The sequence below is a fragment of the Streptomyces sp. NPDC056222 genome, from assembly GCF_042264065.1.
Taxonomy (GTDB): domain Bacteria; phylum Actinomycetota; class Actinomycetes; order Streptomycetales; family Streptomycetaceae; genus Streptomyces.
Window position 1 is genome coordinate 1 of the sequence record NZ_JBHJTL010000004.1, and the last position, 55,822, is coordinate 55,822.

Sequence of the window (55,822 nt, forward strand, 5' to 3'; positions counted from 1 at the left end):
AGAGCCTCGACGGCCGCACCGGGATGCGCGCCGAACACGAGAAGCAGATCGACGAGGAAGCCCGTACAGCCCACCGCGCGAAGATCGAACAGGCCACCAGAACAGCCACACCAACCAAGACTTAGCGGTTGCCTCACGTCACCTGATGCTCGTGCGGCATGCTGCCAGTCCTGGGTGGCGGGCGCGGAGTCGGGCCGGCGAGCGAGGCGGGGCAGGGCAGGGCGGGGGGGATGGAGGCCCGCCGAGGCCTCGCCGGTTGCCGCTCCCGTTGGTCCGGTGACTTCTCCCGATTCCCGTATGACGCCTCCGGTAGCTCCGTCTTCTCCCCCGGTCAGGCCGTCGAACGGTTCAGCTGCCCGGAGTCAGCTTCCGATTGTTTCCGGATCGGCCGATGTCCAAGTCGAGGAGCGCGGTCAGGGCCGTGCCACCTTTCCAGAACCCGAGAAGGTCTACGTCGACGAGGACCAGGGCGTGGCGGGCGGCGAAGGCCCTGGCCTGCTTGGTGACCTTGCACGAGGCGACGAAGAGCGGGATGGCCGCTCCGTGTTCGCTGCGGGCTGTGCCGTTGAACTTCTGGAGGTCCGGGCAGCCAACGGTGCGGTGCTTCGCATAGCGCTTGCACTGCACCACGATCTTCCGGCCATCCGGCAACCGGCCCACAGCCCCAAGTCGGCGCCGCGCTGTGGCGGCGCTTGGTTGCAGGAGCGGGCGGTTCAGCGCTCCTCGCGCAGCCCCCACGGAGCCCCGTACGCGCCGAGCAGATCAAGGAACGGCTGGGGTGGCAGCGCTTCGGGGCCGAGGACGCCGCTTGCCTTCCATGTCCCTTCCGCGATCAGCTCCAGGGCGATCACCGGGTTGATGGCGGTCTGCCAGACCACTGCTTGGGAGCCGTACTCGCGCATCGTCCACTCGTTGTCGACGACGTGGTATAGGTACACCTCCCGCGCCGTGCCGTCCTTGGTTCCCTTGACCCAGGTGCCCGCGCAGGTCTTGCCCTTCATACGGTCGCCCAGCGTGGCCGGGTCGGGCAGACAGGCGGCGACCACGTCGCGCGGGGAGACCTGGACCGGCCCGTCCGCGCCGGGCACGGTGACCTTGGCCGTGGAGTCGAGCCCCAGGTCGCGGAGAGTCTTCAGTTTGGCGATGAAGTCGTCGCCGAGGCCGTACTTGAACGTCACCCGTCGGGCGTCCAGCCAGCGGGGCATGAGCAGAACCTCTTCGTGCTCGACGTTCACGCACTCCACCGGGCCGATGCCCTCGGGGAAGTCGAAGACCTCCGGCTCACTGAAGGGAGCCGTGGTGAACCAGCCGCGGCCCTTCTCATAGACGACGGGCGGGTTGAGGCACTCCTCGATGGTGGTCCAGACGCTGAAGGAGGGCGCGAAGTCGTAGCCCTCCACGGTGAGATTCGCGCCGTCGCGGACGCCGATCTCCTCGACCTCGTCGAAGAGTTCATCGGCCGCGTACCGGGCGAACACGTCCGACAGGCCCGGCTCCACACCCATGCCGACCAAGGCAAGACGGTCCGACTTCTCCCAGGCCTCGGCCAGGGCGAACTGCTCTTCGCCGAGCTTGACCCCGCACTGTTCGTACGGGGTGGTGGGGTGCGGCACGGACAGCGACATCGCCATGTCGACGTAGTGCGCGCCCGCGGCGAGGGCCGCGTTGAACAGCGGCATCACGAACCTGGGGTCGGTGGCGTTCAGCAATACGTCGCAGTCTTCCTCGGCGAGGAGACGACGGACCGCCGCCTCGTCGGAGGCGTCCAGGCGGTGCGCGCTGAACCGGCCGGCTCGGTCGTCCAGCGCGGCCACGGCAGCCTCCGCGCGGGCCGGATCATAGTCGGCGACGACCATGTGGGTCAGAAAGCCACGGCGGGCCGCGATACGGGAGACGGCGGTTCCGACGCCGCCCGCACCCACGAGAAGTACACGCATGTCACACCATTTCGTCGAGACGGTCCCGGCGAACACCCGGGAACACCCTGATGCAACACGATCCCGACAGTTAAGGTCTACGGTGTTGGCATAAGGCTGGATGAGGTGGCGAGGCGATGCCGAAGAAGGTGGTTGCGGAGGCGGAACGGCGCAGGCGACGGCCGACCCGGCAGGGCACCGTGCTGTCGGAGAAGCTGATCGTGCAGACGGCGCTGCGGATGCTGCGCGAGCACGGAAGTGCCGGACTGACCGCACGCCGGCTCGGTGCCGCTCTCGGCGCCGATCCGAGCACCGTGTACAGGTACTTCGCCGGCCTGGACGGCCTGACCCGGGCCATCGGCGAGGAGCTGATGGGACGGGCTCTGGACAGCTGGACAGCCACCGGGAACTGGCATGCCGACCTGCGTTCTCTGGGCCTGGCCATCCACGCTTCCTACCTCGCCCACCCCCAGGCCGCCCAGCTGACCGCCAGCCGCGTCACCGGCCGCCCACGGGAGATCGAAGTGGACGAGACAATCCTCGGCATCCTGCGGGGCGCAGGCTTCGGCGACGCGGACGCCGTCGGCGTGTACCACGCCTTCATCGACCTGGCTCTCGCCTTCGCCTCCCTGGACGCGGGCGCGCTGGCCATCAAGGACGAGGTCAGGGAGGCGGACGAGGACATATGGACCTCCACCTATGCCCGGCTGCCCTCCGAGACCCATCCGCACATCGCCGCCACCTCGCACCTGCTGGCGGACCGGATGAATCTCAGCGCCTATCCGGTCGTGCTGGACACTCTTCTGAACAGGGCGGAGGCACGCCTGACCGCCACACAGAACGACGCCACCGGCACCGGGTGACAGCCCGGGGCCAGCCAGGGGCCGGTGGCACCACGCTCCCCCGAGACACGCACCCGTGACCCGAAGCTGGTGAAGCCCGCCGACAGCAGGGCATAGGCAGCGGCAGCGGCGACCAGCGCTCACCACCGGATCCCACCCTCACGACAACCAATCGGCCTGGTGTCGCGTCCTACTCGCAGGGCCGTCTACGGCCACCCTGTCCGGAGCAACGCCACCCCTGGAGGGGCACCATCAGTACGTTCACCCCCGATCACCCCTCCCAGACCGCGCCGCCCCGCCGGACCACCGGGATCGGCAGGACACTACTGGGCGTCGTAGCCGGTGTCCTGCTGACCACCGCACTCTTCACAGTTCTGTGGTGGCCGCAGACCGAGGTGACCTATCGCAACAGTGCTCCTTCATCAGTGGTCTACGAGGACGGGTCGCCCCACTTCCTGGGACTGGTGCACAAACACAGCCTGTCCGGGCGACACTCCTACAGAATGGTGATCGGCAGGGACTCCAGCCTGTCCTACGGACACTGGGTCGACATCGACACCGTCCTTGGCGCAAAAGGGATCGAATCCACCACGTGGACGGAATCCGGAGTGCGTGTCCGCTTCCCAACCGGTCACGAACTCTTCATCCCAGCCCACTTCTTCCTGCACGGCAGGTGACCCCGAGAGCCTGTCCGGTGAGTCGAAAGGGCCCCCCTGTCTGCCTTCTAGGCTGACGCAATGGACAACGGGCTCGCTCACGAGGAAAGCACCTTCATCAACTTTCGACGCTACGTCCCGGATCCGAAGGAGCACGGCTTTCGGTGGGTCAACGTCAAACAACTCCGCTTCTCTGCCGAGTCCGTGGACGATAGAGGGCTGCTTGCCGCACTGATTGGGCATGAGCAGTTCCGGGACGACTATGCAGGTGGCGGAGTGCTACCGGACGGGCCCCGCCACGGTCCGTATTGGCTACGGTTGATCACGCCTGACCTGTACGAGCCCATCAGCCACGAGAAGGCCGTGCAGATCCTGCGGGATTGGATGGATCCGCTCTGGGACGCGTCCACCGAGCCTGGGGGCAGATCTGCAGCGGGAGGTCGTCGCCCGCCTGGCCGCAGCCGATGGCATCTACTACCTCAGCGAGCTCGGTGATGAGGCGATTCATGACTGGGGACGTGTGCACGACTACTTCCACGAGTTCGTGCTCATCGACCGCTCGACCGGGCGGATCACGCTCATCGTCGCCGCCGACGATTGAGGCCCCCCGGGGCATCCACTGCAGGGGCTGATATCAGGAGCGGAGCCACAACCGAATCGCCGCAAGGGTGGCCGTAACTTGGAAGAACTCCCCCGACAACTCGCCGCGACTGAGCACCACGTCCACGACGCCCAGCAGCCGCCACCACGGCGGCGAGCGCGAGGAGCGTTTTCCTCGACGCCGACCTCGTCGACACCATGCACGTGGCGGTCTCGCCGGTGAAGCTCGGGTCCGGAGTACGGAGTCCCCCGATGAGCTGCTCGACCGGTTCCACCTGGACGTCGTTCCCAGCCCGAGCGGGGCGACGCACCACCTGTTCTGGCGAAAGTGACCGGACCTCAGGGCTGGCCCCGGTCGGCTGTTTTGCCTACCAGGGCCAGCCCTGAGGCAGGCCGTCGAGTCGCGCCCCGGACAGTCAGCCGGCCATAACGGTTCCCTCAGCTCGTGCCCGGCCGGAGGCGGGCAGGTCACGTCGGTACCTCGCCCGGCGACCGCGCCCGTTCTGGCTCCAAGCACCGTCTGATCGTCGACCGCAACGAAACCCCGCTCGCCGTGACGCTGACCGGCGGGAACCGACATGACGTCACCCAACCCCGCCACTGATGGACGCCGTCCCATCGATTCGAGGTCGGCGGCAACGCCCCCGCCGCAGGCCCCGGCGTCCGTACGCGGACCGCGGCTACGGCTTCGACAAGTACCGCCGCCTAAGTACCGCCGCCTCCTGCGGAAGCGCGGCATCGAGCCGCTGATCACGCGACGCGGTGTCGCCCATGGTTCCGGACTGGGCAAGGTGCGCTGGGTGGTCGAGTGTGCCTTCGCCTGGCTGCAGGAGTTCAAACGGCTCCGCATCCGATGCGAACGACGCGCCGATCTCCATCAGTGCTTGCTCGCACTGGCCTGCAGCCTCATTTGCCTCTGCCGCCTACGAACCTCATTCTCCAACGATCAGATAGGACCATCCGCCCCGGACATGTGCGGACCCTGGTAAGGCCATGAGCTATCCGGCCCGTGGCCGCGTGCAGGCACGACTGAGGTCGATGCGCCTCATGAGGGCGCGTCTCAGGGCAGGCTGTCGAACTTGCCGAGGAAGGCGCCGACCACCGCCGCAACGGCCCCGCCGGCGAGGAGGAGGCCGATACCGAGGATGAAGGCAACCAGGATGGCGTTCCGGATCCGCCGGCCCCGCGACCGCAGCGGAAGTACGCGGCCGGGGTCGCGTGGGTCGTACGCCGCCTCGATGCTCCAGGTCGGGATGGAGTGCCGCACGGTGCGGACCACGCCGCCCGGATCCGTGTACGCGTACCGGCCGGGCTCGTTCTGGAGCCGGATGGCGACCGTCCGGACGCCGTGCTTGCGCAGGTACCACTCCTCGGCCGGGTCGTACGCGAGGAACGCGCCGAACGTGAGGATCAGGATCCCGAAGAAGCTGCACGGGATGATGATGATCATGGCGGCCGGGCTTCCCATGAAGCCCACGAGCACGCATGAGCCGATGGCCACCAGGGTCGCGACGAGTGCGCCGCGCTTCATCCCGCGAAGCCAGTTCCGGTAGCTCGGCTGGTACAGGCGCTCGCCCGAGACGAGGTCCGCGCCGTCGATCGCCTCCGTCTCCTCGGTCCGCTCCGGCAGGGCCGCGTTCACGGCGTCGGCGAAGGCGTCGGCGGCGTCGTCATCCACCACGTCCCAGACCCGGTGGACGTGTGTCTTGTCCGTGGTTGGCGCGACGGTCAGCTCGATCGTGACGGACTGCCCCTCGGCGAGTACACGGCTGATGGCCTTCAGCGGGATGTGTGTCTGCTCGTGCGGACGGCGCACGAGCAGCGCATCGTTCTCCACGAACGCGACGGTTTCCCCGCCGGCGTGGAGAACGGGTATGTGAGAAGTGATCGACATGTGCGTGATGGTAAGGGTGGAGGTCCGCACCCGGCAGCCCTCGGGTACACGAACTTGATGCCCTGCCGTGCGGGTTCGGCAGTTCGCACCTGGGACACCTGCCGACCAAGATCGCCGAGCGCAAGACCGCCACTCAAGTCATTCTGAAACGACTCCGAAGTCACATGGCTGTTGAGCCGAAGCGCGAGAGTTGTCACGTAGACGGGCCTGTTGTCACCTGCGAGGTTTGACGCGGGAAAGTCGTTCTCTCAACTCTTGACGGCCTCTGCGATTTGCTGGGCGACTTGGGCGGGTGTGAGGTGCGTGGTGTCGATGACTTCGGCCTCGGCGTGCAGCCACGTGCGGGCCGCCTCGGCGTAGGGCTCAAGGTATTGGAGACGGAACGGGGAGTTGGGGCCGATGACGGTGTCGCCTGCTATGCGCCCGCGGAGGGTGTCCTGGTCTGCATGGAGGACGAAGTGCCGGACGGGAATGGCGTGTTGGGCAAGGTCCGAGCTGATCTCGCGCCAGTACTGCTCGACCAGGACCGTCATGGGCATCACCAGGGTGCCGCCGGTGTAGTCGAGGACGCGGCGGGCGGTCTCGACTACGAGTGGCCGCCACGGCGGCCAGTGCTGGAAGTTGTCCGTCGCGGGCAGCCCCGGCGTGATGTCCATGAGTGTCTCGCCGACCTTCTCGGCGTCGAACACCCGTGAGTCCGGGATCAGCTGTTGCACGAGCGCACTGGTCGTCGTCTTGCCTGCGCCGTGAGTGCCGTTGAGCCATACGATCATGGACTTGACGCTAGCGCCGTGCGGGCCGCGGGGCAGGCACAGTGGAAGATTCGGCATGGCTTCGGTGTGTCTCAGGGTGGTGCCGACCTGCAAGATCAGGTGCTGCCTGTCCGAGCCGAAGCACGATTGGTCTCACAGGGACAGCTTCTTGGCACCGAGATCGAATGCTCGCAGTCCGAAACCCCGGAGCAGCCCACGGTCTCTGCGGAGGAGATCGCCCCACGCGACACCAGTCCGCCGTACGTACATGACGCCGGCGAGTGTCGCCCGGTCGGGAACCGGCAGCCGCCCGGGGTAGCGGCGGCGCCGTTCGGGAGCCGGCGGCAGCAGCGGGGCGGCTCACAGCAGCGTCCGGTAGACGCTCGGGCGGGCGGGCGGCCTTACCCCAGCGGGGTACCTCCGAATCCGTTGGAGTGCACGCACGGGCGGAGTAGCGGGAGGATGGGATGGCAGACACGGCACCGGCCATCGCCCGCTCCGGCAGACAGCACCCTGCACCGGCGGCCGAAAGGAGCCTGAGGAATGGGAGCCACCGAACCCTCTCAGGGCGATCCCGGCGCGTCGGGTGTGATGGCGTCCACGCCGGGTGGTTTGCTGGACGTACTGAATGTGGCCGCTGTCCTCCTCGACGCCAAGGGCAGGATCGATCTTTGGAGCCCGCAGGCCGAGATCCTCTTCGGCTACAGCGCCGACGAGGCCCTGGGCCGGTACGCGGGTGATCTGCTGATCGACAAGGAGCACCGCAATACGGTGCTGGCGCTGTTCGCCCAGGTCATGCAGGACGGCGAGAGCTGGGCCGGCGTCTTCCCTGTCCGGCACAAGGACGGCAGCACGCGACTGGTGGAGTTCCGCAACATGCGGCTGCAGGACGACCAGAGCGACTACTGGGCCCTGGGGCTGGCCACGGACCAGGCGACGCTGCGGCGGATGGAACGGAACCTTGCCCTGTCCGCACAACTGGTGTCCCAGTCGCCGATCGGTCTCGCCATGCTGGGCACCGACCTCCGCTACATCTCGGTCAATCCCGCGGAGGAACGGATGAACGGGGTCCCGGCCGCCGAGCATGTCGGCCGGCACGTCCACGAGGTGCTGCCGTTCCTCGACGAGTCCTTCACCAGAGCCATGCAGGAGGTCCTGGCCACCGGGACGCCGATCCTGGACCAGTACACCGTCGGCCGCACCGCGGCCGACCCGGACAATGACCACGCCTGGTCGATTTCGTTCTACCGACTCGAAGCCCCCAACGGGAAGGTGCTGGGCGTGGCAACCTCCAGCGTCGACGTCACCGACCGGCACCGCGCCGTGGAAGAACAGCGCCGCACCGCCCTCACCCTCCAGCGCAGCCTGCTGCCCCACCCCCCTCCCCAGCGACCGGGTCTCAACATCGCGTTCCGCTATCGCCCCGCGCAGGCCACCATCGAGATCGGAGGCGACTGGTTCGATGTCATCCCCCTGAACAGCGACAAGACAGCCCTCGTCGTCGGCGACGTGATGGGAAGCGGCGTCTCAGCCGCAGCGACCATGGGTCAGCTGCGCACCGCCACGAGGACTCTCGCCGACCTCGACCTGTCTCCCGCCCAGGTCCTGCACCACCTCGACCACATCACGGAGGGTCTCGGCACCATCGCGACCTGCGTCTACTCCGTCTTCGACCCCGGCGCGGCGCGATGCGACATCTCCCTGGCCGGGCATCTGCCGCCCGTGCTACTCCACCCGGACGGCACCCGCGAGCTGCTCGACCTGCCCACAGGCGCGCCTCTGGGCGGCTGCGGCATTCCTTTCGACACCACCTCCGTCGGCGTCGGGCCGGGCGACCAGCTCATCCTGTACACGGACGGCCTCGTCGAAACCCGCGGCCAGGCGATCGACGCCCGCCTGAACGCGCTCCTCGACGTCCTCGACGACCCTCACCGATCGCTTGACGCCACGTGCGACCTGCTTCTGCGCACCCTGCGTAGTGAAGGTGACCACGACGACGTGGCTCTCCTCATCGCCCGGGCAAGCAACGGACCCGCCGGCAGCGCGATCGGCAAACACTAACGAGCTCGTGGATGGTAGGCGGTGAGTCGTCGGGCCTCGAATGGTTGATCATGATCGAGTGGTAGGGAATGCGTCTCATACAGTGATCATCAGCAACCGCCGGATCACGGGTCTGTCAGCCGATGTGATCGCTGAACTCATCGCCGAGGTAGGTCCGTTGCGGCATGAGCGTCACGAGGCCAAGCTGGCCTCTCGGCCGCGGAAGCGGGCCGTGAGCGCAGGTGCGAAGCATCAGCTGGTGCTCATCGACCGGCTCCTGGCCACCCTCATTCATCTCCGTCACGGGACCACGCACGATGTGCTGGCCTGGTGTTTCGGCGTTGACCGCTCCACCATCACCCGGACCATCGGCGAGGTGCTCGCCGCGCCTGAAGGACCTCCTTGAGGCGGCCGCGGTCACTGGCCGACAGCTTCATCAGTCACCTTCTACTCGGGCTGAGCCCGGGCACCAGCCAGGACTGCCCAATTATCTGCACTCACAGACCCTGGAAAGGGTGATCACACAGCGCAAGACTCAGCTCCGGAGCCACCCGCTGCCCACGCCGTGGGGTGCTGGGGGGTGTCGTGCCTGTCTTCGAATGAATCGATTTCGGCACCGCGCACAAGACCGTTGCCCAGTACAGACGTTCCGGCCGCCTGGACCCACAGGGATCGAAAGGCGGGACGGCACAACGTCCGCTCCGCTGGTACCCGGTCCGAGAACACGTCTCACCGTCCCCGATCGCCCGTTCGCTGACCGGCAAAGCCAGGGGCCGACAGACAACTTCCTGGAGATCAGCTTCATGCATTCAAGGCCACGCCGACGACGCGTGCTCGCTGCTGTTTCCTTGCCGCTGCTCGGCGCGCTCCTGTCGCCGGCCGCGACCGCGAGCGCCTCCCCCGCAGCGCCGGAGGTGCCGGAGCCTGCCCGGATCAAGCTGGTTCTCGACCTGTCCGGTTCGATGAACGAGAACGATGCCGGCGGCCAGACCCGCCTCGCAGCCGCGAAGCAGGCGGTCACCCGGATCATCGACACCGCTCCCGAACAGGCCCCGCTGGGAATGCGCGTGTACGGCGCCACCTATCCCGGCCAGGACAAGAAGCAAGGCTGCGCCGACACGCAGCAGGTCCTACCAGTCACACCGATGGACCGGGCGGCGCGTGCCGACGCCAAGAAGCAGGTCGCGGGTTTCAAGGCCGTGGGGTTCACACCGATCGGCGTCTCGCTGCGCGAGGCAGCCCAGGACCTCGGTACGAGCGGCAAGCGCCGCATCGTCCTCGTCTCGGACGGTGACGACACCTGTGCGCCCCCGCAGCCGTGCGAGGTAGCTCGCGAACTCAAGGCACAGGGCATCGATCTCGCTGTGGACGTGATCGGGTTCCGGACACCCTCCTCGGCACGCGCGCAGTTGAAGTGCATCGCCGACGTGACCGATGGGTCGTACGCGGACGCCGACGACGCCGACTCGCTGATGGCCAATCTCGGCACGCTGTTTCGCAAGGGGTGGCGAACCTACCGCGCCACCGGGAAGCCGGTCGACGGTTCCCTCAACGGCTGCCAGGACGCTCCGCTGGTCACGCCCGGCCAGTACCTGGACAAGTTCACCGGGGGACGCGACCTGTACTACAAGGTCAAGAAGCGGCCGGACCAGCGGCTCCAGGTGAGCGCCACCGCCGTCGCCGAGGTGGGGTACTCGCGCGGTTCCATCATCTCCGTCGCGGCCGGTCCCGCGGGCGACGGCGAACCCCGGGCCTGGCTGCGGGAGTTCGATCAGTCGATGGGATGGGCGAACATCATCTCCGCCGGAGGTCGCAGCAAGCCCGGAGCAGGCAACGAGGAGCCCGCGCCGAACGACGTCGGCTGCATCCTGGTCGAGAACGAGGTGACTCGGTCCGGCGACGAGCCGATGCCCGTCGAGCTGCTCGTCGGCATCGCCGACAAGACGACCCAGGGGGCCGGCGCACGGACTCCGGAGCCCCGCACCGGGGCCGATGTCGAGGGCGGCTTCTCCTTCAACAGCGCCACGCCGATCGGGCCGGGCACCCACCGGCAGTCGATCGCCGTCGGTGAGGCCCCCTTCTGGCGGGTGGAGCTGAAGGCGGGGCAGGAATTGACGGTCAAGGCCGGCGTGGACATCCCGGAGGACTTCCCCGGATCCGTCACCACCGGGTGGGGCGTCACCGTCTACAACGCCCAGCGCACGTCCACGCAGTGCAACGAGGACAACGACGTGACCGAGCTTTTCGCGGGCAGGACAGGGCACATCGAGCGAGTCTGCGGCCCCTGGGAGATCACCGAGCAGGACGACGCGAAGAGCGGCGACTCCAAGGGATACGACGTGCCCGGCACGTACTACATCCAGGCGCAGATCGCCGAGCCGGACGACAAGGCGAAGGGCATCGTCGTACCGATCTCGCTGACCGTGGATGTTTCCGGCACGGCGCGTTCCGGAGACGGCCCGGTGTTCTTCTTCGGTGACAGCGCCGCGCAGGGCACCGCACCCTCCGGTGCGCACGGGGCCGGCGAGCAGGGTGGGACCGACGGAAAGGGCGGGACCGACGACACGACGGCTGCCGCGAAGGACGACGACTCGCCCTGGGGGGAACTTGCGATGCCGATCGGCATCGGCGCCGGGGTCCTCCTGCTCGGCGGCATCACCTTCTACGCCCTCAGGCGCCGCGGGGCTGCAGCCAGCTGATCGGAGCCCCCTGCTAGTCCGCTGCCCCAAAGGCGGCAGCGGACCAGCCAAGCCTCTGACCTGCTTCATTCTCCGAGTGCGAGCGACGCGCTCTCTTGCCACTTCACCCCGTCGTGCACCAACAGTTCAACCGACGCGAAATGAGACGTGACCGGGAGCCTGCCGACGAGGTCGGCCTCGATCTCCTCCAAGACGGCGTCTTCCTGCCCCTGAGCGATGGTCAGGGGCGGCACGATCTCGGCAAACCGGCCGCCATACGGCAGAGCCTCAGGCCAACGATCAGCGATCGCCTCCGTGAGTACCGTTGCACCATTTGCATCGCCGCCAGGCGGTGTCTCCTCGATCAGTTGGTCTGGGAGAGACCAACCACCCTCTGACGGGTGAGGGCAGCGTGCGTGGGACTCTGTCGGGATGGATACGTTCGCGGCCCGTCTGGACAGCGCATGGGAGTGGTGGGCGGCCGCCATTGAGGAAGCCCAGGAGGGACGCTGGGTTCGTGATGTCGTGGAGCGGCAGGTGGTGGCGGACATCACGGCCGCGACCAATGCCCTGCATAGCGGCCGACTGGCGCCGTTCACCGAGGACTCGTGGCACGTACGTATAGGGCGCATCGCCAATTGGGCCGGGGTGCTCCGGCTTGCCGCCCGGGCAGGGGGGCTTGAGCTCGCTAGTTCAACAATGAGGCCTGGACGCGCTCGATGGCCCTCAAGACCTCAGCTCGATTCTTCGCGCTCTTGATCCACGTTGGCAGCCGGGCGATGACCGTCATCCTTCGCACATTCGCGTCCCAAGGAGCCCGTTCACGCAAGGGCGCCTGAACGAACTGCCTGATCAAGCCCAGGTGCTCGGGGTTGTACGCCCACAGCCACCCGTGACGTGTCTCAGACTGCAACCACAACGGCAGACCGAAGTACGGATCTACAGCCTCCCCCGTGCCCCGAAAGAGGCGAAGCCCGCCGACCGCTTCACGCGTCAGACCGCACGCCCGGCAGACGAGCCGACGCTGCGCGCACAGCGAAGGACCCTCGCCGTCAGTCGCGGGTGCGGCCGGAACCACATGCGCAATTCCACTGCACTTCGGACAGCGCACGAGCACATGATCGACGAAGTCGTACTTCGTGTGCCGGGCATCCCGGAACCGCTGTGGCGAGGGCATGACGCCAGTATGCGATCCGCCAGCGCGGCGGTGCCGCCCATACCCAGAGTTGGGCACGGCGGTCAGTACCTCGGACAGCGAGGCCAACTCGTGCGGTTCGATGGACGGGCAGGGCTCGTTGCCGTCCTCACGGTGGCGCGCGAGAGCGTTGATCAGGGAGGGTGGCATGGGGACGCGGCTACAGGACGATCTTCGGTCTCGAAAACGTTGATCCTCTGGCGTCGCGCCTCCCGCTTCCACCCCGGCAGACCGTCCATCAGGGTCCCAGAGCCCAAACGAACCGGCCTATCCCGCTGGCTGAGAATCCATCAGCCCTGCCCGTTGCCCGCCACCGCCGACAAAGGATCGATCAAGGCCTGCGCCCGCAAGAACTCGACGAGCAAGTAGCACCTAACGCCGACGCCCCCAACAGGCCCAGACATAGACCGTCAAGGACCACGTCGAGTACCTGCGCCAGGCGCTTACAGCACGCCGCAGAACATAAACGCAGTGGTGTTGGGTCTTAGATCTTCGGTCCTTTCAGCTTCTTCCAGATCGCCCGGTTGAACATCAGGGCGATCCCGACCGCGATGAAGAGCAAGCCCCAGGACCTGTTGCCTTCGGGGGTACTGTCGGAGAAGAGGATGGAGGCGCCGCCGAGGACGCCGATGATGAAGCCGAAGACCTGCAGGCGCATCTGGCCGGGAGTGGCGTCGACGGCCGCTGCCCGCCACTTCCCCATCGGCTTCGGGGCCTTCGGCGCCCCCCGTTCTGCCGCCATTTCGGCTGGGGCCTGCTGGGCGGCGGTGGAGACGGGGCGGCGGAAGGCGTGGACGGTGTCGCCCGCGATCACGCGGATGTCCTTGTGGGTCTCCTGGACGTACCAGCTTCGGCCGGGGACGTGGACGGAGACGTCGTTGGGCCAGGCCGGTAGTGCCCGCAGGCGGATTGCGGCGTCGCGGGTGTCCTCGCCGTCCTGGACGTCCAAGTGGTCCTGGAGCCCGTCGCGCGCCTGCGCGGCAGTCGGGTAGGTCCGTTTGCTGAACTGGACCCGCCCTCCCTGGACGTGCGCCCAGCCCCAGGAGCCCTTCATCGCCGTACCCCCGCTTGCATGGTTTCCATCGTTGCCCTCCTCGTTCATGCCGCGCCCGACACAAGATCAGACCAGCCGACCAGCCTGAACCTGACGGCTCTTCTGAGAGAGCTGGGTCACCTTGATGCGGAGGCGGGGCTTGGTAGTTCCGCAGCCAACTCATTCAGGGCACGGGTGTGCTGTAAGTGTTCTTCCGGGGGCTTGGTGTGCCGCTGGGTTGGTGTTCGTGAGGCGTGCTGCTTGCATGCGTTGGGTGGAGGAGACGCGGCGCCCACAGGCCTGACAGACTCTGTCGTGGCCCGCTGGCTTTCTGATGAAGTCCTGTTGAAGCACAAGGACTCCTGTGGCGGGCAGGCACTGGACGGACGGGGCATGGGGATTCGGCGTGAGCGTGAATTCATCGGGCGGGGGCACGGTCGATGCTGGGGATGATCTGCGGGTCGATCTGCTCGGGTCGGTCAGGGCCTGCCGCGGCAGCGCGCCGCTGGCGCTGGGCCCGGTGCGACGGCAGGCGGTACTCGCCGCGCTGATTCTGCGCGCGCCCTACTACGTGACGTACCAGCAGCTCCTGGACGACGTCTGGGGAACCGCACCTCCGGGCACGGGGCACAAGGTCCTGCCCAGCTACATCCACGCGCTGCGCAAGGCTCTCGACGAGCCTGGCACCGGCGCAGGTAGCTCGGTGATCCACGGGCAGCGAGGCGGCTACCGCCTACCGCCCGGCGCGGTCCGGACGGATGTCGCCGAGGTCGCCAAGGAGGCCGCCAGCGCCCAGCGGGCGAAGGCCGCCGGCGAGCTCAACGCCGCACTCGCTCACGGGAGCAGGGCCCTCGATCTGCTCCGCGGCGAGCCGCTGCCCGGTCTGCCGGGTCCGCTCGCTGTTGCCGAACGGCAACGGCTGGTCCGGCAACGGCGCGCACTGCTCCAGGACCGGGCGGAGTGCCTGGTCCTGCTCGGCAACTACCCGGATGCTCTGGACACCCTCCTGGCAGTACCCCTTTCACAACCGTACGACGAACCGCTCGCCGCCCTGCGGATGCGTGCCCTGTACGGCAGCAACCGGCAGGCCGAGGCGCTCACCGTCTACAGCGAAACCCGTCGCCAACTCATCGACGAGCTGGGCGTGGAACCCGGCGAGGAGTTGCGGCACGTACACCAGGCCGTCCTGCGCCGGGACGATCTGCTGCTGCTCGGCCGAACCGTCCGAGCGCGCACAACCGGAACCGTCGCCCCCGAGCACGCCGGGTCCCAGGAATCATCACCCGGGAGCCCGGCCTCCGGCGGCCGTGACAGCCTGCCCGGCGTGCCCGATCACCCCAGCCGTCCCGGCCCGCCTCGTTCCCTCCACCGGCGCAACGAACTTCCCGGCGACATCGCATGCCTGGTCGGGCGGGAGAAGGACCTCGCCCTGCTCACCGCCCCTGTGTCGCCGGACGCCGTGTCCGTGATGACGGTCGACGGTACGGCAGGCGTCGGCAAGACCGCCTTGGTGGTGCGTGCCGCCTGGACACTGGTCGACGCCTACCCCGACGGCTGCCTCTTCGTCGACCTGCATGCACACGGCGCCGCCCACGAAGGCGTCACCCCCCAGCGGGCGCTGCGCCGGATGCTGCGGGTGATCCGTGGCGAGGACGACATGCTCCCGACCAGCGCGCGCGAGCCTCATGACCTCGACGCCGACGGTGAGACGGCGGACGGCCTGGAGCACCTCGTCACAGCATGGCGCGCCGCCACCAGTGGCCTGCGGCTGCTGCTGGTCGTGGACAACGCACGCAGTGCCGAGCAGGTGCGTCCGCTGCTGCCGGCCGGACCGGGCAGCCGGGTCGTCGTCGTGGGCCGCCAGCGTCTGCCCGGCCTCGACGCCGACCTGCGGCTCACGGTGGAGCCGCTGGGTACGGGCACTGCCGTCGGACTGCTCCGCGAGCTCGTCGGGGAGTCCCGGGCCGACGACGAGCCTGAGGCGGCGCGTGACCTTGCCCGGCGGTGTGGCGGCCTTCCCCTGGCCCTGCGGATCGCCAGCGCCCGGCTGCAGAGCCGCCCGTCCTGGACCCTGGCCTTTCTCGCCGGCCGGATGTCCGACGACGCGCACGGCCTCGCGGAGCTGCGGGCCGAGGATCGCAGCGTGGAGGCCGCCTTCCGGGTCTCGTACGACCAGCTCGGCCCGGAACTGCAGCGTGGCTTTCGCGCGTTGGGAACGAACCCCACCGCCCGCTTCGACCGGCTCACGCTCGCGACCATGTTGGGCGGCTCCCGCGAGGAGGCCGAGGGAGTCCTGGAGGATCTGGTCGACGCCAGCCTGTTGCAACAACCGCATCCTGGCCGATACCGGCTGCACGATCTCGTCAAGGCACATGCACGGCGCGTGGCCGGCGAAGCCCCCGAAGAAGCCGCCGCAGACCGCGACGCCGTTTTGCACCTCTACACCGCGGCGGGCCGCATGGCCAGCGACTGGGGGCCCGGCGGCTTCCCCGCACTCACCACTGGTTCGGCCGGCCCGAGTTCGGCCGCCGCCAGTTCGCCCTTCGCCGGATGGCGGGAAGCCTCGGCGTGGCTGGGCTCGATGGGTGGCGAGCTCGTCGATGTCGTGGTCTTCGCAGCCGCCGGCGGCCACGCGGACCACGCGTGTCAGCTGGCAGAAGCCCTCGTCGACCACCTGGCCGGACACGGTCACCACCACGAATGCCGTACCACTCTGGAACTCGCCCTGGCGTGCGCGGACGCGGCCACTGATCGACGGATGCCCGCAGCTTTGCGCAACTGCATGGGCCTCCTCGACGTCTACCAGGGACGGTTCCGGCAGGCAGGAACATGGTTCGCCGAGGCCCTGCAATACGGCCGCGCGCGGGGCGACGTGCGAGAAGAGGCCCGCGCAATCGCCGGGACAGCCATCGTGCTGGGGCAACTGGGAGACACTGAGGAGGCGCTTTCGGGCCTGGACAAGGCGGTAAAGCTGTCGGCCGGCCTCGCCGATGACTGGCTGACCGGGGTGTCCCACTGCAACATCGGCTCCATCCATCACCGGCAAGGACGGCACGAACAGGCGCTCTGGCACTACGACACCGCACTGGCACTCGCCGAGAAGAACGGCCGACCCAGGACGATCAGCAGCACCCTGTGCTTCGTGGCCGAGATCGAGCTGGCGCTCGGCCGGTACGAGGTGGCCACGAACATGCTGAGGCGGGCCGCCGGGCTGGCCGGTGAGGTCGAGGACCTGCCGCTGCTCGCGGCGACCCTGTCACGGCTTGCCACCGTGGAGCACACCCGAGGCGACCTGCGCTCGGCCGTCGATCTCCACCACAAGGCACTGTCGACGCTCACCCCACACACGAGCACATGGCTGGAGATGGGGGTCCGCATCCGGCTCGGCAGCGCCTACGCGGCAACGGGCCGTCACACCGACGCACAGCAGGAGTTCCAGGCTGCCCTTTCCCTGCCCGGAGCCGACGACCACGCCCGCGAATACGGCATTGCACGTGACGGGCTGGAAGCCACAGGCACCGTGCGGCAACCCCACCGGCCAGGCTCCTGACCGCACGCCTGACGTTTCCACGAGACGACGTGGCGCGACACGAGCAGTGACCGGTCGTCAGCCGGACTCGTGGGACCTTGCGGCAGGCGCGCCGAGGGTGTGACCTCGCGATTCATGCTCCCTGCAGCCCGATTTCAGCGCCGGAACATGGGGGTGCCCCAGAGTGACGTTCGAGTGCGGAGTTGTGGACCCACCACATCACCGTGGCGACGACGGGATTCCCGGGGGTAGGGACGGCATGACCGGATCAGGCACGGCTGCATGGCTCGGCGCGAAGCAGGCCACGTATGTGGCCAGACGCCCCCCGTGGACCGGGTACGTACTGGGGGGCATCATCCTCGTCGGCGGAGGCACACCGCTGCTGATCACGATGGTCGTGGCACTCGGCGCTTCGATACCGGTGCTGGCCTTCTCACTCATGTACGTGGTGTTCGGATGGATGCTGATCGACAAGATCAAGCTGGCCCGGCGCGGAAAGAACGCGCGGCTCGACCTCTTCCAGCACGGCGCGGTAGTGACCACCCACGACGGAAGAGCCCACACCTTCGACTGGGCCTCCGTCCAGGTCCACCAGGACGTGCTCCACTCGCGGAAGAACGGCATCACCGAATCCAGCCACGTATACACGCTGATCGGTGAGGACGGCGTGGCCCTCACCATCGGCGACACCCGCAGGACGTCGACCTCTCGCTACGCGGGCATCGTCACCCTCGTGCAGGGAGCGGAATTCGCCGATCCCAAACAATGGGGACCGGCCATCGTGCAGGCGGTCAGCGAGACCCAACTGCGCCGCGCCCTGGAAGACGTGGCGCGCGGGCAGGAACTCATCTTCAACACGGTCAGGCTGAGTCTGAACGGGGTGAACTTCAAAGGGCAGACCCTCCCTTGGGCCCGCATACGCGAAATGCGGCCTGTCAACGGCCGCCTTCACGTCAAGGAGGACGGCCGGCGACTCCTCGCAATGGACGTCCCGGTGTCATCGATACCGAACTTCCCGGTCTTCTACACCGTGGCCAGGAGACTGCACGAAGCCGTACGAAAGTCCTGAGGCCCGGAGCCAAGAGCATCACGGCCCTCACGGATCACACGCAGATGGGCTTCGCCGACCAATCCCTCAGCGAATTCCCGGCCAATTGAGGTTTTCTCACTGAAGATCACTTCCAGTGGCGGTTGAGAGCGAGGGCGGCTCGGGCTCTGTCGCCGATTCGACTGGGGCTCAGGGTGATGCGCTTCAGTGTGAGCCGGCGTTCCTTGAGCTCGGCGGAGGCGCGCTCGCCGGGGGCACGGAGGTCTCTGATCAGGGTGTTCGTGGTGCGAGTGTCGGCGTCGAGGGCTTGTCCTGACCTTTTCCGCGCCACGCCTCTGCCATCGGGCAGGGCGTTGCTCGAGATGGTCTGTTTCAGGATGCCTTTTGGTCGGCGGGCTTCTCGATCTCGGTGGTCACCCGTGCCCCTCGGAAGAGCACCGGGAGCCACAGGAGACATGCCAGCAGGGGGACCGCGGCGTAGGTGGCCATGCCCACACTGGAGCCCAGCCCGTCCATGAGCGCGCCGAGGACGAGATAGCCGATGCCGATGAGCGCCGACTCCACGAATGCGATCATCGACAGCAGGCTCGCCCGGTGGCGCGACGGCACGGCCTCGTTGAACACGTTGTCCACGATCACGGCGGTGATCTCGGGAATCCCGACCAGGGCCAGGAACGCGGCAATGGTGACCCAGACAAGGCCGAGGCCGCTCAGGCCGAGTGCCGCGGCGAGCGTCAGGAGGGACACCGGGACTATGACCCGATACCCGATGCGCCGGTCCGCGCGGTCCGACAGCAGCGGAGTGAGCCCGCCGACGAAGAATCCCGCCGATATGACCACGCCGACCAAGGCGATGCCCGCTCCCTGATCGGAGAGAGTCTTCTGCGCAAAGATGATGTACGGCGTCAAAGTCGCATGCATCAATCCGGACACCACGACAAGCGTCACGAGCGCCGGCGTGGCGACCCGAAGCATCGCCCGCCATGCTGTGGCGTCGCCGTGCTCCTCGGCTCCGTCCTGCTCGTCCACCGCGTCCGCGCCGCGGATCTCGGGCACCCGTGACATCAGCACCACCACGGCCAGCACGAGGCACGCCGCCGAACCGACGTAGACGACTCCCCAGGAGATCTGCTGCAGTTGGCCGCCGAGAACGATGGCGGCTCCCGAGGTGACCGTCCCGAGCATGGTGAACCGGGACTTGATCTTGACGTAGTTGGCCGTTGCACCACGACGCACGAGCAGGTCGTACAGCAGGGCGGTGTCCGAGCCGGACACACATGCCATGCCCACGCCCTGCCCGATGAACAGCGCCAGGAACACCCAGTAGTTGGAGAACGTCCCCTGGCCGAGCAGACATCCAGCCATCAGCATCTGGCCGATCACGATGCTGGCACGCCTGCCGATTCGGTCGGCGATGACTCCCGTCGGCAACTCCGCAAGTCCGCTGACCAGGTAGAGCAGTGTCTGCAGTAGGGCCACTTGCCCGGCGGAGAAGCCTCGCTGCTGAAGGAAGAGGACGAATACACCGCGCTGGAACAGCGTGTTGGCGAGCACGGCGTATACGTAGAACGGGCGCGTGACACTTCGTGCTGCATTGTCGACTGCAGCCGACCCGCCAAGGGCCTCCGTGGTGCCGGTCACGCTGCGGGCTCCCTGGTGGCTCCGGTGATCATCAGTGTTGGGCCTCCGCCGCCGACCGGAACCTCCAGTCCATACTTCGCGCAGGATATTGGGCCGACAGGCCGCTCGTCGAGGACGAACGGGCATCGCCGAGGCGCGCTTCGCCTTCGTCTCGTCGGCGACATCCGAGCGCACACACCGCCGAAATCGTGCGCCGCGACGTCAAGGCGCTCACCGACTTCGGCATCTCCGCCCGCAAGGTCGACGCCGCGCACCACCGGATTCCCCATCGGCTCCGGCGCGTACGTGGCCCCCGAACGCCTCAAGAAACCCGCAGATGCCCGTCAGCCCTGCGTGCGCCCTGCGTGCTCTCGGGCTGCCGCAACCGCATCCAGCGAACGATCGATGACGTCGGCACGCCCACCCAAGCCGAACACGTCGATGTCACGGAGCGAAGGAGAGCATGCGGGGCTCGTGGCGGGCGTCGTCGCCGGTCAGGCCGGCGGGCGCGATCACCAGCCGGTCGCCCACGTAGGCGTTCTCGCCGACGACCCCCATCCCGAACTCGAGCCTTGAGGTGGACGCGGGGAGCCGCAGCACGTCCTTGATCGTGTCCACGCCGCCGGGACCGACCCGGAAGACCCGCCCGGGCTTGGCGCTCGTGCCCACCTGGTAGACGACCCCCGTCCTGCCCGGTCCGACCCGAAGGGGGAAGTAGCCGTACGAGGTCCCCTCGTCCTTCACGCCCCAGACCAGTTTCCCTGTGCCGAGGTCGTAGGCGCCGACGCGGTCGGTGCCCCCCAGGAGCACGAGGCCCCCGCCGACAACGGCCTCCCGGCACGACTGGGCGTTGGCACTGGTATCCACGGAGTCGCCGCAGTGCTTGAACCCCTTCGCCCGGGGGTCGATGGTCCTGCGGACCTTGCCGTCAGGTCCGAGGGCGACGACCCGCCAGTCCTCGGCGTGGGTCTGCCGATGCGCGGTGGTGATCACGGCCGGTGCGACGGAGAGCACCTGGCCGACTCTGCGGCCCGGCTCCGTCCGGTAGCGCCAACGGACCTTGCCCGAGACAGGGTCGATCTCCCGGACCTGGTCGTACGCCTTCTCCAGTGAGGTGATCGCGCAGTCGGCGAGTACCAGGAGCCGGGTGCCGCCCGCCACCCTGCCGGGGTAGCACTTCCCGGGGTTCTCCATGGGGATGTCGTACAGCTTCTTCCCGTCGGCGACGCTGTACCCCGCGGCCTTCATGCTCTGGACGATCGCGACGGTGCCACCGCTGATCGCGCTGTCCACAATGATCGTGTTGTCCCCCGCGCCGGTCTCGGTCAGCTTCTTGTGCCAGCCCGCCTTTCCGGTGCGCAGGTCGATCATCTGGAGCTGGTTGCAACGGGTCCCGGTCCAGGCCTCGACGTTCTGCAGGACGATGACGACCTTGCCGTCGGGGGTCGCGTTGACCGGGGTCTCGCAGACGGGGGTCGGGAGGTCAACGTTCCACAGCTGAGCACCGTCGCTGAGCCTGTGAGCGACGACCCTCTTGTAGACGGCCTGGACGACGGTGTCTCCGACGATCCAAAGGTCCTCGGTCGGAATGTTCCGGCGGGGCAGGTCGGTGCGGTCGTCGACGATCCAGGCGCTCGCCTCGCCGGCCATGCGGCGCTGCGCGATCTCCGCGGTGGTGGGGATGCGGGTGGGCGACGGGGTGGGGCGGGCACTCGCCTTCGGCGGCGCCGTGGCCGACGGGACGCCGCTCTCCGCTCCGGCGCGGTCCGTCGGGGCGCTCTCCGCTCCGGAGCGGCCGCCGAGGACGTACGCGCCGGCACCGACGAGCAGCAGCAGAGCGAGGCCGGCGGCCGTCGGCCAGCGGCGGCGTGGCCGGGGCGGTGGCGGGCCATACCCCTCGGGCGCGTACGGATTGTCCGGCGCAGGCCAAGGCGGCGGGCGGTGCTTGTACCAGGGCTCGTGCGACTGCGACATCCGGTTTCCCCCTATGACAAGGCGAGCGGCCTCCCCGTAGCACTTGGCTCCGGGGAGGGTTCTGAGCAACGGTTGGTGCGGTCTGGTCCGCATGGGCGCTGTGTCTACCCATGCGGGGGTCTCATGTGGAGCGCGGCACGGCAACGTGAGTCGACACGGGCATCGCCTCGCTCTGCGGGAGAACGGGTGCGCCGTGCGGCAGGGACGCGTTGGGGCGTAGCTCGGCGCCGATGAGCGCGTACTCCTGGCCGGGCGAGGTCGGCACAAGGAACTGGGTGACGTTGGACCGCGGCAGCGGCACCGCGCCGAAGCGGGCGGCTGCCGCGTCGAACTGGCAGGCTGTGCCTCGCTTCTCGTACCAGTCGACGATGAAGGGGGCCGCCGCGAGCAGGACCACACCGCCCCTCATGTCGAGTGCCCAGCCGAGCAGAACGGCACGGCCACGACGCCCGCGATCGATCCCCACATGAGCGCCAAATCCTGGGCGGAGAATGGGTGGGGGACGCGGTAGCGCCCCGATCGTCCGCCGCAGCGGATCGGCGAGAGACCGGATGTTCCGCTGGTCTGTGACACAGTGACTGACCTTTCTCAGTGGCAGGTTCGACCGCGGGGCGAACCACTCTGGGGTTTCCATGACGGGCCGGCGCGGCGGGGCCCGTGGCGAGGTGCCCCTGGGGACACCCCAGGCCTCGCCGCCCAAGTCGGGTTGCCGCCCGGACCTCCCTGCGCTCGCACGGGCCGGGCAGGGAGGCACTGCGACCCGGTTGCGTAAGGCCGACCAGAGGCTTGCCAGACTCTGGTGCAACGCGCTGCTCTTTCGATGAAGTCCTGTTGAAAGGCCGGCCGCGGTGACGAAGCGGGCTCACAGCACCGTCCGTCACCCGGGGGGACACCGCCATCGAACCGGGTCGCCGAGGAGAAATCCAGCGCGCCCGGGGCAGGGCTGCCGTAAGGTGGACATGCCGACGCGGGGTGGAGCAGCTCGGTAGCTCGCTGGGCTCATAACCCAGAGGTCGCGTGGTTCGAATCCCGCCCCCGCTACTGAAGATCTGGCCTCTGTCCGACCTTGACTGGTCGGACAGAGGCCACATCCATAAGCGTTGGCCTCTTGGTAGGCAGAGGTTGCCTGGGACAGCGGCACCGGAAGCACAGCAACCACATGCACATGGGGGTGCTGAATCTCTCGGCCACCGCTGCATGTCACCGAGACGGCCCCTGGCATGGGCTATGGCAAGGGCCGGGTCTGCCGGTCGAACTACCGTCCTCTGCGCCTGCATCTCCCGGTGGGCGAGGTCCTGACGGACGGCCAACCCGTCGGACCAGTCCCATGTCACGTCGCGCGTGTGGTGGCTATTCGGCGGTGCCCTGCCCGATCGCGCGGAGGACATCGGCGAGCCAGACCAGGTGGTGGCCGACGGCCCGATTCGGATCGGCAAGGAGGTCCTCAAGGTGCTGCCACGACTCGGAGAGCTGCCCGATTGTGATCGTTCTCGGTGCGTTGGGGTTGTCGTAGAGTTCGTCGCCCGGAACGGACCAGAAGTATTCGTGTTCGAGCGCCACCGTGCTGCCGGCTGACGCTTCGATGTGTTGCAGTGCCAGCTCGAAGGCGTGCCGAAGCCGGTCAAGCGGAATCCGCAGAGGTTCGCTGTCCATGTGTCTATTTTGTCGATCAGGGGCCGTCAGACCGAAGCAAGGAGTTCGGCGCTGCCCAGGCCCTGGCCTGGCGCGAGAACGGACACCTCGTGATCATCGCGGGTTGTGTGGACTCTGAAGAGCGTGCGGTGGCCGCGAGCCATTACGCAGAGCCTGTCCGGTTGCTGGCCGGCGGCACGCCCGTGCGCCGGCATTGACAACCGAGGCCCAGGGTCGTGAGGATGCGTCAACTCTCGCTGCACAGTGGGCAGTCGGCCCGCAGGACGCGCACGGCGAGCATGGGGAGGGAATACACATGAGAAGAGTCTGGTCTGGTGCTGCGGCTGCCGGAGCCGTCCTGGCCACGATGGTGGCAGTGCCGTCCACCGCCTCGGCTGCCCCGGACACGGTCTACAAGGTCGTGCCGTTCGGCCCTGGCAGCTTCTCGGCCCAAGGCGCCGTCAGGGCGAGCCTCCGCAATGGCACCGTCACGTGGTACAAGGACCTGACCACGGGGGCGCAGTGGGTCACGCTCAAGGCGGATATCAAGGACATGTCGACTGACGGCTACTGCGGCCGAGTAAGCCTCGCCAACTGGTGGAACCTGTACGGCAACACCCAGCAGAAGACGGCGTCGGAGTGCAATGCGGAATGGACGAACAGGACCCTGACGGTCACCGTCGACAGCACCGACCCCAAGGTGCAGGTCGACCTGCACCGCAAGCCGACCACGGACTCAGGCTTCAACACCGAGCGGAAGACCTGGATCATCAACAGGCCCAGCGGCATCTGACCTCCCCCGCAGGCCCCCCGATACCCCGTCCGGCCGCAGCATGGCAGGGCTGGGTGGCCCCTTTGACAGCTGGTCAGTCGACCGGGGTGAATGTCCGGTTCGCGATCGCCGATGCGATGTCGGACCGGATCAAGCAGAGGCGCGTCCTGGCCGGCGAAGCGACAAGCTCGCCATCGCCTGCCAGGCCGCGCTACACCTCGCCGCCACGCCTATCTGGACACGGCGACAGCTCGACTGCTCAGCGATCGGCCAACCAGCGCGCGTCGGGAGGCCAGGAGCCCTTGCTGACGATGTGGTCGACGATCCTGAACGCTTCTCCAAGCGGAACGGTGTCCTCGTCCAGATATTCGTCGTACTGCCCGTTGGAGAGCAGGAAGCCGTCGCTCGATCCCTCGGCCCCGGGGTCGACGGCATGCTCGCCGGGATCTCCTTCACCCTCCATCAACACCACCATCGCCCGCTCGGTGTTGGTCACGAAGGCCAGCCTGCGGCCGACGAACTGGTCAGCCACATGTCGAGCTCGCCTCCGCCGATCCTCGCCCGGAGCGTCTCCCGCACCGCCTTGGACGACAGCACAGCGCTGCCGTCCTCGATCACCCAGGACTCGGTCATGAGCTCGACGATCTCACAGCCGGATCCGGGACACAGGCTTCACCCCGTGCACAAAATGGAATGGCCCTGAGCGGCTCTTCCGTCCGTGCAGGACCGGCCGATCAGCCGGGAGAAACGGCAATCCCCTGCCTCGAGGGCTGTCACTCCTGTCCGCGAAGCGGGTACGCGTCGGGCCGGTCGCCTTCGGCAGGGCTGCGGTCGATGTCGGCATGGATGACCGCCCGGAACTCCTGATCCGGAACGGGCCTGGTCGAGATGGAGCTCGCAAGCCACAGCCCCACGATCCGCTCCGCCGCCGTCCTCGCTGCTTCCCGGTCGTCGGCAGTGATCTCGATCTTGACCAGGCCGCGCGGATGAGTGTCGTTCTCAGTCACGCGGTGTCCAACGGAGACCGCACTCAGCCGTACCGCCGATATCCAGCCATTGCCTGGCCAAGCATGATGCTGTCGACAGTCCCGGACTGGGCGCTGTCGGCACCAATGGCGCACTCGATGCCGTCAGACAGCAGATCGCGCGGGCGGTACCACTCACGTAGTCCCGTCTCGTTCAGGTCGTGGGCGATCGGCTTGGTGGCATGTTGGGCAGGAGTCTCGTCGAAGCGCACGTCCAGGTCGTTGCCGCGGGGCGCGCCACGATAATCAGCGCGCTTCGCCCAGGACTGGCAGGGCGCAGTCAGAGGCGCGCCACCACCCACTGACGGGGACGCAGAGCGCGTACACTCCCTCGACCGAGCACACCAGGGTCGATGTCTCGGCCCTCTATGCGGTCGTCACCGATGGCGACAGCTCCGCGGGCCGAAGTCGTCGCGCAGGTGTGATCTGGACCCGTACCGCATGCACGTCAGGAGCCCGCCCATGCACCGCTTCGATACCGAGACGCTGACGGCGGGCCGGTGGCGCAACGGCGGAGGCACGACCAGGGAGATCGCCTCGTGGCCGGCGGGCACCGAGGAGTTCGGATGGCGCGCGAGCGTCGCCGACATCGACCGGGACGGTCCGTTCTCAGCGTTCCCAGGCATCGACCGGACGCTCACCCTTCTGGCCGGCGACGGCGTGCGGCTAGCCTGCCCGGGGGCGTTCGACCGGCTGCTTACACGCGCGGGCGAGCCGTTCGCCTTCTCCGGCGACCACGCGCTGGCCGCCGAACTGCCGGGCGGCGCCTGCCGGGTGCTCAACATCATGGTGCGGCGCGACCGCTGGACCGCCCAGGTGGACCAGGTCTCCGGCCCACTCGTACCGCCCGTCGGGCACGCCGGAGTGGTCTATGTGCTGCGCGGCCGATGGCAGGCCGGGACGAACGAGCGTGTCCTGGCACCCGGCCAGGGCGTGTGGTGGACAGAGGACACCAACGCCTCGGGCCAGGCTGTCACGCCACTCTCGCCCGACGCCACCGCCCTATGGGCAGACATTGCCCCGACAGCCTGACCCTGGTCACCCAAACAACGACGCCCCCTGCATCGGACCAGGTCCCCTAAGGCCCACACAGGGCAGGGTTCGAGGCGAAGACAGCACACGTGAGACAAGGGGGCTCGTGAACACGTACCAAGCGGACGAAGCTACCTCGAAGCTGGTCCCGCCCGGGCGGGGCTGGGCTCTGACGCCGGACCTGCTCACGCAGACGTCCGGTCCGAGTGAGGGCCGGCAAGGCGTACTACTCCCGCAGCGACCGTGCCGACCTGAGTAGGTGTGGAATCGAAGCAACGATTCCGGTGCGTGCCGAACGCGTCCGTACCCGGCACAAGCGCGGCTCCCGGGGGAACCAGCAGCGGCGCTGCCGAAGCGGCACGGTTAGGCGTCATGGGCCAAGTGTCGCCACCGCCACTGACATCCAGCCAGGAATTCCGGGCGGCATCAGCCCGCTCGGGCAGCCAAACCTCGTCAGGGCAACCGGGAGCATGACGCGATCGAATGCCCTTCGCCTGGGAGATCCGGGTTCTGTTTAGCCCGACGGCCGAAAAGATCCTGCCGGCCCTGGACTGTTGGATGAATCTCAGCGTGGTGTTGAGGCGGGGCGACAGCGACTTTCCCATTGCTCTCGGGCTCTGGTCAGGTCTGGTTCCTGTCTAGCCCTTCGTCTGCGACGACACGGTGAACACGAGCCAGTCGTAGAGCCGTTCTTCGCTCAGAGCGTCTCGACGTGAGGGCTCAGCCACGGCAACTGCCACAGTTCCAGTGCTCCGCTGCATCCGTCATGCTGAAACCGGGCGCCCAGGCACCTACACCGTTGACGTGACCGCGTCCGGCGGGCCAGGCGACATCGCCCAGCGAATGCCCGTGGTCGCCATCCGCCCGCCCAGACGCGCGGCCGCCCTTGCCGGCCGGGTGAGCGAGGGAAGACCCAGCTGCCCAAGTGCCCACGACGGCAGCAGCTCCACCGCACTGGCCGCGAGCAGCGCATACGGCGCCCGAGCCTGCCAGGGGATCGGGGGACTCAACAACAAGAACCGGGCAGTCTTCCGAGCTTCAGGGGTTCCCTCGAGCTCGCCGCGGTACGCCTCCAGCCGCCGAGCCAACTCGGCCACGCTCCGGGGCGGTCGCTCCACGCCCAGTTCCTCCGCGATCCGGGCCATGTCCGCCACATAGCCGTCGTAGCCCGCGGGATCGAGCGGGGACACCCCGTAGCACCGGTGCGCCCGCAGGAAGCTGTCGACCTCAGCCACATGTACCCAGCCCAGCAGATACGGATCGGCCGCGTGGTACGCCCGGCCGTCCGGCGTCGTCCCTCGCACCCGCTCGTGGACCGCACGAACGCGCTCCACCGCGCACCGCGCGTCATCGGCCGTACCGAACGTCGTGACCGCGAGAAACGTACTTGTCCGCTGCAACCTGCCCCACGGGTCGCCCCGGAACCCCGAATGTGCCATCACGGCCGCCATGGCAAGCGGGTGCAGCGACTGCAGCAGCAGCGCCGACAGACCCCCGGCAAACATCGCCGCGTCACCGTGGACCGTACGGATCGGACGGTCGGGGCCGAACCACCGGGGTCCCGGCGTCTCATGGATGCGGGCACGCGTCCTCTCGCCCGAAGGGCCGGCGACGCGCCGGAAGAGCTCGCTGCCGAGCCGTTCCCTCAGGTCGTCCACAGTGGGAGGCAGCCATCCCATGCGGTCAGTATGCGCCCGCCACGACGTAAATCAGCGGGCACGGCCGGCACCGCTACAGGAAGTCAGCGACCGCGAACGATCCGCTACCTCACGAAGTCGGCCCGCCCGCCGAGGCGGCTGGTGTCCCCGGCACCATCCAACGGAACCGCCGGCCGCACGGCCGGCCTGTGTCGGCCCCGAGCAGGCGCCGACGATTGCCTCGGTGTCCCAGTAGAAGGGGCGGACTTCAGATATCCGCCCGTCAATGACCCTGATCGTCTGCAAGATCGGGAATGTGAGCTCTCGACCAGTGGCACGAACACGAGCGCGAACCTCGGTGAGCACCACCGCAGTCTCGCCGGTGGCGAGGAACTCCTGCTCCGCCATCTCGAACGATTCCCACACCTGGCTCATCGCGAGGAAGAACCTTTCCATGCCCTCGTGCCCACGCCAGGTTCCGCCGTAGGGCAGAGCATCGGCTTGATACAGCACGACATCAGGAGCGAAGAAAGGAGCAAGCAGGTCGAACGGAGCCTCGCCCGGGCCTCCGGCCGCCAGATACTCCACCTCGGCCGCATACATGCCAGTGAGGACGGTTACCGAGTCTGTCGCAGAGGGATTCGTCATGCCGCAAGCGTGGTCAATCGAGACGGACCACGCTGGCGGCAATCAGACATTGACCTGGCGCCGTTGTCAGTACCAGCACGCCGAACGGCCAGGGCGCGGCCCTCCCTGCCCGTGTTCAACGCTGAGCCTCGCCCGGACACCGGTGTCCGCCGCTCTCAGCGGCCAGGAGACGCACTTCCGACGACGCCGGCTGTGGCCCATGACGCGGGCTGCCAGGTCACCTGTCTGCCCGGGCTGACGATGCGGCGGATCGCCGGCCTCTACCCCGGCGAGGCCATGACCGACGCCCGCGACGCGTTCATCATCGCGGACGCCGCCCGCGCAATGCCGCACACCCTGCGGTCCATCGAACTCAGCGATGAGACGGTCGCCGAGCTTCAGATGATCGTCGGCTCCGATGACGACCTGGGGCGAAGACACCCGGGTCGGGAACCGGCTCCGCGGGTTGCTGACCCAGGTCCACCCGCACCTGGAAGGAGTTGTCGGTCCACGGGTCCAGCACCCGGCCGTCCTGACCCCCTCATCCCCTGTGGCCTGCGGTCATCGATGACACTCGCCGCCCACATGAGTGACGGCATGACACCACGAGCAGGACCAGATCACCTCTTCCCCGCCGTCGGCGGCGCCGGCCACCGCCACATCACCTGGCCACACACATCGCACTCCACATGCGGATCCTCACGCGTCAGCGCGGCCCTCCCAAGCGGCTGACATCGCGCCAGTCATCAACACCCCAGCCAGAACAAAACGCCCTTTGGGCATCACTGAGCCGGCGTGCGCTCCTCGGCGTAGCGGGCCAGCCCTCCCGCCATGCCGTGCATGAACTTCTGGAGGTAGCGGGGCATGACCCAGCCCATCAGCCAGCTCGTCTCGTACTCTCCGTACCAGTGGATGACCGTGCCCGAGCGCGCTGTCGGCTTCAGCTCGATGCGCGCGTGATAGTTGTGCATCGACGAATTGAACGCGTCTTCGTAGGCCAAGAGGCTTCGCTCGACCTTCTCGGTCAGCCGCTCCCCGGTCACCACGCGTCCCGTGCGAAAGGCCCGGACGGCACCGACGCCGTCGTCGCCGCCGGGGTCGAGGCCGACCGAACGTGTTGTGTCCAGACTGTCCACCTTGGACCACAGCGGCCAGCTTGCAGCGTCGACCAGCAGCTTCCAGACGATTTCCGGCGAGGCGCTGGTCGTCACTGTGACGTCGTATTCGTGCATCGTAGGGGGCTCCTGTGAGTCGATGCGGGCGGCGTCCTCGCCCAGCAAGACGCGGTCGGCACGGTGGCGGTTGGCCAAGCACGCGTTGATTTGCTGGGGTGAGAGCCAGTCCGCGAACTGGGTGGTGATGTTCGATGGAGGGGCCCGCCCCAAGCTGCCTCTCGCCGCCTTGGTGGCGTGGTCATCCGCCGAGGGAACACATGGGCTCGGTGGTGACGAACCTGACGGTTGCCACCGTGTGCGCGGATCGGAAGAAGCGGCGCGGCAATGGCCGTGGTGCTGAGGCCACGTGTTCCTGTCCTGGAGAAGGCAGATCAACGGCCGGTGGTGTCGTCGATGAGTTCGCGGAGGATGTCCGCGTGGCCCGCGTGCCGGCCGGTCTCTTCGATCAGGTGAGTGAGTGCCCAGCGGATGCTGGGAGCGGGGCGGTCCGGCCGCGGTCGGGGGACCGGCGCTCCGAGATCGGTGCACGTGTCGAGAACGTCGTTCGCGCGCCTGACCGCATCTCGGTAGCGGGCGACGACATCGGCCGCGCTGTCCGCCTGCGCGGCTTGGAACGTCGCCTGCCAGTCGGTGACGTCGACCCCGAGGAACATCGAGCGCTCGACGAAGGTCAGGTGGTTGAGCAGGCCGAGCAGGTTCGTGCCTGACGGCACTGCGGCTGTTCGCACCTGTGGTTCGGGGGCGCCGTCGACCTTCGCGGCGATCGAGGTCCGTAGGTAGTCGAGGAATCCGCGCAGGACCTCGGTCTCGTTGCTTCCGGTCCGTGGCGGCGGGGTGTCGCGGCGCGTGGTGCTGCGCATCCGTGGGCTCCGTTCCTCTGTCGGGGCGGACGGTAGGCGGCCGCCGTGTCAGGCGGCGCGGCGGATGAGGAGAACGTGGTCGGTGACCTCGGCGGTGCGCCCGTCTGGTCCGGTCGCGATCCGGCGAGGTGCGTCGGCTCGCTCGACCGTCCATGTCTGCGGGGCCAGGTCGATTCCCGCGGCGACTTCCCGTGGGCTCGGGTAGTGAAGGTCGGGATCCTGGTTCCACGACCACGGCGCGGCCGAGCCGTGGTCGACGACCAGCAGTCGCCCGCCCGGGCGCAGTGCGAGCGCGGCCGAACGCAGGACGGCTGCCCGGTCCAGGCCAAAGGGGGTGTGCAGGTAGTGGGCGCAGATCAGGTCGAATCCGCCGGGCGGGAAGGACTCGTGCAAGTCAGCCCGCCGGATCGTGACGCGGTCACCGAGGCCATGTGAGCGGGCGAGGGCGGCGAGCTGTTCGAGCGCCACTGCCGAGATGTCGACAGCGGTGACGTTCCACCCCAGGCGGGCGAGCCACAACGCGTCGCCGCCGTCGCCGCATCCGAGGTCCAACGCGTCACCGGGCGGCAGGTCCGTCACTGTCTCGGCGAGGCGTGCATTCGGCTGCCGTCCGCCGGCTGCCGATCGGGCCGCGTAGACGTCGTCCCAGAAGGCGACCGCATCGGTGCTGCTCATCGAGGCTCCTTGTGTCGGTAGGCACTCAGTCTTGCCAGGCACGCCACGGTCTGGCACGGAATCTTGCGGTTACGGCAAGATGGTTCGATGGATCGCAGGACGGACGACGACGTACTTGACGCGGTGGGTCCCCGACTTCGTGCGCTGCGTCGTGCTCGCGGCATCACTCTTGCCGACCTCTCGGCGACGACCGGAGTGTCGGAGAGCACTCTGTCCCGGCTGGAGAACGGGCAGCGCCGGCCGAGCCTGGAGTTGCTGCTGCCGCTGGCCCGTACCTATGACGTTCCGTTGGACGACCTCGTCGGCGCCCCGCGCAGTGGCGACCCCCGGATACACCTCAAGCCGATCAGGCGGTTCGGGATGACGTTCGTGCCCCTGTCCCGACGACCAGGCGGGGTGCACGCGTTCAAGATGATCATCCCTGCCGAGCCGACACCACTTGAGCCGACCCCGCAGACCCACGAAGGCTTCGAATGGCTCTACGTGCTCAGCGGACGCCTGCGGCTCGTGATCGGCGAGCGCGACCTGACGCTGTCGCCCGGTGAGGCAGCCGAGTTCGACACGTCCCTGCCCCACTGGCTGGGCAGTGCTGACGGCGGCGTGGTCGAGCTTCTCGTCCTGTTCGGCCAGCAAGGGGTGCGTGCGCACGTACGCACCACCCCTCATTGATCGCCGCAGGCCGGGCCGGTGGCGAACTCAGCGCGAAGTTCTGCATGCGCGTCGGTGACGCCGGCTTGTTCAAGGAAGACGACGAGGTGGCGGTCGCTGTAGGCGACGCCCGGGGATGTCACGCCGAGCAGTTGGCTTCAGCGATCGAACACAGGCCTCCGACCTCCCCCGTGGCCAACAACCCTGCCTACGTGACAGCTGGGCACGTTCGGCTCATGAACCGGTTTTCGACCTGGGATGTTCCTGGTTTCTAGAAGTCCAAGTCGAGGTAGTCGATGTTGTTGATGGCCACGTCCGAGAGTCCCATGGCGCGGCTTCCGTCGTCCTGGAAATACACCTCCTTGAACCCTTCGGCGATGATTCCGCGCATCTGCTGGTCGCTGGCGCCTTGGTCGCGGGCTTCGAACAGGCGTTGCGCGTATGCCGGAGGGAGGTGGACTGTCAGGCGGCGAAAACGACCGTCGTCGGTGGTGCCGACCGGAGCGGTGTAGCCGAACTGGGCCCGCGTCTCCACGGTGATGCCGGTACTGACTGCAGCTTGCTTCCGGCGGCGCTTGCGGACCTGGGGCTGCCAGCGAGACCGTACGGCGGCGTCGATCTTCGCAGCGACGTCCTTGGGCGGGTTCTTCCGCGTGCCGCGCCGGTAGCGGTTGACCGAGTCGGCGGTGACGCCGACCTCTTCCCCGATCTCCTTCGCGCTGAGGTACTTGAGCAGGAAGTTGACGCGGCCCTGGGTGGTCTTGGGCGGCTCCCGGGTGAACGCCTCCTGGTCGGCACGCTCCAGCGCGTCCTCGATCTCTCCCACGCGTCACTCCCCTTCGTCGAGGACGGCGTCGCCACCCTTGATGTGGCGGGCGGGGTTGAGGCCTTGCTCCATCAGGTCGACCGCCCACAGCATCGACTGGACGCCCTCCAGCTTCGCCAGCCCGGGAGTGGGCCCGAGGCGGAAGCCGCCCGGCTGAGGCTTGCCCGACGCCGCATAGGGGAGGAAGTCGAGCGGGCTTTCGCCCGGCGAGGGGTAGACGACGCAGTCGGACAGCACGGCGAGCGGGTACAGGCCTGTCATCGTCGTCATGTTGCGCAGCTTGCGGTGCATGTTGACGCGGGCCTTGGAGATGATGGCGGCGCGGATGTCGGGGCGCCAGGTCGGCCGTTCCAGCGCCGGCCACCGTTCGCCCTCTTTGTAGTGGCGGCCCTGCGGGCGCTCGCGGAGCTTGCCCACGCCGCCCTTGACCGTGGCCTTGATGGCTGCCAGGACGGCGACCAGGGCGGGGTCGGCCTGCTTGTGCCGCTCCATCGCGGCGAGGAACTGCCGGTCGTCCAGGTCCCGGGTGACGCCGAGGTCGGCGAGGGTGTCGACGTACGCCGTCTTGAGGCGGTCGTGCCACGGGTCCAGGTACGCCCCGGTCTCCCGCCGCAGGTACGCCTCGATCGGGTGGACGTCGAAGCCGAGCTCCTGGGCGTAGGCCACGGTGTGCGTCTGGTACCAGGCCGGACCCGTCGGGCGGGTGCCGTCCGGGGTGAACGGCGACGGCAGACGCGGGTCCAGCTCGATGTCGGACAGGTCGACCAGCCAGGAGCCGGGGATCTTCGGGTTGAACCTGGGGGCGTTGAAGTGGTCCGGTCCGGACAGACCGACGACCAGGCGGGCCGCGGCGGCGAGGAACGCGGTGTTGAGGTCCAGGCCGACCGCGAACGGCAGCAGGCACTCCTGATCACTGAGCAGGTCCACCGGGCGCACCCATTGGTACGCCTCCTCGTTGAGGAAGCCGCCGCTCCAGCCGGAGTTCACGACCACGGGGTGTTCCTGGGTGGCCTCCGGCGGCGCCGGGTCCATCGGCTCCGTGCCCAGCGAGCCGGGGTTGTGGCCGGGCACCCAGTTCCCGGTCTCCGCGTCCTGTACGGCCTTGGTGGGCGGGCGCAGCGCCGTCATCAGCTCCAGGCCCGAGACGGCCGTTGAGCCGCGCGGGGTGATGACTCGGGTCGCGTAGACGCCCAGGACGCGGGCGACATCGGCCGGCTCCATGTCCGCGACGCCCGGCCAGGACCGCTCGTCGAGGGCATCCCAGGACAGAATCGCGAGCTGCACGCACTGCCGCTCACGCCCCTGCGCCTTGCGGTAGATCCGCGCCCACGGACCGAACCCGCGCTGCGTGAGCTGCCACTTCGCCTTCGCCACCTGCTTGACCACCGGGTGGTCGTCGGGCAGACGGAGGGAGCGGCGCTGCTCGTGGCCCTCCAGACGCTCAGGCAGCCCCAGCTTCACTGCGGCCGCGGCGGTGAGCACGATCAGCGGGTCGCTGTCCTTTCCGTAGCGGTGCAGCTTCGGCGCACCGAGACCGGATTCACGCAGCGTCCACTCCACCAGCTCCGGGACGGTGCTCGCCGGGCAGTTCAGCACGATGCCGTCGATGCCGTACGCGGAGCCGTCGCCATCGAGCACGGCGAGCGGTCCGTGCGAGAAGCGCGGGTCCAGGGCTGGCTTCGCCGCCTTCGTCGCGGACGGGCGGCGCAACGACGCCGGACGCGCGGCTGGGCGCTCCGGCGCGGCCGGTGGGGCAGATGCCTCCACCGGCGCGGCAGGCTCCGCCTCGGGCGTCTCGGGTGTGGCGGCCGGGCTCGTGAAGGTATCCGGGACTGGGGTCGGCTGCGGCCCTGTGGCCGGGGTGGGCGCGGCGTTGGGGGCGCCGTGCGCGGGGTACTTCGCCGCCCAGCCGTTCAAGAGCCGCTGGTAGGCCTCCAGGCGAGGCGACTTCGGCTCGGAGCGGCCGTTCTCCCAGTTCTTGATGCTCTGCGTCGACGTCTTCAACGCGACCGCGAGGCGGGCCTGGGTGATGCCGGCAGCCTCACGCAGTCGGGCGCGGTCCGCAGGGGCCGGGAGCTGCGGCTCCTCATCCAGCAGCGCGTCGACCGACGCGAACAGCTCTTCTTCTGATGCCATGCCACTACCTCCAGTCTGGACAGTAGCAGACTTTACCCTTGAGTTTAACTCGAACATTTAACCCACTCGGAACTCCGTTGATATGACGTCAGCGGAACACAGCAGGTCTTCGAGAAGCAGCAATATCTGCCCGGGGAGGGCCTACCGGCGCTCACTGCGGACTGCGTCGGCACTGCTCGCACACGCGACGGAAGACGCCTCAGCTGGAAGACTCGCCGAAGCCACCTACACGGCGATCCTCGACAGCGCACGGCTGCGGACCGCAATCGGTCCCAGAGGGCTGTGCATTGGCGGGGAGCGGGCCATCTCGGGACCACCAGCCGACGGGTCTCACTCGATGGTTTCGCCGGGGCGTGGTCTCCGCTGTCGGGCCTGGCGGCGTTCGCTTCGCCAGCCCGGCGATCTCTGGCAAACAAGGCACAGACGGCCGGACCTACGCGAGATCGCGATCGGCTTGGTAGAGCCGTGGGCGGGCGGCAGCCGCTGACGAGAACCGGCCGGGCCCGTCAGTTCCTGAAATCCACCCGCGGCCGACCGTTATGGCGCAGCCGGAGCCGCCGCCGTGGGTGCGACCGCAGCACCGGATGGAGGGTCCAGCCCCGAGCTGACGCGACGCGCAGGACGTATCCGGCGCCGGCGCCCCGGAAGTAGTGTGCTCCGAGTTCCATATCGCGGTGGTATTCGCGACGGTACTGAGAGGTTTCCACTCGCTGGGTCTGCTTCTCGATGCGCCGATCAACGCGCGCCTGGTGGTACGCCGTGTCGCCCTCCCGCACCAACGCCACCGGGGTCACGCACCAGAGGGGGACGAACGGCACCCGGCCCAGGGTGGCGTCCAGCACCCGTATCGCGCCGTTCTCGGCACGCGGCATCATGTAGACGATCAGCTCGGCCACCATAGCTACGCCATAGGTGCAGATGGCGAAGAAGATCCACACCACCCACCACAGCGGTATGAACACCAAGGTCAAGGGAAGAAGCAACAGCCAGCGCACCGCGGCTGGGCGGACTGGAAGAGGCCCCCAGGCCGGGTCGTCGTAGTCATGCACGGACCGTGTCTTCCCCTCAGGTTCGCCATCCCTTGACGGTGCGCCCGAGTGTACGCCGGGGGTCGACTCGCCCAGAGCGGCGGACCGTACCGGCGCTGTCATCAGCGCGGCCTCCGGCTGATGTTCAGCTTCCTCCCGGTCCCGTCGTCAGTGCGCCCGCAATACCCTTGCTGTAGAAGTGAGTTTGCGGCGTGCGGCGCTCCTCTGACGGTGCGGCTACCGGGCGCTGTCCGCGTCGTTGAACGCCGCAGGGCAGTGAGCCAGCCCTCGTGAACGTGTCGTCGGCGCCGCAGAAGTAGCAATTGGCGGCACCACGGCACACGTGTCGGTGCCTGTCCTGGAACGGGGGCGTCGTGCGTCGAAATCCTCTGCGCCCCCGAGCGTCCCGTACGACCCGAGGCTCCTCCTGCCCCCTCGACCCCACCACGGTCGTGCAGACATCCCTCTTGGCAAGCCGTTGGGATGGAGTCGGAAGGGGAACTCCCCGGCTCTTTCACGCGTTGCGGAGGACGATGCGATCGTTGGCATGTGACACGGACGGCGGCGGCGCCGTCTTCGGGGGAAGTGAGCAACCGATGGCCATGGTGGGCCTGTTCTGGATAGCCGAAGGCGACGTGTACGTGGGCGCGAAGCCGACCGGTCTGGCTCCCGGGGTACGCCTGACCCCCGAAGCCGTGGTGGCTCTCGGGGAAAGCCAGTCCAACGTCTATTTGTGGGAGGACGTGCACGCCCTGACGATGACGTGCGTCCCCGTGAAATCGCTGAAGCGCCAGATCGGCGCAGTCACGGAAATAGCTCTGGACACGGTGGTGAACCTGGCTATGCCCGGCGGCCCGGGCCCGATGGGCGGGGGCCCGGCGATGATGACGGTGCGCGTGGAATCTCGCGACGGCGACAACGAACTGTCGGCCTATGTGGCCGCCGCCGTCGGCTACTCCCCCACTGAGGTCGAGCTCTCCCAAGCTCTCCTGTCTCGCCTCACGGAGGGCGCCGCGACGATGGCCACGACGCTGGCTGCGATGTCGGAGTGGGGGCGCGCGTGGGAGGGAGGCTCTCCCCGGGGAGCGCAGCGGGAAGAGCTGTTGCGGCGATGGGTGGGCTAGCCGGTCCGGAACGGATCCGGACGATGCCGCGGCAGCGGTGGCATCCGCGCTTGTCGTGCCCGATGGTGGCGATGCCACGGACCTGTTCCACAGTGTTGACCGCAACGTGGGAGCCGGCACTGTAGATCCGGCCTGCACTCCTGCACCTTCGGAAGATCACGGGCTGGATCGCCCACGATGGCCTGTGCACACCGGGGTCGTCGCCTGGGTCTATGCGGCAAGGACGTCCGGGCAAGTCGAGTCGACCGTGCGTTCGACGAACGTGGTGGCAGGATGCAGGAATGTCGATGGAACGTGATGCTGCTTCGGGGCTGGGTGCCCCCGATCCTGGGTCCTGGCCGAGTGCAGCGGGGATCCCCGGTGATCTGCTGGTGGCCAAGGAGCTGGTGTATGACCCCAGCGGGTTCACGTGCTCGCGCCCGGCGCCCGAGGCCGAGAGCGCCGAGTACGGGGCATGCGCGTTCACGCTGGACGGCTTCTCGGTCAGGTTTCGCGTCGCCAAGACGACTCCGACGAAAGCCGGTCAGTTCGTCACTGTGTGGAAGAGGTCCGCAAGCGGGCCGATCCAGCCCTTCGACGCCGAAGATCCCGTTGATCTTTTCGTCATCAGCACGCGCGAGGGCCCACGCTTCGGGCAGTTCGTGTTCCCGCGCGAGGTGCTCTGTGAACGGGACATCGTGTCAAGGAACGGATCCGGCGGGAAGCGGGCATTCCGTGTCTACCCGCCGTGGGTAACGACCACCAGCCGCCAAGCCCGCACCACGCAGGCCTGGCAGTTGAACCACTTTCTTCATGTGCCCGAACACGAGCCCGTCGACATCGCCCGGGCCTGTGCCCTGTATCGCCCCGGCGGCTAGCAGGAGGCGCCGGGAAAACCTGTCCTGGCGTGCTTACGCCCCGCTGGCAGGCCGCCGGGGAGCTCGTCGCGAACCTCGCCCGAATATCACAACGGAGTAGCGGCGGGCTCGGCACGGTCCGTCAACCGAGGATCCCAAGTTCGGAGTCGGGTGGGCATATCTCGCAGGCCCGGATCCCGCCAGCCGTGGGGCAGTCCGCTTCTGTGGGGCGGTAGAGGCGATGAGCGACATCGCGGAGGCGGCGGGAGGGAGCGCGGGTTTCGCCGGAGGCAGGCACCCCGTTCAGTGCGGTGGCGGCTGCGGGTGCAGGGCGTTGCCGACCGAGCAGCCGCCCTCTCCGGGCATCCGCTGGATCCGGGGTGGCACCCAGACCTCTGTGGCGCCGGGGCCCACGCGGGCAAGAAGGCAGTCCTGCGCGTCGAAGCCGTTGCCCTTTACCGACAGGAGAACACCGACCCGGCCGTCCTCCGCCTTCACCTCGGTACGGATCGCCGGATCCAGGTCCAGGGCGGCGACAGTACGGCGCACCTCGGCCTCGTCCACCCGGCCGCCCTCCGGCACCCTGGGGAGCTTCATGCGGAGCTCCTCGGACGGCAACTGGGGCGGTTGGGGTGGCGGGGCGAAGGTCAGCCGCGGGCCATCCGGGCAGTCCACGTCACGGGGATCCTCACCCCACTCCGACTTGGGCGACACCCGCACCGCGAAACAGCGCTGCACGGCGACCTCCTGAGGGTCGAACAATCGGTTGTACGCCGCGCCGGACGTACGGACGACCACGTCGATGCCGTCCCCGTCGTGTGTCGAGGTACCCGTCACCTGCAATACGTCCACCCCGTCGATGCCGGAAGCAGAGCGCCCGACCTCCTCCGCCGTGCGCGGACGCTGGCTGTAGAGCCGTTCGCCTGCTTTCCTGGCCACCTCCCGCGCGGCGTCTGTCGCCTCGTCCTCGGAGTTCTGCATCACCCCGCAGCCGGCGGTGAACAACAACAACGGGGCGAGCAGCAGCAGTCGGCGCATGGGTCCACCCTTCCGGCGCCGGGCGCGGCGGGCACCCGCTCGCGTACTCAGACCGGCGTAGGTGATCGTACTCAGCCGGTGCGGCGGTCAGACGGCGGTGGGCCCCCTCCGTGAGGTTCGGGCGGCGGGGCGCACGCCTCGATCTCGATCTCATCCGGGGGCGAAGAGGCCGCAGAGCATCATCTTGGCGGCGTCGCCGCCGGCGGTCTCTCGGCGTTGCCGGCGTTCGGCAAGGCGGATGAGTTCCTCGGGTCAGGGGGTGCCAATGAGTTCACCAAGTTGCATGGCGAGCCACGGCTTGCGGCCGCCGGCCCGCATCTGGCCGCGCGCGATGGCCTTCCAGATCGGCGTCCGCCGGAAGGAGACCAGCAGGAATGCGGTCGGCTTCGCCGTGATCCTGCAGTCGTAGGCGCGCGGCGGTGCGTCACGGGTCACCGTCACCGCCCCGTCGTCGACGACGATCGCCAACCGCGGACCGCCCTTGACCACGAGGTCGAATGCGATGCTGACACCCCGCGCCTTCTCCTTGTCCAGAGCCAGCGTCATCATCGTCGGCATCGACTGACCGACCACCAGGCTCGCCTCGTCCGGGCCGATCCCCCACGGAAGTCGGGCGCCGCGCGCGATGTCGAGTCCGTGCACGAGGGTCTCGCTGAGCATCAGACCGGTCACCGTCGCCAGAGTGATCTCCTTCCCGTACCAGGGCACGGCGACGGCGGTGTCCGGCGCGAGGCCCTCTGTGACCCGCAGGAACGTCTCGCCTCGTTCGGCGACGAAGTCGCCCAGACGGGCGCGGTCGTCACTGCCGAAGAAGCTGATGGACGTCGCGTTCATGGCCGTGATCCGTTCGATGAACGGCCCGTCGCCCGGTGGCAGGATGCTGTCCCAGTCCACGGGCTCGTCGGGGGTGACTGTGGAGCAGAACCCGAGGTACACCGCTGCCAGGTGCGCACCGACGTCGCCCACAGTCCACACGGGGACGCCGGAGGGCGCGTCTCGGTCGGAGAGGTCGCGTAGCAGCCGAACCAGTCGTGGGATCGCGGCCCCCAGGGCGGCTCGGGTCTTGTTGTGCTCGGCTACGGGATCGAAACTCCGGTCGGCGCCCATGCCACTCCCCCATAGTGCGGACGGGCTCGCAGATTACCGCCGGGTAGCCCGGTGGCGATAGTGTTCTGAGCCGCCTCCCGCCGCTCAACCCTCGATCGGGCCCGACCATGGTCCGGGGTCCCCGCGAAGAACGCCTCCCAGAGTCCTCGGACGGGGAAGACGTGCGGCAGCTCGAACCTCACGCGGATGCAGTTCGACGCCTCCGCAACGCAATTGCCTCCGCCTGGTGCCCTTTGCCGAGGTCGTTCCCTGAGGATCGAACCGCTTGCATTGCCCGTCGATCATCAGGGTGCTGCCGGGCCCTGAGCCGGGATCGAGCAATGCCATTGATGGGGCACAGATCTGCTGCAGATGGCGCTGGGAGCCTGCCATGAAGTGGTCTCGGTCTCCCCTGCACGGCCAGTCTCGGTCCGCCGCGGGCCGCTGACTTGTGACCACCGCCGTTTCGCCTTGTTGGGGCACGCGGGATACCCATGGGGTTCCCGACTGCAGGTCTCCGATTGCCGCCATGGAGAGACTGCTTGATAGCGTGGAGCACGCAAGGATGTGCGATGGGAGACTCAACACAGGTTCTGGGAAGGTCTTTTGACGAGCAATCAGTCTAAACGAAGCGCGACCGAGCCTCGGCGCACGGATCACGGAATTCCCGCGTAGGCGCCTCGATCTGGCGGATCGTGGACGGCGGCTCGGCCGAGCCCTTGCTTCCGTCGGCCTGGTTCCGACTGCGACAAGCGCATTCGCAGTCCGCGGGAGGCAAGGGGCTTCGGAGGTCGAACTGTGCCCGCCGACCACACATAGGTCGCCTGCGCACGCATGGACGCCGGCCCTCCCGTCCGACTCAAGAGAGGACCCACATTCGGTGCATGACGACGAGCCCGTGTTCAAGAAGAGCAAGTGGGGAACGAGCCGGTACGTCTACAACCCCCAGAACCCCGTTGGCCTCGCTCTGATCATCATCAGCGTTGCCTTCGCCGTAATGATGCTCGTACTCCTGGAGAACCGCGCAGGCCCCTTCGCGCCCCCTCCGTCCTCCTCTTGGAACCCTCCAACCCAGGAACCTTGGCGGTTCCCCTCCTCCACACCAGGTGTAGGCCGGACACCGATCCCGAAACCTACGAGCACCTGAGAGCCCCCGATGGCATGCCTAGGGCGCCGTGGCTCAGCGGAGCCGTGGGCAGAGGCACCTGCATCGCACCCTGGGGCCTGTCGCCACTCGCAGCGACTTTGTTTCGTGGCTGCCTGGCGGGCCCATCGGGATCGAAGCGCCGCCGAGAGATGGGCGTGCACTGGATTCGATCAAGGGTCGGTGGCGAAGACGGCGGATAGCGCTGCGGGCTTTGCTCCCTCTCCGTCGAGCGGAGCAGGCGGGGAGTTCAGAGCGGCTGCGATGATCAGCGCCCGTGCTGCAACCATGGCCAGGGCGATCGCTGTCACGAGGCGGGGGTCAGGCCGTGAATGGCGAGCGTTCTCAGGCCGGTCCGGCTGAGGGAACTGCTCGTTCAACGTCTCTGTCCTGGCTACGAGGACGGGGGCGTCGCGTGAGAGGCCGCTCTCCATCTCGGCAAGGATGCGCTCGTCGTCCATAGGGTGACTGATCGTCACCCCTCCACACTGATACGGGAGTCCTACTGTCACACTCTGCGCGTCTGGGATCGACTCGACGCCCGAAAGGTCGGAGTTCCCTGCTCGGGCTAGCCCACGAGACGGACGCGACGAGCACGGCCTCAAGGCTGTCGCGTTGGAGCCGGGTCACCCGAATCCGCCGGGGTCAGTCAGCGGATGCAGTCGAGCCTGCACCTGCCGGCGCACGCGCGCAGGGAGAGGGGGCCGGAGCAGCCTCGTCTGCACCAACCGGGGTGGACGCTGGGGGTGCCGAGGAGCACCCTCCCCGCGTTTCCCAGGCCAGCAGGCAGGGAGAAGGGCGGCGTCGGTCGGAAGGCCGGCCGTCTCGGATCACGCGGCAGCCGCGCTGGATACTGCGAACCGGTCCACTCGGGCCAGACCTCCTGACCTTGGTCGGGATGAGGCCGGTGCATCGCCCTCGTTCTCCGCGGCCACCCGCCGCAACGCACGAGGCACAACGGCCGCACGGTTGTCGAGCAGGAGCAATCACTTCGGGCCAGGGCCCGTTTCGAGAGTGCTGGTCGCGGCTCTTCACGGTGGCTGCGTACCCCACTCCGGATCCGAGTAGCTGAACGCGAAGTGAGCCGCCGCAGGCACCTGAAGCAGACCTCCACCTCTGCTCGCCCGGTTTCTCCGTCGTGGGAGGTCGTGTGTGTGAGGTAGAACGTGCGCATGGACGCCGCAGAACTCGAGCAGACGCTGAACGCCATATCCAGTCACGCCGTCGTGTGCCACGGATACACCAACAACATGCGCGACTACGAGATCGTCGTCCGTGACCCGGCGGATCTGAGCGCAGAGAAAGAGCCACCGCACCGGCGGTACGTCTTCCGATACTGCATCGGAGCCTTGTGTTTTCCCACAGTCTCGCCCGAGACGTGGAAGCAATCTTTGCACGACTCCTGGATCAGCCAGGAGGGCCAGGACTCCGATGCGGCTCCTGAGGAATCCGCCGGGAGCGTGGCGTGGCTTCGCTTTCCCTGCGCGGAGGTTCCTCCGCCGTCGAAATTGGCTCGCCGTTGGTCGGAGGCTCTGGGGATCAAATTCCACGACGTCTTCCTCAGAACCAGCATCTACCGGTTGCACCTGCTCTTCTCCGAGCTGCAGGTGACCGAGGTACGTCCGGATACGTCCCTCCCTCGGAGTTAGAGGTTGTCTCACGTGGCAAGTCTCGCGAGCTTCTTGTAGCAGGTCAGGGCGGCGGCCATGGGCAGGCCTCGGCTCTGCCGGTCGTTGCGGACCATGTACGGGATCTTGAGACCACCAGCAGCCCATGGCAGGCTCATGCCGCATGATCGACGAATTCGCGAAAAACAAACTGCACGGGAGACTGCGGCGGGACCGCAAGGCGCTGCTCTGGAAACTCGACGGCTTGTCCGAATACGACACCCGTCGGCCTCTGACAGCGACCGGAACCAACCTCCTCGGCCTGGTCAAACACGTGGCCACCGTCGAGGCGAGGTACTTCGGCGAGGTCTTCGACCGCCCTTCCCCGGAACCGCTGCCCCGGTGGCAGGACTCCAACGGCAGCGACCTGTGGGCGACCGAGGACGAGACCCGCGATCAGATCATCGACTTCTACCGGCGCACCTGGGAACACTCGGACGCGACGATCAACGAGCTTCCCCTCGACGCCCCCGGCCACGTGCCGTGGTGGCCGGAGCCTCATCCCCACACGAACCTGTTCGCCATCATGGTCCATGTCCTCGGCGAGTCCAACCGGCACGCCGGGCACGCCGACATCCTCCGCGAGAGCCTCGACGGCCGCACCGGGATGCGCGCCGAACACGAGAAGCAGATCGACGAGGAAGCCCGTACAGCCCACCGCGCGAAGATCGAACAGGCCGCCAGAACGGCCACACCAACCAAGGCTTAGCGGTTGCCTCACGTCACCTGATGTTCGTGCGGCATGCTGCCAGTCGCGGGTGCTGATCAATCGAAGCCTCTGGTCCCTGATGAACTCTGGGAGCCGGCCGCCCCGTTGCTGTCTGTCGGTCGCTGCTCGTCCGCAAGGTGGTGGGACCGCTCCGTGTGACGAGCGAGCGGGCCGTGCTCACGGCAGTGGTGTACGCGCGCGGCGGCCAGGCCGAGGAAGGCGCGGAAGCTGGTGAACGTGGTCCGAGAGCGGGACGGCAATGGACCGGGCGGAGGCCGGTCCTGGTGCCTGGCGCCGGCCGAGTGGGTGCTGCTGGTGGCCGTCCACTCCCACTCCAACCATCACCGTGAGGAAGTTCGCACCCGCTGTTCGGCGTCTCCCTGGCGACGGTGTGCCGGCCGGGGCCTTTTGCCCGACCGAGAAGACAACCTGCCATGGCAGGACGGGACGCGTTCGGCGTCAAGCCCTTCAGGGCGGTGGGGGCGCCGCTGCGGTCACCGGGTGAGTCTCCGATAGGCGGCGCGGGCGTGGACGAGCCGGGCGATGGCCGTCCCGATGACGGCTGCGGCGAACAGGCAGGCGAGGCGTCCGGCATCGTGCGGGGCCGTCCAGGTGAGCCGGCCCATGGGCGGAATGGCGAAGCCGTTGAGGATGACCCAGCAGAGCAGGGCGGTGCCTGGTGCGGCGGTGAGGCGGGCTCCTGTGCTCACGAGCGCGGCGATCACCGACAGTGCGATGAGGTCCAGGGTGGGGTCGCCGTGGTGGTCGAGGAAGTTGAAGGCGGTGACCAGGGTCAGGGCTCCGGCCGAGGTCACGGCCCAGACTGAAGGCGTGGCAGCTGGGCCGGGAACAGGGCGGGGTCCGCCGCTGATCGGTTTCCATTCCAGCATGCGAGCCTCCTCCGCTCCCGGTCCCCGCCTTTGGGGCCCTCGCCATGGTGCACCATCACTGCATGTTCACCTGAACCGCGTGACATCGAGCATCCCTGGCCTGGGCAAGGACGTGTACTCGATTTGGCCGCATTTGTGCAAGTAACGCGCAATTCGCGCGGCGATAGGGTTGCCGAGGGCGCACGGTGACACATCCGCCCTTCGTCGACCTGGGGGTCCGTCATGCCCGCTCCTCGCCTGAGTCGTACTCCGTTGCCGGGCATCGGGGTCCACTACGACCTCGCCACTCGCGAGCACCGTTGACTGTCGGTGACCGCCCGTCGCGACGACGTCCCGCCGCCCGTCAGGCCGCGCTGATCGACCGGCAGCATGATCGACCGGACAAGTCCTCGACCAGAGTCACAGGAGGTGGGGCGTGAAGACCAGCTTCAAGATCCACGCGGGCCTGCAACTCGCTCTTGGCGTCGGAGCTTTGCTCATGTCAGGGCTCACGTCGGTGCCAGGCGTATCGCTGAACATGAAGACGGGACTCTTGTTCGGCATCTGCCTCGCGCTCCTCCTCCCGCTGCACGCTGCGACGATCTTCCGAAGCATCAATCTCGACTTCCGCTCCGGCGGCGCGGTGAGCAACAAGAGTCTCCAGTGGCAGGCCCTGCGCAACCTGCCGCGCCTGGTGCACGTCTTCCTGGTCGGTGTGGGCCTGGCCGGGGCAGCACTGCTCTCCGGCGCCACATCCACATCCGTCGATCACCTTTCAGGCGGCGAGGCGTCTTATGGGCGGTACACCGCGGTCGACACCACCGACCCTCACCGCAGGCGGATAGCAGTCACCAAGAGCGAGTACGACCGCCTGCAAGAACAAGAGCAGCGGACCATGTTCGCCATCTACGGCCTCATCGCCGCAGGCGGCGGTGCCTTCACGCTCATGGTCGCGGAGCTGGACGCCTCGACAAGGCGGTCATGAGCCGGACTCCCCAGCACACCAGGCCGGCCGAGCCAGACAGCCTCCGCGAAAACCGCTTCCAGGGCATGCCAGCCGCACTCGCCCGATCACGCTGCTCGCGGACTGCGTCCTGCTCTTCGGCCGCGCTTCCCGGGGCGATGTCCGAGAAGCCCGCCCTCCGCTCTACTCACGAGTGCAGTGCCGAGCCGGCCGGCAACGGCCTGCGGGCGGCCTGGTTCACCGGCGAGAACGGCCATGGCGCGGGCGGCAAGGGGCGACAAATGACAGGCCGCTGCCGACTTCGCGGAACCGGTCTGCGGCCTCGTCGCGGACGCTCGGCAGTCCGATGGCGGCGAGAGGCTCCCATGGGGACATCGGTGCGGCAGCAGGCGCTGGCGTTGCCCGTAGTCGGCTTCGATACTGGCAGCTCCGCAACACTGAGCAACGACCAACTCGCCGGTGCCCGACCTCAGGGGCGGGCACGGGCGATGCCACGAGCGAGCACGGCGGGCAGGACCACATACTTCCCGTTCATCAGCATCCTGCTGTACGCGCGAGGTTGGTGGCGGCTTCCCGTACCACGGCCGCATTGTTACGGATCGCGGTGTCCCGGTCGGCGAGGTCCTTCTCTTCCTCTTCCCCCTTTTTCGAGGACGCGATGAGCGTCACCGTGACGTACGGGGCGGTCGAGCCCATGCGGGCGGCGCAGCCGGCGGGCAGCATGGCCTTGGCCTGGTCTGGGAGCGCCCAACCGGTGAATCCGGGGCCGAGCGGGACGGAGTCCTTCTTACGGCCGGTGGCGCTCCGGGTGTCCTCGATGATCAGCCTGAACATCCCTCGGGGGTAGTCGTTGTCGGGGTTGGCGCGCAGGATGCTGCACGCCTTGAACACCGCGTAATCGGTGCTCTTGCCCTTGCTCTCCCACTCCTCCGCGCTGACCTCGCCCCCCTTGCCGTCGTCGATCAGCTCCGCCGTCTGCCGGCTGAGCGCGCCATGACACAGGGTCTGCGGCAGCGGCGGCTTCTCCTCGCCCTCGGGCCAGAAGCTCGCCGTCACAACGGCCACACCGGCGACGCCGAGCACGACGGTCAGAGGCAGCCACTTCTTGTCCATCGGTTACTGTCCCATCGACTTGTCGGCGTCGCCCATGCCGTTCTGGTACCACTGCTCAGCGATCGCCTGGAGGTGGTCCTCGTACTCGCCGGGGCTCGCGTCCAGCTCCTCGTCCGAGAGCCCGCGATGCGTCGCCATGCCGCGCAACATTCCGTACATCTGCTGCTGGCCCTCGTCGTAATGCTTGATCATGTTGTTGCGGGTCTCGGCGTCGACCCTGGCGTTGTCGTCGTTCAGGGACGCGCTCAGGCCCCAGTCCACCGAGCGTTGGACCCCGTCGCCGACGATCGGGATGGGGGTCAGCAGCCCGCCGACGACATGGTAGTTGACCATCTTCTTCCAGTTGTTGGCGTCCTTCTCCGCCTGGCCCAGGTCGTAGATGACGTCGCCGCGCACGCCGTCGAGGTGACCGAGCACCGACGCGGACTGCTTGACCCAGGCCCGCAGCTCCGGGTCCTCCTTGCGGAAGGACTCCGCCTGGAAGCGCTCGAGCCCCTCACCGGTGACCACGGTCTGCGAGCCGTGGATGATCTTGAAGGCGTTGGGGTCCTCTGCCGTCCCGCGGATGAGTCGGGTGAGGTCGCCCCGGTCCATCTCGAGCTGGTTGAAGTCGGTCGGCCCGTCCATCTTCTTGCCGAGGATCTGGTGCACGTCGGAGCCGTAGTCGGCGATCATGTCGGCCATGGGCAGCCGCATGGAGACCGGAACGGCACTCTGGTCCTTCTTGAGCGCCTCCGAGTACTCACCCATCACCCCTTCGAAGATCGCGGTCTCGGCGCCGTCGTGGTGAGCGGGCACCGGGTGCATCGGTGAACCGGGCACGCGGCCGGTGGCAGCGGACTCGAGCGCGAGGCCGAGCTCGGCGCGGGCCGAGGTGTACTGGGTCTCGACCGGCATCTTGCTCTCGACGTCGCCGCCGGGCCACTTCCGGTCGTCCAGGAAGTACTTGAGGTTGTCGGTGGTGTTCGGGTCGAAGTAGTGGGTGGCGGCGGAGGGGTTGCGGCTCATGGCGTTCAGCAGGCCCTTCATGGGGTCCTCCTGTGTGCCCTGCCAGTGCTTCATGTGTCCGTCGTAGGCGTCGTCGTTGTTCGTCTCCCACTCACGGATCGTGTTGCCGACCTCCGCCAGGAACGCCTCGCTGTAGACCGGGTCGCCCTCGTCCTTCTTCCAGGGCGAGGAGCCCTCCTTGTTCGGGTCGTACGTGGTGTCGTCGCCGGCGTCGGCGGCCATCAGGTCGGTCAGATCCTTCAGGCTCGCGGCGCCGCCCCCGATGTGTCCGGGGTGGCGGTTGGAGAGCCCGTTGCCGTCGCGGGCCGTGGTGATGAGCTTGTCGGTCCAGGCCGAGGTGACACCGCCGGGAGAGCCGATCGTCGAGTCCGGGCCGGTGGCGGTGGCGAGCGAGCCGGACAGGGCCTTGTAGAGGCGGGCGTCGGTACCGGAGAGCTGGCCGTCGCGGCCGCCCGCCTCCAGGCTGCCGGCGAGGAGCAGTACGGCCTCCTGCTGATCGCGGCCCCGATAACTGAGGTTCGTCATCAGCTGCTCGGCGAAGGCCGGAGAGTTCTTGCCGCCCTCGGCCAGCTGAAGCAGCCGGTCCCGCTCCTTGTCGTCGAGGTGCTCCCAGCGGGCGTAAAGCTTGGCCGCCTCGCGGCCGTTCTCAGCCTGCTGCTTCTCCTCCGCGCGCATCTTCTTGGCGTCGGCGACGCCGCCGAGGTCGGTGGAGCCGAAGTCGTTGGGGTGGTTCTTGATCAGGGCACGCAGGCCCCAGGCGCACAGCTCGTCCGCTTCGGCTGCACGCTGGAGGATGCCCTCCAGCTTTTCGCGCAGGGCATTGAACTGTGCCTCGGTGGCGACGCTCTCGGTGCTGCCCTTGGACCTGCGGTCGGGGTGGACGCTGTGGCTGAGCACCCCGTTGGGGTGGATGGTGATGCCCGGGGGCGGGTTCTCGTAGGCGGCCTTGAGGTCGCTCTGGGCGGTCTTGAGGAGAGTGTTCGCATCCTTGAGGAGGTCGCGTACGGACTCGGCCTCGGTGACGGCGTCGCTGAACTCCTTGGCCGTCTTGGTGACGAACTCCTTGGTGACGCTGGCGTTCTCGCCCTTCCAGGTGGACTTGTCGGCCTTGGTCTTCATGGCCTTGGCGTCGGTCTGGAGTTCCGTCAGCTTGGTGATCATCTCGGTCCACTGGGTGACCGCCGTGTCGAGCGGGCCGAACCTGGCGTTGAGGAGCTGCTCGAAGGTAGGCATGGTTGATGCGGCTCCTTACCGGAAGTACTTGTTGATCTGCGAGGCGGACACGGCGCCGTCCTTCCCCGGTATCGGGGCGAAGTGGCGCAACTGAGCCTGGATCCAGTCGTCGTCGTTCTTGCGGGACGCCTTGGTGTGGTCCAGGTGGTTGGAGATGTGCGCGCAGGCCTGAAGCAGGGTCTTCACCTGCGTTTCCCATGTCCGGTTCACCTCGGTCAGTGCCGAACCGGTATCGAAACCGTCCCCCTTCAGGCTCGTCCCGGCACTCTCGCTCGCGGCGCCCGCGTGCTTGCCTCCGGGACCGAGTCCATTGAAAAGGCCATACGCGGTATGGCCGATGTCGCCGAGTTCGTCATCGTGAATGACGTAATCCCCGGATCCCGACTTCGGCCCAGAACCTCCGGAGTCCGTTGCCGGCGCCTGATTCAGCCGCATAGTCGCAGCCTTCGCCGCGCCCCACTCATCGTCAAAAGACACGTCTGACATCCCCGTTATGTCGTTCGATCCCACAACTACCCGCCTGCACGGCATACCTGTGCGATCAAACTCCGCAGGGAGGCAGCCAGTCGGGCGGCACGGAAATTCAACAGCCGCACAAGACCGCATCGTTGCTTCCGAAAACGTCAGCCTAAACTCACTCGACGGTTCAGAACATGGGTGCTGGCACCCATGGACGCCATGATCGATATCGATGAGGATCGTTTCCGAGGTGTCTTCCGGCGCAACCGCGCCGAACGCCGAAAGCGGCGGCGAAGGCCGTCAGCAAATCGATGCGCGTCCGCCTTCGCCGGGAAGTGTGGCGCAGTCGACGAGCACCCCGGCCTGGGGCCGGTCCGCGACGGCGAAGGAGCCGCTCCAGCCGAATCCGATCGTTGACGCCGAGACCGCAGCAGAGAGCGCCGCGTTCCTGTACGTGTCCTGGCGATCCTCGAAGCCTTCGGCCGGATCGGCATCGGCTTCAAGTCGGCCGACCCTGATCGGGCACACCCTGGGTATCGGCCCGCAGCTGCCCTTCTACCAGGAGCTGGGGCTCGTTCCGGCGCCGCCGTGCGCGCACCAGGTCAACGAGACCGAGGTGACCTTCCTCGCCGGCCGGCCCGGCCGGTATGGAGGTCGCGTTGGAAGCCGACAAGCACGGCGGGTCCTTCTCCACGTGCCACGACGCCGTCACCCGCTACACGGTCAGCCACCACGGCGTCGACCGGAGGCTGAAACAGCGAAGTCAGCTCGTGGATGCGGTAGTTCGTCGAGCACCGCTGGCCGTACGGCTCGCCCGCCTCGCAGGAATCCGACAACATCTGCAGTTGTAGCGCTCCGTACGCCGCCAAGGACCACCACGGTTACGGTGACGGGCACGGTCACAGCTCCGGCCCAGGCATGGGGACCGCCTGTGGTCCCCTCGCCCGGTCGGGGTGGGGGCCCGTTCCGTCGTCGCGGTCCCCCACCTCTTCCACGTCAGGCCCTGTCGGTCAGCTCCTCCGCGAACACCTGCGACAACGGCTGCGGCCCCACGTACTGCTGGCAGTTGCACTGCCCGGCCTCGTAACGGATCGGCTTCTTGTTCTCGTCCCAGGCGATCGGTACTTCGACACGCTCATGGCACCGCCCCTGCTTGTCGTGCTTCGCAAGGTGGTGCGTGCAGCCGCACACCGGCTCCGGCGTCTTGTGCGCGGCCTCAAGCGCCAGGCGTTCCTGCTTCGCCGCCTCCAGCAACTCCATCTTTCGTTCGTGGCGATGACGCAGCGCGGTACGAACGTTGTCGGCCGCCCACGCGAAGCCGCCCGTCCAGAACAGGATGAGAACCCACCAGAACCAGTCCACCGCTCCCCCTTATTTCCACGGTACTCGGGACCCAGGATAGGACCGCGCGGGCGGCGTCAGACTGGCGTCGCCGCCTTCAGAATCAGGAACACCGTGGCGGCCGAGTTCGCCGAGGAGAGCGCGGAAGCCGTCGCGCCGGTCGCTGCCCCCACGCGGCCATGCCGGTTCACGCAGGCAGGGCGGCAGACTGCCGACGTACGGACACGACAAGCCAAGCCCGGAAGCGATCAACTGCGTGGGGCCGAGCGTGCGTGGCAAGAACGTCCGCATCCTTCGACAGCCGCCGCAGCTCCCTGGTGATGTTCAAGCGCAGGCGTTTCCTTCGGGTCTCGCCTGGTGACCGGCCGTCGCTGGTCCGCTGATGGGTCGTACGTACGGGCCGTGCAGGTCGGCGTCGACGTCCGGATGGGTCTCAGTGCCCATGAGAGCGTCTGATGACGGACAATCCTTGTGGGGGCGGGTATCTGCCCACCGACCACAAGGGTGGCCATGTCCGATCTACCGGCAGCCGACGCACCCACACGGGTCTTCCTCGTAGACGACCACGAGGTCGTCCGCCGGGGGCTTCGCGACCTGCTCGACGACGAGCCCGACATGGAGGTGGTCGGGGAGGCTTCGACGGCGGACCAGGCACTCGCCAGAGGGCCTGCCCTGCGACCCGATGTCGCCGTACTCGATGTACGGCTGCCTGACGGTGACGGGATCTCCCTGTGCCGGGAGCTGCGCACGCGCATGCCCGAACTGGCCTGCCTGATGCTGACCTCGTTCGACGACGAGGACGCGCTGCTCGACGCGATCATGGCGGGAGCGGCCGGGTACGTGCTCAAGCAGATCAAGGGGTCCGACCTGGTGTCGGCGGTACGGACCGTGGCCATGGGACAGTCGATGCTCGATCCGGCCACCACCGCCCGGCTGATGCGTTCGCTGCGGGATCCCGAGGCGGCGAAGCCGCCGGAGGACGAGCGGCTCGCGGTGCTCTCCGAGCGGGAGCGGTCCGTGCTGGAGCTCATCGGTGAGGGGCTCACCAACCGGCAGATCGCCAAGCGTCTCTATCTGTCGGAGAAGACGGTCAAGAACCACATCTCGCGGCTCCTGGGGAAGCTGGGAGTGGAACGTCGGGTGCAGGCGGCCGTGATCGCCGCGCAGGTCCACGAGCGCGAGGCCGAGGAGAGGTAGCTCTCTCACCCCTGGGCGGTCCGCAGGGGGACTCGCCATTCCAGCACCGTGCCGCCCGTCGGCTCAGGCCGTGCGAAGACCGACAGGTCACCGCCCAGGCGCTCGGCCCGTTCGGTCAGGTTCCGCAGTCCGCTGCGGGCGCCGCCCGGCGGGATGCCGACTCCGTCGTCGCTCACCGTCACCGAGATGACACCGTCTTCCGCGGCCACCGACACCTCTGCTCGGCGGGCCCGGGCGTGCCGGGCCACGTTGGTGAGCGCTTCGCCGATGACCGCGACGACCGCATCGGCCTCCTCTGCCGGCACGTCCGTGTCGAGCAGCCCCTCCATCCGCAGCGCCGGAGCGAAGCCGAGCGTTGATGCGGCCGAGTCGACCGCCTTGACGATGCGGTTCCTGAGCTTTGGCTCCGTTCCGGGAGTCTCGTGCTCCCGGAGGCCGAAGATGGCCGACCGGATGATCTTGATCGTGGAGTCCAGGTCGTCGATCGCCCGGGTCAGCCGGTCCACCGCTTGCGGGTGCTCGACGAAGCGGCGGGCGCTCTGCAGGGTCATGCCCGTGGCGAACAGACGCTGGATCGCCATGTCGTGCAGGTCACGGGCGATTCGGTCGCGATCTTCCAGGAGACTCACCTGCTCGGCGTCGCGGCGCCGATCGGCCAGTTCTAGGGCGAGCGCCGCCTGGCCGGCGAATCCCGGCAGAGCGGTGGTCTCGGCGCCCGTGAAGGACGGCCGTTCCCTGCGCCGCGCGAGAATGAGCACGCCGCTCAGCCGTTCCTTCGTGCCGACCGTGACGGCCACCGCCGGGCCGAAGCCCTTCCAGCGCTCGGGCTGCACCGTGACCCGCTCGTCGGTCTCGACATCCGCAACGGTGAGGAGTCCGTCCTGGGAGAGGGCGGCCGCGGCCAGGGTTCCCTCGCTGCTGGGCAGCACGACACCTTGGTGCGCGTCGGCGCCCTCACCGATGGCCAGCGAGCCCTGCAGTTCGCCGCCCGGTCCGACCAGGTAGAAGACGCCCACGTCGGCGCTCGCGATGTCCACGGCCTGTTCGAGCATGCCGCCAAGAACCTCGGCCTCCTCCGCACCGGACAGGAGGGCACTGGTGAAGTCGGAGCTGACGGCGAGCCAGCGCTGCCTGAGCCTGCCCTCCTCGTAGAGGCGGGCGTTCTCGATGGCGATGCCCGCGGCGACGGCCAGGGTCGTCACGACGGCCTCGTCCTCGGCGTCGAAGTCGGCCCCTCCCCGTTTCTCGGTCAGGTAGAGGTTGCCGAACACCTCGTCGCGGATCCGGATCGGGACGCCCAGGAACGAGTGCATCGACGGATGGTGGGGCGGGAAGCCGTACGAGGCCGGGTGGTCGGAAAGCTCGGACAGGCGCAGAGGCTGGGGGTTTCGGATCAGCTCGCCGAGAATTCCGTGTCCGGACGGCAGCGCGCCGATCTGTTCGCGAAGTTCGTCGTCGATACCGATGGGGAGGAACTCGGAGAGCTTCCGGTCGTCACCGATGACACCCAGCGCTCCGTACTCGGCGTCCACCAGGGTCACCGCGGACTCCACGATGCCCCGCAGCACCTGAGGCAGGTCGAGTTCCCGGCCGACTGACATGACCGCTTCGAGGAGTCCATTGAGCCGGTCCCTGGTGCCGCGGACGTCGTCGATGCGTGCCTGAAGCTCGTCGAGCAGCTCGTCGAGTCGCAGCCGTGGCAACCGTGTGCCTGCGGACTCGGTGTCTTCCCGGCCCATCGAAACCTCCGGTCACGTCAGACGCGCGGGCGACACCCGTCGCGCCCGATTTCACACTAGCCCTTACGCTCTGCCCGTTCCCGTCCGGCTCGTCCTTCCGAAGGCGGTCCGGAGGGGTCATGTGGCAAGGAATCCGGCGAAGGCGCAGGCCACAGCTACGCCGACGCCCGCTGAGTCGAGGATGTGCTGGACCAGTGGGTAGGGCCGCTGCCCCGGGCCGGACCTCAGGGGTGGCAGGAATCCGACCCACGTCGGTGGGTTCAGAGCCCGGTTCCGAGCCCAAAGAGGAGGCTCCCATCGCGGGGAGACCGGCGGACGAGGGCGTGCCGGGCGCATTCGGCGGGAAGGGTGATCACTGGGCAGTGGGCCCGGTGCAGCGGGCCGTGGACGACGGGTCCGACGCGCATCCCGGGACAGCCGTCCCGGCCCCGGCGCCCCACGACGTCGGCCAGGGCGTGCTCAGCGGCGTCGGCCAGGGCGTTGCTCGGCGACGTCAGCCGGCGTCTCGACGGGCGGGCCGATGTGGACCTCGTGGGTGAGCCGGACGTCGGAGTGCTTCTCCGCCCGTCCGGCATTGGTCTGCGAGAGTCGGCGGCGGTCGTGTGCCGATCGCACGGTGGCATGGAGGGCCTGCTTGCCCGCCTGTCTCTGTGCCTGGTGTCGAGGGGTGTCGTCGACGTGCCGCGTGTGGCGGGGCGGCGGTACAGCGGCTACGAGACGCAGCACCGGGTCTCGCCGGTGGGCATCGTCGACCGCCCAGGCCGGAGCAAGGTGGCCGTCCCTGGCGGGGTCGATGCCCGCCACGATGTCGCGGTGTTCCGCGGTGCCGGTCACGCTGTGCTCCCGTGTCCGGGTCCGTACCGGGGAATGAGTTCCACCGGGCAGTGGGCATGCTGCAGCAGGCCGAGCGTGGTCCTGCCGAGGGTCGGTCCGAGGTATCCGGGCGACCGTCGTCCGCCGGCGACCAGGAGGTCGGCGTGGCGTGATGCGTCGACGAGCGCGCCGGGCACGCTGCGGCTCTTCTCGCCGTCCGCGTCCAGCGTCAGTTCCGGGAACTCCTCCCGGAGGCGTTCGGCGACACCGGACAGCGCGTGGACGTGCTCGCGTGCGTTCCTCTCGGTGCCGTTGCGCAGCGCTGCCCGTACCCCGGCGTACGGGGCTGTGCTCCAAATGTTCAGGAGTCGCAGGGTCACCTTGCGCAGCGTGGCCTCGTGGGCCGCAGCGCGAGCACAGCCCAGGTCGTCGATGTCCCGGATCGCCGCGAGAACGGCTCCGGCCTCGGCGGGCTCGGCTGCCCCGCGCACCACGACCGCTGGTGTGGTGGCACTGGCCGCGACCTCGAGGCCGACGGATCCCAGCAGCAGGGAGGAGAACCCGCCGATTCCTCGGTGTCCGACGACGATGGTGCCCGTCAGCGCGGCGGCTCTGCGCAGGCTGCCGGCGGGCGGGCCGTCGCCGAGTTCCTTGACGATGTTCAGCCCCGGGTAGCGTGCCGTGACCTCGTCCGCGGTGCGGTCGAGGAGCTCCCGGCCTGCTTGCCGGCTCTGATCGATCTCTGCCCGGGAGAGGAACCGGGACATCGCATCGATGTCGGTCGCGTGGACGAGAAAGAGCCCGCCGCCCCGCAGTACCGCCTCCTGCGCTCCCCACATCGCGGCCGTGCGTGCGGACGGTGATCCGTCCGCACCGACGACGACCCGGCCAAGGCCGGAACCGTCCGTGGTTGCGTCCATGGCTCCTCCTCGTCCGGTCCGAGCACTGCTCTCACCGTGGCATCCGGCGTCCGGGCAGTTGGAGGGCCCTCTGGGGGCATGGGCGGGACCAAAGGTCCCGCCTGCGCGGACGGGCCCTGTCGGGCCCGACGGCGGGACCGTTCGGCCCTCGCCGACGGCAGACATGCGTCGGACCGTGGTGGGACGGGGATGCCCACCACTCGCACGCAATGACAGGAGGCGCGGCGATGAAGCGTCTGACGGCCGGCGGCCCGATGACCGACGGCGTGGTGTCCACCGTCCCTGCGGCGCCGTTCCGGGACGTGGCGAAGCTGCTCGCCGAGCACGACATCAGCGGACTGCCCGTCGTCGATGGCAGAGGCCATGGACCTGCCCGATGGCGCGGTGGACGTACATGTCCGGGACGGCGTGGTGACGGCGACGGCCGCGTCCGGCCGCGAAGCCGGGCTCGGATGCTCATCGGACTCGTCGAGCAGGTCGACGGCGTCGTCGCCGTCGTGGACCAGTTGTCCGTCGCCGAGCACGACACACACTTCCCGCCCTCCCCGTCGCGTACCGGGCACGACATCACTTGGTGACCCCACAGACAGGACGAACCGTGATCACCACCGCTCTCACCCCGACGCTCGTCACATCACTGATCGAGGACGCCGTCACGGCGCCGTCGATGCACAACGCGCAGCCGTGGAGGTTCGTCCATCGGACGGCCACC

The 55,822-nt window shown here is 68.1% G+C and carries 49 protein-coding genes, 1 tRNA gene and 7 pseudogenes (1 of these 57 cut by a window edge); 23 read left to right on the top strand and 34 right to left on the bottom strand.

The window, feature by feature from the left end; genetic code table 11:
- Nucleotides 1–125, top strand: a pseudogene (locus ACFC0D_RS03065) (type I restriction endonuclease subunit M); the annotation flags it as partial.
- Nucleotides 126–348: 223 nt separating this feature from the next.
- Here ACFC0D_RS03065 and ACFC0D_RS03070 read toward each other — a convergent pair.
- Nucleotides 349–660, bottom strand: a complete 312-nt coding sequence (locus tag ACFC0D_RS03070) for a restriction endonuclease (protein WP_376430721.1) — start codon at nucleotides 658–660, stop codon at nucleotides 349–351.
- A 53-nt stretch (nucleotides 661–713) separates the two neighbouring features.
- Nucleotides 714–1,937 carry a saccharopine dehydrogenase C-terminal domain-containing protein gene (locus tag ACFC0D_RS03075; RefSeq protein WP_376430722.1) on the bottom strand — a complete coding sequence of 408 codons (1,224 nt, stop codon included), beginning with the start codon at nucleotides 1,935–1,937 and terminating at the stop codon, nucleotides 714–716.
- Between the two features lie 116 nt (nucleotides 1,938–2,053).
- On the opposite strand from ACFC0D_RS03075, the gene ACFC0D_RS03080 reads away from it, so the two are divergent.
- The 3 genes and pseudogenes from ACFC0D_RS03080 to ACFC0D_RS03090 all read left to right on the top strand — a co-directional run.
- Nucleotides 2,054–2,779 (top strand): TetR/AcrR family transcriptional regulator, encoded by a 726-nt coding sequence (locus ACFC0D_RS03080; protein WP_376430723.1) that lies wholly within the window; start codon nucleotides 2,054–2,056, stop codon nucleotides 2,777–2,779.
- Nucleotides 2,780–4,185: 1,406 nt separating this feature from the next.
- A pseudogene (locus ACFC0D_RS03085) lies at nucleotides 4,186–4,346 on the top strand (deaminase); the annotation flags it as partial.
- Between the two features lie 125 nt (nucleotides 4,347–4,471).
- Nucleotides 4,472–5,003: pseudogene (locus ACFC0D_RS03090) on the top strand (transposase); the annotation flags it as partial.
- A gap of 71 nt (nucleotides 5,004–5,074) precedes the next feature.
- Here the strand turns inward: ACFC0D_RS03090 and ACFC0D_RS03095 are convergent.
- The 3 genes and pseudogenes from ACFC0D_RS03095 to ACFC0D_RS03105 form a co-directional block, all read right to left on the bottom strand.
- Nucleotides 5,075–5,908: a hypothetical protein gene (locus ACFC0D_RS03095; RefSeq protein WP_376430724.1), complete on the bottom strand. Its 834-nt coding sequence runs from the start codon at nucleotides 5,906–5,908 to the stop codon at nucleotides 5,075–5,077.
- A 248-nt stretch (nucleotides 5,909–6,156) separates the two neighbouring features.
- A complete protein-coding gene (locus tag ACFC0D_RS03100; protein WP_376430725.1) occupies nucleotides 6,157–6,681 on the bottom strand; it encodes an ATP-binding protein in 525 nt (174 codons plus the stop codon).
- A gap of 176 nt (nucleotides 6,682–6,857) precedes the next feature.
- Nucleotides 6,858–7,017 (bottom strand): annotated as a pseudogene (locus tag ACFC0D_RS03105) (IS5/IS1182 family transposase); the annotation flags it as partial.
- 186 nt (nucleotides 7,018–7,203) lie between these two features.
- Between ACFC0D_RS03105 and ACFC0D_RS03110 the strand changes: the two are divergent.
- The 3 genes from ACFC0D_RS03110 (at nucleotide 7,204) to ACFC0D_RS03120 (ending at nucleotide 11,399) form a co-directional block, all read left to right on the top strand.
- Entirely contained in the window at nucleotides 7,204–8,721 is a 1,518-nt protein-coding gene (locus ACFC0D_RS03110) for a SpoIIE family protein phosphatase (RefSeq protein ID WP_376430726.1), read from the top strand.
- Nucleotides 8,722–8,803: 82 nt separating this feature from the next.
- Nucleotides 8,804–9,106: a transposase family protein gene (locus ACFC0D_RS03115; protein ID WP_376430727.1), complete on the top strand. Its 303-nt coding sequence runs from the start codon at nucleotides 8,804–8,806 to the stop codon at nucleotides 9,104–9,106.
- Nucleotides 9,107–9,530: 424 nt separating this feature from the next.
- Nucleotides 9,531–11,399 carry a hypothetical protein gene (locus ACFC0D_RS03120; RefSeq protein WP_376430728.1) on the top strand — a complete coding sequence of 623 codons (1,869 nt, stop codon included), beginning with the start codon at nucleotides 9,531–9,533 and terminating at the stop codon, nucleotides 11,397–11,399.
- 1,658 nt (nucleotides 11,400–13,057) lie between these two features.
- Here ACFC0D_RS03120 and ACFC0D_RS03125 read toward each other — a convergent pair.
- A complete protein-coding gene (locus ACFC0D_RS03125) occupies nucleotides 13,058–13,627 on the bottom strand; it encodes a hypothetical protein (RefSeq protein ID WP_376430729.1) in 570 nt (189 codons plus the stop codon).
- A gap of 385 nt (nucleotides 13,628–14,012) precedes the next feature.
- On the opposite strand from ACFC0D_RS03125, the gene ACFC0D_RS03130 reads away from it, so the two are divergent.
- Both ACFC0D_RS03130 and ACFC0D_RS03135 read left to right on the top strand, forming a co-directional pair.
- Nucleotides 14,013–17,156 carry a BTAD domain-containing putative transcriptional regulator gene (locus ACFC0D_RS03130; protein ID WP_376430730.1) on the top strand — a complete coding sequence of 1,048 codons (3,144 nt, stop codon included), beginning with the start codon at nucleotides 14,013–14,015 and terminating at the stop codon, nucleotides 17,154–17,156.
- Between the two features lie 238 nt (nucleotides 17,157–17,394).
- Nucleotides 17,395–18,204, top strand: a complete 810-nt coding sequence (locus tag ACFC0D_RS03135; RefSeq protein WP_376430731.1) for a DUF6585 family protein — start codon at nucleotides 17,395–17,397, stop codon at nucleotides 18,202–18,204.
- Between the two features lie 351 nt (nucleotides 18,205–18,555).
- Here ACFC0D_RS03135 and ACFC0D_RS03140 read toward each other — a convergent pair whose 3' ends face one another.
- The 3 genes from ACFC0D_RS03140 to ACFC0D_RS03150 all read right to left on the bottom strand — a co-directional run bounded on the left by ACFC0D_RS03140 (nucleotide 18,556) and on the right by ACFC0D_RS03150 (nucleotide 22,243).
- A complete protein-coding gene (locus ACFC0D_RS03140) occupies nucleotides 18,556–19,824 on the bottom strand; it encodes an MFS transporter (protein WP_376430732.1) in 1,269 nt (422 codons plus the stop codon).
- Between the two features lie 423 nt (nucleotides 19,825–20,247).
- Nucleotides 20,248–21,777, bottom strand: coding sequence for a PQQ-binding-like beta-propeller repeat protein (locus ACFC0D_RS03145; protein ID WP_376430733.1), 1,530 nt, complete (start codon nucleotides 21,775–21,777; stop codon nucleotides 20,248–20,250).
- Nucleotides 21,778–21,898: 121 nt separating this feature from the next.
- A complete protein-coding gene (locus ACFC0D_RS03150) occupies nucleotides 21,899–22,243 on the bottom strand; it encodes a hypothetical protein (RefSeq protein WP_376430734.1) in 345 nt (114 codons plus the stop codon).
- Nucleotides 22,244–22,743: 500 nt separating this feature from the next.
- Between ACFC0D_RS03150 and ACFC0D_RS03155 the strand changes: the two genes are divergently transcribed.
- A tRNA-Met gene (locus ACFC0D_RS03155) sits at nucleotides 22,744–22,818 on the top strand.
- 309 nt (nucleotides 22,819–23,127) lie between these two features.
- On the opposite strand, the gene ACFC0D_RS03160 is transcribed toward ACFC0D_RS03155, so the two are convergent.
- Nucleotides 23,128–23,430, bottom strand: coding sequence for a hypothetical protein (locus tag ACFC0D_RS03160; RefSeq protein ID WP_376430735.1), 303 nt, complete (start codon nucleotides 23,428–23,430; stop codon nucleotides 23,128–23,130).
- Between the two features lie 295 nt (nucleotides 23,431–23,725).
- On the opposite strand from ACFC0D_RS03160, the gene ACFC0D_RS03165 reads away from it, so the two are divergent.
- Nucleotides 23,726–24,202, top strand: coding sequence for a hypothetical protein (locus ACFC0D_RS03165; RefSeq protein ID WP_376430736.1), 477 nt, complete (start codon nucleotides 23,726–23,728; stop codon nucleotides 24,200–24,202).
- Nucleotides 24,203–24,440: 238 nt separating this feature from the next.
- On the opposite strand, the gene ACFC0D_RS03170 is transcribed toward ACFC0D_RS03165, so the two are convergent.
- The 4 genes from ACFC0D_RS03170 to ACFC0D_RS03185 all read right to left on the bottom strand — a co-directional run bounded on the left by ACFC0D_RS03170 (nucleotide 24,441) and on the right by ACFC0D_RS03185 (nucleotide 25,418).
- A complete protein-coding gene (locus ACFC0D_RS03170) occupies nucleotides 24,441–24,677 on the bottom strand; it encodes a hypothetical protein (protein WP_376430737.1) in 237 nt (78 codons plus the stop codon).
- Complete coding sequence (locus ACFC0D_RS03175) at nucleotides 24,674–24,814, bottom strand: hypothetical protein (RefSeq protein ID WP_376430738.1); 141 nt, start codon at nucleotides 24,812–24,814, stop codon at nucleotides 24,674–24,676. Before ACFC0D_RS03175 ends, ACFC0D_RS03170 begins: the two co-directional genes overlap by 4 nt.
- A 140-nt stretch (nucleotides 24,815–24,954) precedes the next feature.
- A complete protein-coding gene (locus ACFC0D_RS03180; protein ID WP_376430739.1) occupies nucleotides 24,955–25,188 on the bottom strand; it encodes a hypothetical protein in 234 nt (77 codons plus the stop codon).
- 23 nt (nucleotides 25,189–25,211) lie between these two features.
- A complete protein-coding gene (locus ACFC0D_RS03185; RefSeq protein WP_376430740.1) occupies nucleotides 25,212–25,418 on the bottom strand; it encodes a hypothetical protein in 207 nt (68 codons plus the stop codon).
- 250 nt (nucleotides 25,419–25,668) lie between these two features.
- On the opposite strand from ACFC0D_RS03185, the gene ACFC0D_RS03190 reads away from it, so the two are divergent.
- Nucleotides 25,669–26,238, top strand: coding sequence for a HutD family protein (locus ACFC0D_RS03190; RefSeq protein WP_376430741.1), 570 nt, complete (start codon nucleotides 25,669–25,671; stop codon nucleotides 26,236–26,238).
- Between the two features lie 791 nt (nucleotides 26,239–27,029).
- On the opposite strand, the gene ACFC0D_RS03195 is transcribed toward ACFC0D_RS03190, so the two are convergent.
- Both ACFC0D_RS03195 and ACFC0D_RS03200 read right to left on the bottom strand, forming a co-directional pair.
- Entirely contained in the window at nucleotides 27,030–27,917 is an 888-nt protein-coding gene (locus ACFC0D_RS03195) for an oxygenase MpaB family protein (protein ID WP_376430742.1), read from the bottom strand.
- 168 nt (nucleotides 27,918–28,085) lie between these two features.
- Nucleotides 28,086–28,523, bottom strand: a pseudogene (locus tag ACFC0D_RS03200) (nuclear transport factor 2 family protein); the annotation flags it as partial.
- Nucleotides 28,524–28,694: 171 nt separating this feature from the next.
- Here ACFC0D_RS03200 and ACFC0D_RS03205 point away from each other — a divergent pair.
- Nucleotides 28,695–29,037: pseudogene (locus ACFC0D_RS03205) on the top strand (transposase); the annotation flags it as partial.
- 247 nt (nucleotides 29,038–29,284) lie between these two features.
- Here the strand turns inward: ACFC0D_RS03205 and ACFC0D_RS03210 are convergent.
- The 3 genes from ACFC0D_RS03210 to ACFC0D_RS03220 form a co-directional block, all read right to left on the bottom strand.
- Nucleotides 29,285–29,734, bottom strand: coding sequence for an SRPBCC family protein (locus ACFC0D_RS03210; protein WP_376430743.1), 450 nt, complete (start codon nucleotides 29,732–29,734; stop codon nucleotides 29,285–29,287).
- Nucleotides 29,735–30,048: 314 nt separating this feature from the next.
- Entirely contained in the window at nucleotides 30,049–30,537 is a 489-nt protein-coding gene (locus tag ACFC0D_RS03215; protein WP_376430744.1) for a DinB family protein, read from the bottom strand.
- A gap of 48 nt (nucleotides 30,538–30,585) precedes the next feature.
- Entirely contained in the window at nucleotides 30,586–31,212 is a 627-nt protein-coding gene (locus tag ACFC0D_RS03220) for a class I SAM-dependent methyltransferase (protein ID WP_376430745.1), read from the bottom strand.
- An 87-nt stretch (nucleotides 31,213–31,299) separates the two neighbouring features.
- On the opposite strand from ACFC0D_RS03220, the gene ACFC0D_RS03225 reads away from it, so the two are divergent.
- Complete coding sequence (locus tag ACFC0D_RS03225; RefSeq protein ID WP_376430746.1) at nucleotides 31,300–31,881, top strand: helix-turn-helix domain-containing protein; 582 nt, start codon at nucleotides 31,300–31,302, stop codon at nucleotides 31,879–31,881.
- A 250-nt stretch (nucleotides 31,882–32,131) separates the two neighbouring features.
- On the opposite strand, the gene tpg is transcribed toward ACFC0D_RS03225, so the two are convergent.
- The 3 genes from tpg to ACFC0D_RS03240 form a co-directional block, all read right to left on the bottom strand.
- Nucleotides 32,132–32,686, bottom strand: coding sequence for a telomere-protecting terminal protein Tpg (gene tpg, locus ACFC0D_RS03230; RefSeq protein WP_376430747.1), 555 nt, complete (start codon nucleotides 32,684–32,686; stop codon nucleotides 32,132–32,134).
- A 3-nt stretch (nucleotides 32,687–32,689) separates the two neighbouring features.
- The gene (gene tap / locus ACFC0D_RS03235) at nucleotides 32,690–34,822 is read right to left on the bottom strand and encodes a telomere-associated protein Tap (protein ID WP_376430748.1); all 2,133 of its coding nucleotides are present in this window, start codon (nucleotides 34,820–34,822) and stop codon (nucleotides 32,690–32,692) included.
- A gap of 506 nt (nucleotides 34,823–35,328) precedes the next feature.
- Complete coding sequence (locus tag ACFC0D_RS03240) at nucleotides 35,329–35,871, bottom strand: hypothetical protein (protein ID WP_376430749.1); 543 nt, start codon at nucleotides 35,869–35,871, stop codon at nucleotides 35,329–35,331.
- 575 nt (nucleotides 35,872–36,446) lie between these two features.
- Between ACFC0D_RS03240 and ACFC0D_RS03245 the strand changes: the two genes are divergently transcribed.
- Nucleotides 36,447–36,974: a hypothetical protein gene (locus ACFC0D_RS03245; RefSeq protein WP_376430750.1), complete on the top strand. Its 528-nt coding sequence runs from the start codon at nucleotides 36,447–36,449 to the stop codon at nucleotides 36,972–36,974.
- A 287-nt stretch (nucleotides 36,975–37,261) separates the two neighbouring features.
- Nucleotides 37,262–37,831 carry a MepB family protein gene (locus ACFC0D_RS03250; RefSeq protein ID WP_376430873.1) on the top strand — a complete coding sequence of 190 codons (570 nt, stop codon included), beginning with the start codon at nucleotides 37,262–37,264 and terminating at the stop codon, nucleotides 37,829–37,831.
- Between the two features lie 282 nt (nucleotides 37,832–38,113).
- Here the strand turns inward: ACFC0D_RS03250 and ACFC0D_RS03255 are convergent, their stop codons facing one another.
- The 3 genes from ACFC0D_RS03255 to ACFC0D_RS03265 all read right to left on the bottom strand — a co-directional run bounded on the left by ACFC0D_RS03255 (nucleotide 38,114) and on the right by ACFC0D_RS03265 (nucleotide 41,539).
- Nucleotides 38,114–38,848, bottom strand: a complete 735-nt coding sequence (locus ACFC0D_RS03255; RefSeq protein ID WP_376430751.1) for a translation initiation factor IF-2 — start codon at nucleotides 38,846–38,848, stop codon at nucleotides 38,114–38,116.
- A gap of 252 nt (nucleotides 38,849–39,100) precedes the next feature.
- Nucleotides 39,101–39,955, bottom strand: coding sequence for a maleylpyruvate isomerase N-terminal domain-containing protein (locus tag ACFC0D_RS03260; protein ID WP_376430752.1), 855 nt, complete (start codon nucleotides 39,953–39,955; stop codon nucleotides 39,101–39,103).
- A 1,296-nt stretch (nucleotides 39,956–41,251) separates the two neighbouring features.
- Entirely contained in the window at nucleotides 41,252–41,539 is a 288-nt protein-coding gene (locus ACFC0D_RS03265; protein ID WP_376430753.1) for a hypothetical protein, read from the bottom strand.
- A gap of 711 nt (nucleotides 41,540–42,250) precedes the next feature.
- Here ACFC0D_RS03265 and ACFC0D_RS03270 point away from each other — a divergent pair.
- Nucleotides 42,251–42,727 (top strand): hypothetical protein, encoded by a 477-nt coding sequence (locus ACFC0D_RS03270; protein ID WP_376430754.1) that lies wholly within the window; start codon nucleotides 42,251–42,253, stop codon nucleotides 42,725–42,727.
- Between the two features lie 8 nt (nucleotides 42,728–42,735).
- Here the strand turns inward: ACFC0D_RS03270 and ACFC0D_RS03275 are convergent, their stop codons facing one another.
- Complete coding sequence (locus ACFC0D_RS03275; RefSeq protein WP_376430755.1) at nucleotides 42,736–42,864, bottom strand: hypothetical protein; 129 nt, start codon at nucleotides 42,862–42,864, stop codon at nucleotides 42,736–42,738.
- Nucleotides 42,865–42,869: 5 nt separating this feature from the next.
- Between ACFC0D_RS03275 and ACFC0D_RS03280 the strand changes: the two genes are divergently transcribed.
- Nucleotides 42,870–43,454 (top strand): DinB family protein, encoded by a 585-nt coding sequence (locus ACFC0D_RS03280; RefSeq protein WP_376430756.1) that lies wholly within the window; start codon nucleotides 42,870–42,872, stop codon nucleotides 43,452–43,454.
- 494 nt (nucleotides 43,455–43,948) lie between these two features.
- On the opposite strand, the gene ACFC0D_RS03285 is transcribed toward ACFC0D_RS03280, so the two are convergent.
- The gene (locus tag ACFC0D_RS03285) at nucleotides 43,949–44,269 is read right to left on the bottom strand and encodes a hypothetical protein (RefSeq protein WP_376430757.1); all 321 of its coding nucleotides are present in this window, start codon (nucleotides 44,267–44,269) and stop codon (nucleotides 43,949–43,951) included.
- A gap of 297 nt (nucleotides 44,270–44,566) precedes the next feature.
- Between ACFC0D_RS03285 and ACFC0D_RS03290 the strand changes: the two are divergent.
- Both ACFC0D_RS03290 and ACFC0D_RS03295 read left to right on the top strand, forming a co-directional pair.
- Nucleotides 44,567–44,644 (top strand): annotated as a pseudogene (locus tag ACFC0D_RS03290) (potassium transporter TrkA); the annotation flags it as partial.
- Nucleotides 44,645–44,759: 115 nt separating this feature from the next.
- Nucleotides 44,760–45,308, top strand: a complete 549-nt coding sequence (locus ACFC0D_RS03295; RefSeq protein WP_376430758.1) for a hypothetical protein — start codon at nucleotides 44,760–44,762, stop codon at nucleotides 45,306–45,308.
- 513 nt (nucleotides 45,309–45,821) lie between these two features.
- Here ACFC0D_RS03295 and ACFC0D_RS03300 read toward each other — a convergent pair.
- The 4 genes from ACFC0D_RS03300 to ACFC0D_RS03315 form a co-directional block, all read right to left on the bottom strand.
- On the bottom strand, nucleotides 45,822–46,400 hold the full coding sequence (locus tag ACFC0D_RS03300) for a hypothetical protein (protein WP_376430759.1): 579 nt from the start codon (nucleotides 46,398–46,400) through the stop codon (nucleotides 45,822–45,824).
- 3 nt (nucleotides 46,401–46,403) lie between these two features.
- On the bottom strand, nucleotides 46,404–48,641 hold the full coding sequence (locus tag ACFC0D_RS03305) for a DUF6571 family protein (protein WP_376430760.1): 2,238 nt from the start codon (nucleotides 48,639–48,641) through the stop codon (nucleotides 46,404–46,406).
- Between the two features lie 15 nt (nucleotides 48,642–48,656).
- Complete coding sequence (locus tag ACFC0D_RS03310; protein WP_376430761.1) at nucleotides 48,657–49,127, bottom strand: hypothetical protein; 471 nt, start codon at nucleotides 49,125–49,127, stop codon at nucleotides 48,657–48,659.
- Nucleotides 49,128–50,096: 969 nt separating this feature from the next.
- Nucleotides 50,097–50,462, bottom strand: a complete 366-nt coding sequence (locus tag ACFC0D_RS03315) for a hypothetical protein (RefSeq protein WP_376430762.1) — start codon at nucleotides 50,460–50,462, stop codon at nucleotides 50,097–50,099.
- Nucleotides 50,463–50,951: 489 nt separating this feature from the next.
- On the opposite strand from ACFC0D_RS03315, the gene ACFC0D_RS03320 reads away from it, so the two are divergent.
- Nucleotides 50,952–51,638 carry a response regulator gene (locus tag ACFC0D_RS03320; RefSeq protein WP_376430763.1) on the top strand — a complete coding sequence of 229 codons (687 nt, stop codon included), beginning with the start codon at nucleotides 50,952–50,954 and terminating at the stop codon, nucleotides 51,636–51,638.
- 5 nt (nucleotides 51,639–51,643) lie between these two features.
- Here ACFC0D_RS03320 and ACFC0D_RS03325 read toward each other — a convergent pair whose 3' ends face one another.
- From ACFC0D_RS03325 to ACFC0D_RS03335, 3 genes are all read right to left on the bottom strand, one after another.
- Nucleotides 51,644–53,377, bottom strand: coding sequence for a GAF domain-containing protein (locus tag ACFC0D_RS03325; RefSeq protein WP_376430764.1), 1,734 nt, complete (start codon nucleotides 53,375–53,377; stop codon nucleotides 51,644–51,646).
- Nucleotides 53,378–53,836: 459 nt separating this feature from the next.
- Nucleotides 53,837–54,211, bottom strand: coding sequence for a universal stress protein (locus tag ACFC0D_RS03330; protein ID WP_376430765.1), 375 nt, complete (start codon nucleotides 54,209–54,211; stop codon nucleotides 53,837–53,839).
- The gene (locus ACFC0D_RS03335) at nucleotides 54,208–55,110 is read right to left on the bottom strand and encodes a universal stress protein (protein ID WP_376430766.1); all 903 of its coding nucleotides are present in this window, start codon (nucleotides 55,108–55,110) and stop codon (nucleotides 54,208–54,210) included. Before ACFC0D_RS03335 ends, ACFC0D_RS03330 begins: the two co-directional genes overlap by 4 nt.
- Before the next feature lie 227 nt (nucleotides 55,111–55,337).
- On the opposite strand from ACFC0D_RS03335, the gene ACFC0D_RS03340 reads away from it, so the two are divergent.
- Together ACFC0D_RS03340 and ACFC0D_RS03345 are read left to right on the top strand one after the other, a co-directional pair.
- Nucleotides 55,338–55,688, top strand: a complete 351-nt coding sequence (locus ACFC0D_RS03340; protein ID WP_376430767.1) for a CBS domain-containing protein — start codon at nucleotides 55,338–55,340, stop codon at nucleotides 55,686–55,688.
- Nucleotides 55,689–55,708: 20 nt separating this feature from the next.
- Nucleotides 55,709–55,822, top strand: partial view of an Acg family FMN-binding oxidoreductase gene (locus ACFC0D_RS03345; protein ID WP_376430768.1) — the 5' end (the start) only. It continues 876 nt past the right edge of the window; 114 of the gene's 990 nt are visible here — the first part of the coding sequence; the start codon lies at nucleotides 55,709–55,711; the stop codon falls past the right edge of the window.

What these genes read in the sequence shown, in the direction of transcription:
- ACFC0D_RS03075 (WP_376430722.1), bottom strand. Translation starts at nt 1,937, where the DNA reads ATGCGTGTACTTCTCGTGGGTGCGGGCGGCGTCGGAACCGCCGTCTCC.
- ACFC0D_RS03080 (WP_376430723.1), top strand. Translation starts at nt 2,054, where the DNA reads ATGCCGAAGAAGGTGGTTGCGGAGGCGGAACGGCGCAGGCGACGGCCG.
- ACFC0D_RS03095 (WP_376430724.1), bottom strand. Translation starts at nt 5,908, where the DNA reads ATGTCGATCACTTCTCACATACCCGTTCTCCACGCCGGCGGGGAAACC.
- ACFC0D_RS03100 (WP_376430725.1), bottom strand. Translation starts at nt 6,681, where the DNA reads ATGATCGTATGGCTCAACGGCACTCACGGCGCAGGCAAGACGACGACC.
- ACFC0D_RS03110 (WP_376430726.1), top strand. Translation starts at nt 7,204, where the DNA reads ATGGGAGCCACCGAACCCTCTCAGGGCGATCCCGGCGCGTCGGGTGTG.
- ACFC0D_RS03125 (WP_376430729.1), bottom strand. Translation starts at nt 13,627, where the DNA reads ATGAAGGGCTCCTGGGGCTGGGCGCACGTCCAGGGAGGGCGGGTCCAG.
- ACFC0D_RS03135 (WP_376430731.1), top strand. Translation starts at nt 17,395, where the DNA reads ATGACCGGATCAGGCACGGCTGCATGGCTCGGCGCGAAGCAGGCCACG.
- ACFC0D_RS03145 (WP_376430733.1), bottom strand. Translation starts at nt 21,777, where the DNA reads ATGTCGCAGTCGCACGAGCCCTGGTACAAGCACCGCCCGCCGCCTTGG.
- ACFC0D_RS03160 (WP_376430735.1), bottom strand. Translation starts at nt 23,430, where the DNA reads ATGGACAGCGAACCTCTGCGGATTCCGCTTGACCGGCTTCGGCACGCC.
- ACFC0D_RS03165 (WP_376430736.1), top strand. Translation starts at nt 23,726, where the DNA reads ATGAGAAGAGTCTGGTCTGGTGCTGCGGCTGCCGGAGCCGTCCTGGCC.
- ACFC0D_RS03175 (WP_376430738.1), bottom strand. Translation starts at nt 24,814, where the DNA reads ATGACCGAGTCCTGGGTGATCGAGGACGGCAGCGCTGTGCTGTCGTCC.
- ACFC0D_RS03190 (WP_376430741.1), top strand. Translation starts at nt 25,669, where the DNA reads ATGCACCGCTTCGATACCGAGACGCTGACGGCGGGCCGGTGGCGCAAC.
- ACFC0D_RS03195 (WP_376430742.1), bottom strand. Translation starts at nt 27,917, where the DNA reads ATGGGATGGCTGCCTCCCACTGTGGACGACCTGAGGGAACGGCTCGGC.
- ACFC0D_RS03210 (WP_376430743.1), bottom strand. Translation starts at nt 29,734, where the DNA reads ATGCACGAATACGACGTCACAGTGACGACCAGCGCCTCGCCGGAAATC.
- ACFC0D_RS03215 (WP_376430744.1), bottom strand. Translation starts at nt 30,537, where the DNA reads ATGCGCAGCACCACGCGCCGCGACACCCCGCCGCCACGGACCGGAAGC.
- ACFC0D_RS03220 (WP_376430745.1), bottom strand. Translation starts at nt 31,212, where the DNA reads ATGAGCAGCACCGATGCGGTCGCCTTCTGGGACGACGTCTACGCGGCC.
- ACFC0D_RS03225 (WP_376430746.1), top strand. Translation starts at nt 31,300, where the DNA reads ATGGATCGCAGGACGGACGACGACGTACTTGACGCGGTGGGTCCCCGA.
- tap (WP_376430748.1), bottom strand. Translation starts at nt 34,822, where the DNA reads ATGGCATCAGAAGAAGAGCTGTTCGCGTCGGTCGACGCGCTGCTGGAT.
- ACFC0D_RS03245 (WP_376430750.1), top strand. Translation starts at nt 36,447, where the DNA reads ATGGCCATGGTGGGCCTGTTCTGGATAGCCGAAGGCGACGTGTACGTG.
- ACFC0D_RS03250 (WP_376430873.1), top strand. Translation starts at nt 37,262, where the DNA reads ATGGAACGTGATGCTGCTTCGGGGCTGGGTGCCCCCGATCCTGGGTCC.
- ACFC0D_RS03255 (WP_376430751.1), bottom strand. Translation starts at nt 38,848, where the DNA reads ATGCGCCGACTGCTGCTGCTCGCCCCGTTGTTGTTGTTCACCGCCGGC.
- ACFC0D_RS03260 (WP_376430752.1), bottom strand. Translation starts at nt 39,955, where the DNA reads ATGGGCGCCGACCGGAGTTTCGATCCCGTAGCCGAGCACAACAAGACC.
- ACFC0D_RS03265 (WP_376430753.1), bottom strand. Translation starts at nt 41,539, where the DNA reads ATGGACGACGAGCGCATCCTTGCCGAGATGGAGAGCGGCCTCTCACGC.
- ACFC0D_RS03270 (WP_376430754.1), top strand. Translation starts at nt 42,251, where the DNA reads ATGGACGCCGCAGAACTCGAGCAGACGCTGAACGCCATATCCAGTCAC.
- ACFC0D_RS03275 (WP_376430755.1), bottom strand. Translation starts at nt 42,864, where the DNA reads ATGAGCCTGCCATGGGCTGCTGGTGGTCTCAAGATCCCGTACATGGTC.
- ACFC0D_RS03280 (WP_376430756.1), top strand. Translation starts at nt 42,870, where the DNA reads ATGATCGACGAATTCGCGAAAAACAAACTGCACGGGAGACTGCGGCGG.
- ACFC0D_RS03300 (WP_376430759.1), bottom strand. Translation starts at nt 46,400, where the DNA reads ATGGACAAGAAGTGGCTGCCTCTGACCGTCGTGCTCGGCGTCGCCGGT.
- ACFC0D_RS03305 (WP_376430760.1), bottom strand. Translation starts at nt 48,641, where the DNA reads ATGCCTACCTTCGAGCAGCTCCTCAACGCCAGGTTCGGCCCGCTCGAC.
- ACFC0D_RS03310 (WP_376430761.1), bottom strand. Translation starts at nt 49,127, where the DNA reads ATGTCAGACGTGTCTTTTGACGATGAGTGGGGCGCGGCGAAGGCTGCG.
- ACFC0D_RS03320 (WP_376430763.1), top strand. Translation starts at nt 50,952, where the DNA reads ATGTCCGATCTACCGGCAGCCGACGCACCCACACGGGTCTTCCTCGTA.
- ACFC0D_RS03325 (WP_376430764.1), bottom strand. Translation starts at nt 53,377, where the DNA reads ATGGGCCGGGAAGACACCGAGTCCGCAGGCACACGGTTGCCACGGCTG.
- ACFC0D_RS03335 (WP_376430766.1), bottom strand. Translation starts at nt 55,110, where the DNA reads ATGGACGCAACCACGGACGGTTCCGGCCTTGGCCGGGTCGTCGTCGGT.
- ACFC0D_RS03340 (WP_376430767.1), top strand. Translation starts at nt 55,338, where the DNA reads ATGAAGCGTCTGACGGCCGGCGGCCCGATGACCGACGGCGTGGTGTCC.